Below are 55,344 nucleotides of genomic sequence, written 5' to 3' on the forward strand. Positions count from 1 at the left end.
AGCCAGCGCCGAAGGACCGCTCGATTATGTGAATGCCACGCTCGGTTTCGCCAACGGTGTGGTGGCGAGCCTCACCGCCAGCAAGATGAGTCACCGCAAGATCCGCAGCCTCAGCGCCCACTGCCGGGCCAGCCTGGTGGAAACCGATTTCCTCAATCACACCCTTCACATCCACCGGCGTGCCCACGAGTGGTATTCCGCTGATCATGGTGAGTTGCTGTATCGCAACGATGGCTTCATCGAGGAGGTGAGCACCACCTCGATCGAGCCGCTTTACGCCGAACTGGAGCACTTCCTGCAGTGTGTTCGCGGCCGTGAAACGCCGGCGGTGGATGGTCAGCAGGCCTCACGGGCCCTGCGTCTGGCCGATCTGATTGAACAGGCCGTCGCCCATCCCGGCATGGGCGTTCCCCTCAGCGAGCCGATCTGATCAGCTCGCGCAGCGCAGCGATCTGCCAGCGGCGGCAATCCGCCGGGGACGCCCGATAGAAGTGATCCCAGGCTTCCGCCTTGTGGGCTCCGTAAGCACTGGGTTCGATCTCTGGATGGGAGAGCAACCAGCCGACGCGAACGGCATGGCCGATCACCACATCGAGGGCGACGTCATCGTCGATGTGCACGGAGGGGTTGGTGGCCACGAAGGCCATCAGGGAGAGCAGGCATTCAGTGCACAGCTGCCGGTATTCCGGAGCGGGGATCCGACTGAGCAGGTGCTCCACCAGGGTGGCGAAATTGCGCTCTCCGGCGGTTTTCTCCAGCAGTAGAGCACTGGTGAGCCGGTTGCGACGTTCGAGTTTGTCGCCGATCACCAGGCCGCGGCAGTGCTGCAGCAGCGACCAGATCCCGGCATGGAAATCCTTGGGCACCCGTTGCAGCGAGCCCAGCCGGATGCGGTGCTGCAACCAGTCGCCACCACTGGGGGATTCCTCCAGGGGCGCCGGAACGGCCCACTGCACTGGACCACGCAGATGCAATTGTTCGTTGCGCTGCAGAGAGGCGTGGGCCTGGTCCAGATCGGTCAGCACGGCCCGCAGGCGGCTGCCGATCGTGTGGGGTGGTTCGCTGCAGAGGGCCTCAAAGGCTTCGTCCTGGCTGCGTCCTGTTTCCGCTGCCAGCTCCGAGGTCAGCATGAGCATCAGCTGTCCGAGCTGCAGCGTCAGCGTGCCGCTTAGCTGCTGCGGTTCCCGTCGGGCAATGCCATCGAGGGCCAGCAGTAGCTCCTGCTGCAAGGCCTGCTCCCTGGTGTCGTGGCCGCAGGTGCGGCGGATCCGTGCGGCGATCAAGGCGCTGGAGAGGGGGGTGGCCAGCAGGGAATCACTGCTGTAGCTGCGACCCACCACCACGGTTTTCTGGCGGGCGAGCAGATCGATCAGGGCATCCTCCAGTTGCGGGTGCACCAGGCCCAGCACACCGGCGCAGCGGCGCACCACATTCCAGTCCTGCTGATTCAGGCCGCGGTGATAGATCTCCTCCAGCAGGCTGCGCAGCTCCACCGGGGCGCCACCGGGAGCCTGAAGGATCGCTGCATCACCCAGGTGGCGATGCAGCAGTTCCAGCACCTCCGCCTGCTCGCGCAGGGAGGAGCTGCTCCAGAGGCGCTCGCGCAGTTCCGGCAGGGAGATTTCATCCAGCTCCTGTTCCTGCGCGGCGGTGAGATCCTGCAGATCGGTCGAGGCCTGCAGCAGGGCGGCAGCGCTCGATGCCGCGGCTGCGGGCCTGGCGATGGGGGCCTGGGTCGGTTCGGGCAGCACCAGCCATTGCCCCTGGCTTGCCAGTTCTTTGAGCGGGGCGAGCTGCACGGCCACCCCATCCACCTCTCCGCTGGCCAACCGGGCGGCCAACTGCTGCACACTCTCGAGTCCCCGTTCCAGCAGCGTGGGCTCGATCGGAATCAGCAAGAGGGGGGCGCCGGTACCACGCCAGTGGCGCTGCAGCAGATGCAGTTCATTCACCACCGTGTCCACCAAATGTTCGGGGTCATCCGCCAGGTAGTAGGTGTCTTCCTCCAGCACGGCTGGCAGGAAGGCCAGCTGCTCCTCTCCCTGTCGATAGAACCGTGCCGTGGCGGCGGTTTCAGCGCGGAGCGGCGGATGGCCGCTCAGGCCGAGGGCTGAGTTGGCACCGAGTTGCTGCAACCGTTCGCTCAGGCGCTCCGATGGCAGCACCCGGATCGGGCCGTGGTCTGGGTCGCTCACCGGTAGCCCGAGGCCTTGCAGGCGCTCCGCCACGGCTGATGTGCCGGGAATCAGGGCCACCAGCACCTCCTCGGCGCCGAGGGGCTGGGGCAAGCGTCGGCCACAGGGGTCCAGATCCTCCGGAAGGAGCAGGCCGTTGAGCAGCATCTCGCCCAGCCAGGCCAGGCTCTGGGTCCAGAGCAGGGGGATGTTGTCGTTGGCCTGACGGCGCTGACTGCCGGGCGAGCGGCGTTCCGGCTCCACGGCCGCTTCCGGCACCAGGTAGAGCTCGGGATACAGCCGCTGTCCATCCTGGTCAACGGCAAGAACGTTCAGGCGCTCGCGCCAGTGGCACGCCTCCTCCCAGCGTTCTTCGCAGCAGGCGGTGACCAGTTCATACGCGAGGAACAGAGGCCATTCCGACTCGATTCCCTCGAAGGTGGCCAATTCATCACGCTCGTAATGCAATCGGCTCACGTCCTCCACCACGGTCTGATGGCCGTCGCGCAGGAATCGTTTGTAGCCATAGGCGCCTCCGAGCAGGCGGCGGATCCGCTCGCAGGTGCGCTGCACCAGCTGGGGATCCTCCACCGCCCAGGCCGGGTAGCCCACCACCGAAAGGCAGGCACTGTCAGCTTCCTTGCTGGCGGATTCGCGCGGCAGCAACCCCTGCAGGGCCCGGCGCAGGCGCACCACCGCCCCCTGGGGAATCAGCACCTGCAGGCTGCCATCGCCATGCACGCCGAAAAGGTCGAGACCATCGAGGGCCTCCAGTGCCGCCTTGGCCATGCCGATCGAGCTGGCATTCCGTTCCGGCAGGCCGTGGTTGCCTTTGTCGCCCCGTTCCCAGATGCCGTAGTCGGGCACCCGATAGGCCCGGGCCACGTAGTAGATCAGGTTCTGAATGAAGTCCGCTTCATGGCGGCTGCGCAGCACCGTCAGTCCGCCGCGGGTGAGCTGGGCGAGCTGAAGCAGGAACAGGGAGGTGGCATCAATCTGGAGATGCCCCCAGCCGTCATCGGGCACCACGGTGTCGCCGCTGGCGGTGTCGTATTTGGCGTGGAGAGCATCGAGGGGGTCAAGGCTCTGCTTGAACCGCTCCACCTTCTCGGCCTGGCGCATCATCGCGTTCAGCACCCCGCGCATCAGGGCGAGCACACGCTGCTCCAGCTCCCACGACCGGCTGGTACGGCCGTTGTTCAGGCGTCGGTGGGCCAAGGCCAGGCCCCAGACGCACTGGATGGAATACACGCAGTCGCGCACCCAGGCATCGCCGTAATTGCCATGCACGGTGTGGGCCGTGCTGGCGGGCAGCAGGCCGGTGATCGGATGCTGACGCTGCAGCACCACCCGGTCGATCGCCGCGTCCAGGCTGTCCAGCAAGGCCCAGCGCTCGTCGTCGGAGCAGGTGTGAGGGTTGAGGGAGGTGGGGGGCGACAGAACCATGACCTCCAGGCCAACCGGATCTAAATTCTCCCCTGCAGCTCAACCGCGGATGGACGCCGTCAGTACCGATCCGTGTGATCAGCACCGCTACCGGGTGCTGGGTGTGGGCGTGGATGCCTGTCGGGATGTGCGCGCGGCCGCCATTGGCCTGCATGCCCGCGGCGGCGGCCAGATCGTCACCCTCAATGCGGAGATGACGATGACGGCCCGGGCCAATCCGGCCCTGGGTGCCGCGATTGCGGCAGCGGACCTGGTGATCCCCGATGGTGCCGGAGTGGTCTGGGCCCTGCGGCGTCAGGGGGTTCGGGTGCGTCGCACCCCTGGCATTGAACTGGCGCGCGCGCTCCTCTCCTATGCCGAAGCTCACGGCTGGAATGTGGCCCTGATCGGTGCGGCCCCGGAGGTGATGGAGCAGTTGAAGAGGCGCCTGCTTGAGGAGTTGCCGTCCCTGCGCCTGGTGCTGGCGGAGCATGGCTATCAAGCTGCTGAAGCCTGGCCCCAGCTCGAGCAACGCCTGCTGAGCCTGAAGCCCGATCTGGTGCTGGTGGCTCTCGGAGTTCCCCGGCAGGAAACCTGGACCCAGCGGCTGCATGCCGGGCAACCAGGGATCTGGATGGGCGTGGGCGGCAGCTTTGACGTGTGGGCCGGTGTCAAGCAACGGGCACCGGAATGGATGAGCCGACTCCAGGTGGAATGGGCCTACAGACTGATCCAGGAGCCGAGCCGGTGGCGACGCATGCTGTCGTTGCCGGCGTTTGCCTGGCAGGTGTTGCGCCGCGGTGAACGCCGACGCTGAACCACCGATGCGGCCTCAGCGGAAACCGACGGAGGCTTGCCACACGAAAGCGAGCAGCAGGAAGAAGAGAGGGATGATCGGCAGGATGTCGACCAGCGGACCGAAGGCCTGGTAGGCCTCGGGCAGTTGGGCCAGCAAATCGAGTGTGGTGGCGGCCATCCCGGCGATGTCATGGGCGATGAGCGGACGCTACCACGTGTGATGGGCGGGCGACTCCGGCAGCCAGGGAGCGAAATCCTCTGCAAAACAACCGTCCTGAATCGCCCGTCCCATCGCGGTGGTGAACCGGATCAGATGGGTGAGGTTGTGGAGGCTGAGCAGGGTGAGCCCCAGCAGTTCCTCGCTGCGGATTAGGTGGTGCAGATAGGCGCGGCTGTGGCGCGTGCAGGCGGTGCAGGGGCAGGTCGCATCGAGGGGGGTGTGGTCATGGCGAAAGCGGGCATTGCGCAGATTCCAGCGTTCGCCGCCCACCAGTGCCGTGCCATGGCGCCCGAGACGGGTGGGCAACACGCAGTCGAAGAGATCGATGCCATTGGCCACCGCCACTGCCATCTCCCGCAGGGTGCCGATGCCCATCAGATAGCGGGGGCGGTCTGCCGGCAGCAGGGGCGTCACCTGCCGCACGATCCGATGCATCTCCTCCACCGGTTCCCCCACACTCACGCCGCCGATGGCGATGCCGGGCAGGTCGAAACCGGCCACGGCGCGAGCGCTCTCCTCCCGCAAACGGGGATAGCAGCCTCCCTGCACGATCCCGAACAGGGCCTGGTCGGGCCGGCTGTGGGCGGCGGCGCAGCGTTCCAGCCAGGCGTGGGTGCGGCGGCAGGCCTCCTCCACATCGTTTTCTGTGGCGGGATAGGGAGGGCATTGATCGAAGGCCATCGCCACATCCGCACCCAGGGCCATCTGGATCTGCATCGAGCGCTCTGGTGTCAGCAGGATGCGGCTGCCGTCGCGGGGATTGCGGAAATCGACGCCGTGATCATCGATCCGGTTCAGGTCGCCGAGGCTGAACACCTGGAAGCCGCCGGAGTCGGTGAGCATCGGCCCGTCCCAGGCCATGAAGCGATGCAGGCCACCGGCCTCCGCCACAACGGCTTCTCCGGGCTGCAGGTGCAGGTGGTAGGTGTTGGATAACACCATTTGGGCGCCGGTCTCCGCCAGCTGGCTGGTGGTCACCCCCTTCACGGTTCCCAGGGTGCCAACGGGCATGAACCGCGGCGTGGAAACCGGTCCGTGGGGGGTCTGGAAACAGCCGCAGCGCGCCTGGGTGTGCGGGCAGTGGGCGTCGATCTGAAAGCGGAACACGGGCCGGCGGGCACCATCCCTGACCCTACGGTGAGCCCCTGCCACCACCTTGGCGCCGTCGTCGATGGCCTCCGTTCCGTTCTGGTTGTGCGATCTGGCTGGCGCCTGGGTGTTCTACAGCGTGCTGCCGGCCTGGCCCTGGCTTCAGCCGGGCTTCCGCCGCATCGCCCGTTTCGCGCCCTGGATCGGTTTGGTGATCGGTGTCCTCGCCGGGCTTCTCTGGCTGCTCCTGGAGCAGCTCGGCTGGCCTACAGCGTCCCGGGTGTTGGTGGTGCTGGGGTTTGAGGCCTGGATCACGGGTGGCCTCCATCACGATGGGGTGATGGACACCGCCGACGGTCTGGCCGCCGGGGAGGAGCGGCGCCTGGCGGCGATGGAGGACAGTCGGGTGGGCGCCAGTGGGGTGTTGGCATTGCTGCTGGCGCTCCTGCTCCAGGGTGCGGCCCTCTTGGCCCTGGCGGAACGGGCGTCGGCGTCGCAGGCGGTGCTGCTGCTTCCCGGTTGGCTGGTGGCCGCTGCCTTCTGGGGCCGGTGCGCCCCGCTCTGGGCCCTGTTGCGTTTTCCCTATCTCCGTGACGGCGGAACCGCTGGCTTTCACCGGGCCCAGGCCCGGGGGGGATGGGAGCTGCTTCCGGCTGGATTGGCTGTGCTGCTGGGGCTGGCGCTGGCTCTGGTCCTTCCCCAAGCCCGGCTGCTTCTGTGGAGTGTGCCCATGGGCTTGGGGTCGAGCTGGTGGGTGGCGTGTTGGCTGGGGCGACGCCTCGGCGGTCACACCGGTGACAGCTATGGCGCCTGTGTGGTGTGGACGCAGGCCTTCATGTTGATGCTGATGGCGCTTCTGCCGATGCCGGCGCCGGTTGGGGCAGCCTGAGCACGAAGGCATTGCCCTCCTCCGGCAGAGAAGGATCCAGCTGACGGGGGCTGCAGCAGAGATTGAGGCTGCCGCTGCGCTCCTCAGCCAAACGCCGGGCCAGCGCCAGCCCGAGGCCACTGCCGGGTCGGTCCTGACTGCGGTGTCCCCGCACGCCCTGCTGGAAGATCCGCTCCCGTTCGGCGGCGGCGATGGTGGGCCCCCCATCCCAAACGCAGATCCAGTCATCGCCCAGCAGCAGTCCGAGCGGTGCGTTGGCTGGGCTGTAGCGGAAGGCGTTCTCCAAGAGGTTGGCGATGATTTCCGCCACCACCTGATCCTCCGGTGCGCGTTGGCTGGCACTCCAGCCGGGCCAGTCTTCTGGGCCCAGCCAGCGTCGACCCTGGAGTGCCGCCGTGGCGGCGGCACGCTCGGTCAGGGGAAGCAACAGATCTTTCAGGGTCACCCCAGTCCCGCCGGGGAGCCCTGGTGGGAGCAGCAGGGCCTGATGGCCTCCGTCGGCGATCACTGGCGTGTCCTGGCCGATGCGGTCGAGGCTGCTGATGTAGTGATCCAGCTGCGCCTGCTCCTCGAGAAGGTGTTGCACCAGGGGGCGATGGCGACTGTCGGGGTCGAGGCGCCTGAGCAGGAGCTGGGCGTAGGTACGCAGGGCCGCCAGAGGATTTCTGAGCTGATGCACCAGCAATTGCAGCTGCTCCCGTTGCGCTTCGAGCTGGTCGAGCAGGCGCCGGCGTTCCAGGTCAAAGCTCAGGCCTTGGGCCAGAGCTGCGGCACAGGCCTGAAGGCGCCGGTCCAGGCGCGGGTCCCAGTCTTCGTTGGCATGGCGTTCCGCCCGCAGGGCTCCGAGCAGAAGATCGCCTTGGCGCAGGGGATACCAGCGTCGCTCTGCGGCCGGAGTGCGCAGGGCGGGATCCGACTCCACCGGCGGTAGCTGCCCTTCGCTCCTGGGCCATTGCTGCACCGCGTCGAGGCGGGGATCCGCCCCCTGACTGCCCTGGGCGACATACAGCACCAGCCGCGCCATGGCGGCTTCCCCTTCAAAACTGCTCAGCTGCTGCTGGGCAAGAGCCAGAAACGGTTCGGAGAGAAGCATGGAACCGAAACGTGCTGTCGAACACAGACAAGTGGCGGGCAGCCCCAGCACGGGGCTTGTCAATCTGGGAAAAAGTCTTAAGATCAGATGATCGACCGATAGCACGCCCCCTCCGAGAGGCGGAACTTCGGTATCGAATCTGCTGAGGTTGCGCTTTCTTCGCTGCCAAGGCTACAGCAGAGGTTGGTGCGTCTTCTGTTGTGCTTTGGCTCTGCCAAGGCTTTCGATGCTGCGAGTCCTCGGTCAGCGTGGGTTGTTCACGTTGACCTGTCTCCCGGATTGCTGACGTCTGGACGCTTTGCGTCGCCCCTGCTCCTCTCCTGCTCCCGTCCGGGAGTTTTCTGCCATGTCCAAAAAGCGCAAGCGGATCAGCCGCCGCCGTCTCGCCGGTCAGCGTGTGCTTGCCCACGTGCCCACCTACAACCTTGAAACGGGCGAACACAAGCCGGTCACGGCCGGTCGTCGCTTCATTGCCGAAAACGGCATCACGCCACCGGCCCTGCTGAAGGTTCGCCGCAACGAGCACACCACCGACCACTTCTTCTGGGGTGAAAAGGGTCTGTTCAGTGCCCAGTACGCCGAAGAAAACCACTTCCTCTTCCCCTCCTTGCGTTGCATTGTCGACCGCATCGGCGAAGACACCCTGTTTGAGGGGCTGGAGCTTGTCGCCGATGACTGGGAGGAAATGGAGGAATACGAATACGCCTTCGTCTGATCGGTTCAGGTCCACCAGCGGCTGAGGGCCGCCTGGATCCCGGGAAGCGATTCAGCCGCGATCGTGTGCCCTTCCCCTGACGCCTGCAGTTCCGCTCTCGGAGACAACGCGTCACCGTTGAGCAGGGACTGCAGTTTTTCGCTGGCACTGAACGGCACCACCTCATCCCGTGTCCCGTGCACCAAAAGAACAGGTGGACGCTCGTGTGGTGGTGTCCAGCCGGGGTGGGGATAGCCACTGCAAGCGATCAGCCCTGCCAGTGGCAGGTCGCAACCGCTCGCCAGAGCCATGGCAGCCCCCTGGGAAAACCCGAGCACCACCGTTCTCTCCAGGGGCCGATCCCCATCGCTGAGTGATTGAAGGCGTTGACTTAGCTCCTGGCATGCCGCGGGTACCGCGCTCCAATCCGCTGGGAAGAGCCCATACCACTGGCGTCCAACGCCCTGCGGATGCAGCTCTGGGGCCCGGAGCGCCACCAGCTCCACCGGCTTGGGCAGATCGGCCGTGAGGGCTTCCCCGAGCGGTAGCAGGTCTTCGGCATCGGCACCCCAACCATGCAGGAGCACCAACCGATGTTGGGCTCCGGGACGGGAGCGCAGCAGGTGGTCGTTGGTCATGGCGGCGGGCCTCAGGTGGAGCGTGGAGTCTTGGCTCTTCGCAGGACGTCCTGCTGCGTAGGTTGGCCCATGGAATCCATCTGCTGCCATGGCACCCACCGCCCTGCTGAGCGTGTCCGACAAGCGTGGGCTGGTGCCCCTGGCGGAGGCCCTGCATCGCCGCCATGGCTTCCGGCTGCTCTCCAGTGGAGGCACCGCTGCGGTGCTCGAGCAGGCCGGTCTTCCTGTGACTCGGGTGGCGGATCACACCGGTGCACCGGAGATCCTGGGCGGCCGAGTGAAAACGCTGCACCCCCGCATTCATGGCGGCATCCTGGCGAAGCGGGGCGATCCCAACCACGACGCCGATCTGGCGGCGCAGCAGATCGATCGGATCGATGTGGTGGTGGTGAACCTGTATCCCTTCCGTGAAACGGTGGCCGATCCAGACGTGACTTGGGATGTGGCGATCGAAAACATTGATATCGGTGGGCCCACCATGGTGCGCTCGGCTGCCAAAAACCATGCCGATGTGGCGGTGCTCACCAGCCCTGAGCAATACGACAGGGTGATCGCAGCCCTCGACCGCCCCGGTGGGATCGATGCCGGCTTGCGGCGCCGGCTTGCGCTCGAGGCGTTTGCCCATACCGCCGCCTACGACACCGCCATCAGCACCTGGATGAACACCCGGATGCAGAAGGCCGAGAATGCCACTGGGGCACAGGAAGGCGCTGACGAGGGTGCTGCGCTGCCCTGGCTGGAAGCCGTTCCCCTGCGTCAGCGCCTGCGCTATGGCGAAAACCCCCATCAGCAGGCCAGTTGGTACAGCAGCCCCCGCGGCGGTTGGGGGGGTGCCCTGCAACTGCAGGGCAAGGAGCTCAGCACCAACAACCTTCTCGATCTTGAGGCGGCCCTCGCCACCGTGCGCGAGTTCGGTTACGGCAGCGACGGGCGTTATCCCGCCCAGCAACCAGCCGCCGTGGTGGTGAAGCACACCAATCCCTGCGGTGTGGCCGTCGCCGATGCGGTGGCTGCGGCGCTCACCCGGGCTCTGGATGCGGATCGGGTGAGTGCTTTCGGCGGCATCGTGGCACTCAACGGCGTGGTGGAGGAGGCGGCGGCCCGGGAACTCACCGGCTTGTTCCTGGAGTGTGTGGTGGCCCCGGGCTACACCGCAGAGGCGCGCGACATCCTGGCGGCGAAAGCCAACCTGCGCCTGCTGGAACTGGCACCAGATGCCATCGACGCTGCCGGCCATGCGCACGTGCGCAGCATCCTCGGCGGGCTGTTGGTGCAGGACCTCGATGATCAGCCGATCGATCCCTCCAGCTGGACCGTGGCGACGCAACGTCCGCCCACGGCCCAGGAGCAGGCAGATCTGCGCTTCGCCTGGCAGTTGGTGCGCCATGTGCGCTCGAACGCGATTGTCGTGGCCAGAGCTGGACAGAGTCTGGGGGTGGGGGCCGGCCAGATGAACCGGGTCGGCTCCGCTCGCCTGGCGCTCGAGGCGGCCGGGGATCAGGCCCGGGGAGCGGTGCTCGCCAGCGACGGCTTTTTCCCCTTCGACGACACGGTGCGCCTGGCTGCGAGCCATGGCATTACCGCAGTGATTCACCCCGGCGGCAGCCTGCGCGATGCCGATTCGATCAAGGCCTGCGATGAGCTCGGTCTGGCGATGCTGCTCACCGGCCGCCGTCATTTCTTGCACTGAGGCCTGACCCCCTAGCCTCCCTCTCACGTGTCCTTCTGCTTGGTTGATTGATGACCCTCGCTGCCCTTCCCTTCGCTGCGAATTTCCTGCATCCGTTGATGATGTGGGCGCTGCTTGCCGGCGGTGGCTACGCCCTTTATCTGGGTGTGCAGGCGAAGAAGGTTCGCACCGGTACGCCGGAGGAGCGCAAAGCCCTGATCCCTGGCAAATTTGCGCAGCGTCATTACCTGTGGGGGAGCGTGCTGCTGGTAGTGATGGTGTTCGGCACCCTGGGCGGGATGGCCGTCACCTACCTCAACAACGGCAAGCTGTTCGTCAGCCCTCATCTGATCGTCGGCCTGGCGATGACGGGCCTAATCGCCGCCGCTGCCGCTCTCTCACCGCTGATGCAGCAAGGCAATCTGCTGGCCCGCAAGGCCCATGTGGGCCTCAACATGGGCGTGCTGACGCTGTTCCTGTGGCAGGCCGTGACCGGCATGCAGATCGTGAACAAGATCTGGGCAAACCGCTGAGGGTTCGCGCCAAGACTGAATTCAAGCCACAAGAGGCGGCGCGCTCAGAAAGCGGCCCGTCGCCTCGGTGGGCAGATCAAGCCACGGTTGGCGTGAAAATCTTCCTGCACCTTCCAGGTGAGCTTGCGTGAGATCTGGCGCACGATCTGCCTGAGCAGGTGATCGCCGCTTGATTGCACCAGTTGCTCCGGCAACATGGTGATCACTTTCGGCAGCCGGATCCACACCGAGAGATCCAGGCTCCAGCTCACGTTGGTGGCTTCCGCTACAGCGTCCTGATGCGGATCCTCGTCGAGGCTCAGTTCGGCCTGGAAGTCCACGTCGTAGAGCGTTGTCAGCGCCGGGTCGGCATCCGGCACTGGCACCGTGACGATCGCATAGGTGCCCTGGTGCTGTGGCAGCAGGCGTAACCCGATCATCGGTTCGACCTCAAAGCCAAAGTTCCCGTAGCGCCCGAGCTTCAAGGCATAGGCCTGGGCGTCGATCGGATCCACGTCCATCGGCGCTGCGCAGCGACGAAACCAGCCTTCGTGGCAATCGAGATAGGCCGCGACCTGGTGGCGCGGGGCCAGCATCTCCATGCGGTCAGCGAATTGGCTGCGATAGCAGCGCACCTGGGGATCGTCGCTGTGGCGCAGGGTTTCGGCCGGAGTTCTCGTCAAGAGCAGCACGGATGGGGGTCCCTCGCCGGGGGTGGTCCCCGCTAGATCAACCAATGTAAAGCGGCCTGGCCTTCAGCTTTCGCTCAGGGCGATCAGACGCTGAATCACCTGCTCCACGGCCCGGTCTGGTGTGGAGGCACCGGAGGTGATGCCCACCGTGACCGGTCCGGGCGGCAGAAAATCCGTCTCGTGCACCAGATCGCCTCCCAGGGGTTTGTGCTCGATGCTGTTGTCGGGATCGATCCGTTCCGGCGTGTCGATATGGAAGGAGCGGATGCCGCGGCTGATGGCGATCTCCTGCAGGTGGGTGGTGTTGGAGGAGTTGTAGCCCCCGATCACCACCATCAGGTCGAGGGGCTCATCCACCAGGGAGAACATGGCGTCTTGCCGCTCTTGCGTGGCATCGCAGATGGTGTTGAAGGCGAGGAAGTGCTCATTCAGGCGGGTCGGTCCGTACTTGCTGAGCATGGTGCGCTCGAACAGACGACCAATTTCTTCGGTTTCGCTCTTGAGCATGGTCGTCTGGTTGGCCACGCCCAGTCGTTGGAGGTCGCGATCGGGATCGAAGCCCGGGGAGCAGGCCCGGGCGAAGCGGGCCATGAAGGCCTCCCGATCCCCCTGGCCGAGGATGTAGTCCGACACCAGGCGCGCCTCCTCCAGATCCAGCACCACCAGATAGGTGCCGGCGAAGGAGCTGGTGGCCAGCGTTTCTTCGTGCTTCACCTTGCCGTGAATGATCGAGGTGAATGCATGCTTCTTGTGCTTCTCCACGGTGGTCCACACCTTGGATACCCAGGGGCAGGTGGTGTCCACGATGTGGCAACCACGCTCATTGAGCAGTTGCATTTCCTGCACGGTGGCACCGAAGGCCGGCAGGATCACCACATCGCCGGAGGCCACGTCTGAAAAGTCCTTCACCCCCTGATCCACGGGAATGAACTGCACATCCATCTCGCGCAGGTGGTCGTTCACCGAGGGGTTGTGGATGATTTCGTTAGTGATCCACAGCCGCTCACTCGGATAGTGGCGTCGGGTTTCGTAGGCCATCGCCACCGCCCGTTCCACACCCCAGCAAAAGCCGAAGGCCTCGGCCAGCCGCACTGTGAGCCGGCCTTGCGTGAGCCGGTAGTCGTTGTCTCGGATGGAGCCGATCAGGCCACTCTGATAGGCCTGTTCGAGGCTGCCGGCCACCTCGTCGGCTCGCCCGAAGCCACGGCGGTTGTAGCGATCGGAGTGATGCAGCGAGCGCTTGAAGGCGTGGGTATCCATGGCGCGGCGTCGGCGGTGGGGTGACTCTATGGGCCCAGAACAAAACCCGGCCCCATGGGAGCCGGGTCGAGAGGGTCAGCGGATGCTGAAGCGAGACTTCAGTTGCTGGCTGAGGCGAAATCCGGATAGGCCTCCATGCCGTGCTCACCGATGTCGAGACCTTCGATCTCTTCTTTCTCGGTGACGCGAATGCCACCGAAGATGCCACCGATGATCGACCAGGCGATCCAGCAGGTGATCAGCGTCCAGATGGCATAAGCCGCGCAGCCCAGGGCCTGAATGCCCAGCTGGGAGATGCCGCCGCCGTTGAAGAGGCCGATGCCAGCAGCACCGGCATCCATGCCGTCAACGCCCCAGAGACCGATCACAAGGGTGCCCCAGATGCCGCAAACGCCGTGCACTGAAAAGGCACCCACAGGGTCGTCAATCTGAGCCGCATCGACTGCAGCCACTGCAAACACCACGATGATGCCGCCGATCGCACCGGTCACCCAGGACCCCACCAGGGTCATGTTGCCGCAACCGGCAGTGATGCTCACCAGGCCGGCAAGAATGCCGTTGATGATCATCGTCAGATCTGGCTTGCCGGAGGTCATGGTGGACACCACTGTCGCGCCGATGGCGCCACCGGCAGCAGCCAGGGTGGTGGTCACAGCCACGTAGGCCACGTATTGATCCATGGCCAGCTCGGAGCCAGGGTTGAAGCCATACCAGCCGATCCACAGGATCAGAGCGCCGAGGGTGGCGATGGCCATGTTGTGACCGGGGAGTGCCTGAGGCTTGCCATCGACAAATTTGCCGATGCGAGGTCCGAGCAGCATGGCGCCGACCAAACCGGCCCAAGCACCCACAGAGTGCACGATCGAGGAACCAGCGAAATCGATGAAGCCCAGCTCACTCAGCCAGCCACCATTCCACTGCCAGGACCCGGAGATCGGGTAAATCACAGCGGTGAGCACCAGGGCGAAGATCACGAACTCGCCGAACTTGACGCGCTCAGCCACAAGGCCCGACACGATCGTGGCCGCGGTGCCGGCGAAAGCCGCCTGGAAGAGGAAGTCAACCGAGGGCACCAGACCGCCCTCAGCGATCAGTTCCGGAGTGACGGTGGGGTCAAAGAACAGGCCGCTGAAATAGAGCCAGCCTGCGGCCACCGGATCGCCATACATCAGCGAGTAACCGATGAACCAGTAGGCGGTCACCGCCAGGGCGAACACAAACAGATTCTTAGCGAGAATGTTCACCGCATTTTTCTGGCGGCACATCCCGGCTTCGACCATGGCGAAACCGGCGTTCATGAAGATCACCAGGATCGTGGCCACCAGCAACCAGAGGTTGTTGGCCAGGAAAGCGGCATTCAACTCGGGCATCTCGGCGGCATGGGCCGAGAGGTTGAACAGTCCGAGACCGAAAAGGGCGACAGGCACGCAGGCCAGCCACATCAGGGAACGATTCGACTTGAAGCCGCGAATGCTGCGCAAGAGGAGCATGGGGCCATCCAGAAGACTGGCGTCCTGGAGGCGTGTCTTGCCCCGCCTTGCAGGCGAGTGCAGAGCAGTTGTCATGAAAGGAGAGCAGGGCTGCAGAACGGGCTGGACGCTGAGGTCCGGCTTCCGCTGACAAAGTGCTCGCTTATGAACCATTCCCAGGTGGCGATTGTTACCGAATCGCCGATTGATGGGTCAGCACCGGCCTGAGGCCATCCCAGAGAATGCGATCGGCTTCGAAGCGGAAGGCGCAGGGCAGCACCTCAACGCCGGCGTCCAGGCCTTGGCGGAACAGCTCGCCATAGCGCGGATCGGCGCTGTCGCCAGGAGCGAAGGCGGTCACATCCGGTCGGCTCAGGCAGGGCACCAGCACGGCCCTGGCGTCCGGCAGCAGGGCACGCAGCTCCTCCAGGTGCTTCTGCCCCCGTTCGGTGACCGTGTCTGGGAACAGGGCGAGATGGCCCTCGCTCCAGGTGGTGTTCTTCACTTCCACATAGATCGCTCTGGGGTCGGCGGCCTGCGCATCCGGTGAGAGCAGCAGATCGATGCGGCTGCGGCGGTCTTTGCCGTAGGGCACTTCGCCCCGGATCGTGGCGATCGGTCCCAGCTGGTCGTCCAGGCAGCCGGCTTCGATCGCGGCCCGGATCAGCCGATTCGGTAGAGCGGTGTTGATGCCCACCCAGCAGGGGGTGCCATCGGCCCCGGGCACCTCCGCCTGCTCCCAGGTCCAGGCGAGCTTGCGGGTTGGTGAGGGGGCATGGCGCAGCCGGACCCGGCCTCCGGGGTGCAGCACGCCAGTCATCGGTCCGGTGTTGGCGCAGTGGGCGGTCACTTCACGGCCGTCATCGAGGCGAACATCGGCCAGGAAGCGTTTGTAGCGCTTGAGCAGCACGCCCTCCTGCAGAGACTCGAAGCTGAGAAGCGGTTGACCGGGCATGGCAGCGCAGCACCAGGGACACAGATGGTGGTCATGGTGGCCCCTGGCGTGAGGCTGGCGGGCTGAAGCGGTCGAGAATGCCGCCCAGTTCAGCAGTGCCGGCCGGGCCGTCGATGGCGAGATCCCTCAAACGCATCGCCCTCGTGGTGACCTACGGCACCATGCTCAGCAAGCTGGGCGGTCTCGTGCGGCAGCTGGTGATCGCCGCCGCCTTCGGCGTCGGGGCCGCCTACGACGCCTACAACTACGCCTATGTGTTGCCGGGATTTCTGCTGATCCTGCTCGGTGGCATCAATGGCCCGTTTCACAGCGCCATGGTGAGTGTGCTCAGCCGCCGGCCGCGGCAGGAGGGGGCCCACATCCTCGCCACCCTCAACACGATGGTGAGTGCGCTGTTGCTGGTGGTCACGCTGCTGCTGGTGCTGGCGGCCGACCCCCTGATCACGCTGGTGGGGCCGGGGTTGAGTGCTGAGCTGCACCACAACGCCGTGCTGCAGCTCCAGGTGATGGCTCCGATGGCGTTGCTGGCTGGATTGATCGGTCTCGGTTTCGGTTCTCTCAATGCCGCCGATGAGTTCTGGATCCCGGCGATCTCACCGCTGATGTCGAGCCTGGCCCTGATCCTTGGGGTCGGTGTGTTGTGGTGGCAGCTCGGTGATGCGATCGCCACGCCGGCCTTCGCGATCCAGGGCGGTGTGGTGCTGGCGCTCGCCACTTTGGTGGGGGCCCTGCTGCAGTGGCTCCTGCAGCTGCCGGCCCTCGCCCGTCAGGGTCTGGCACGGTTGCGTTTCGTTTGGGATTGGCGCCACCCGGGAGTTCAGGAGGTGTGGCGTGTGATGGGGCCGGCCACCCTCTCTTCAGGGATGTTGCAGATCAATGTGTTCACCGATCTGTTCTTCGCTTCCGCCCTGGTGGGGGCTGCCGCTGGCCTGGGCTACGCCAATCTGCTTGTGCAGACCCCTCTGGGGCTGATCTCCAATGCCCTGTTGGTACCTCTGCTGCCCACCTTCTCCCGCCTGACGGCACCAGAGGATCGGCCGGCTCTGGTGGAACGGATTCGCCAGGGGTTGATGCTCTCGACTGCATCGATGCTGCCTCTGGGGGCCCTGTTCGTCGCCCTTGGGGGCCCGATTGTGGCGCTTGTCTACGAACGGGGGGCCTTTGATCAGCAGGCTGTGCAGCTGGTGACCGGGTTGCTGATGGCCTATGGCGTCGGCATGCCGGCCTATCTGGGCCGTGATGTGCTGGTGCGGGTGTTCTATGCCCTTGGCGATGGCACAACGCCGTTTCGGCTTTCCATGGCGGGGATCGGTCTGAATGTGCTCTTCGACTGGGTGCTGGTGGGAGGCCCGAGCCCCTGGGGGCCCCAGCTGCCCTTCAGCTTCGGCGCGCCAGGCCTGGTGCTCGCCACCGTGGCGATCAACCTGATCACCTGCACCGCCCTGTTGCTCGTGTTGCAGCGGCGCCTGGGTGGTCTGCCTCTGTTCGCCTGGGGCCGGGACGCCCTGGCCCTGGGCTTCGCAGCGGTGCTCGCCGGTGTGGCGGCCTGGGCGGTGAGCCTCGGCTGGGTCTGGGCTGCTGATGCGCCGGGGCGGATCCTGCAGGTGGGCGTCTCGGCCTCAGTGGGGCTGCTGGTTTTCGTGCTGGTTGGTCTGCGCAGTGGCGTGCCGGAGCTGGCGGATCTGGTGCGGGGGATTCGGCGTCGGATCAGCTCTCGCTGAGTCGCACGTTGCGTTCTTCGCGCACATGGATCGGCAGCTCGAGCTGCTGACGGCCCACCACCTGAGGCCCTTGAACCGAGAGAATCCGTGCCTCGATGCCGAAGTCGCGAAAGGCGGTTTCCAGCTCCTGGATCAGGGCTTTCTCCACCTGCGCCTCCGCATCCACCACCTTGCCGATCAGCCGCCCGCCAAGACGCCCGATCCGCTGCCGCACCACCTCGCGTGCGTTGGTGACCTCGATGATCAGCACAGGAACTCCGGAGGTGCTTGCAACCTTATCGGCAGTGCTCCTCGAGGATCTCCTCGAGATCACGAAGCTGCACAGCTGGAATCAGTCGTGCCAGGGGCAGCCGGGTGCTTCCGCCGGCGAGGGGAACCTGCACCGCCTCCAGGGCCTGGCGAGCGGCAACCGCCGCTCCCTGGTCGAGGCGGGCACTGCATTCAATCGCCAGGGCTTCCGCCAAACCGGCGTCACCCAGATAGAGATGCCAGTTGGCGATTTGCAGATAAAGCCGATCGCTGAGGCTGGTGGTCAGCTCGCGCAGATCGGCGGCATCGAGGCTCATCAGTCGTTCGGGGCGGAGGACGAGACACTGGCAGCCGCGTCGGATGCCGGGCGAAGCCGCAGCACCACGAGAAGGTGCGCGATCAGCAGCACCAGCCAGATCTCGGTGACAAGAGACAGATGCTGCCAAGGGTGACGCAGGCCCTGCACGAACCAGAGACCGCTGTTGACGGCAGCAAAGGCCATCCCATGCAGGGTCAGATTCACCACACGACTGAAGTGTCGGTAGGTCGGATCCGCCGGGTTGGCGGGGCCGTACCAGCGAATGGGCATGGACACCCGAGGGCTGCTCCCTGAATTCTCGCCCCCGGGCTGGCCTGGCCGCATCCCTGTGTCCTGGTTGACGAAGGGCACCTCGATAGGGTCAGATGGTTGGGCGTAAGCGCTTGTAGCTCAGCGGATTAGAGCATCTGACTACGGATCAGAGGGTCGGGAGTTCGAATCTCTCCAGGCGCGTTTCCCAACTGCCCACGGGCAGTTTTTTTTTGGCCATGCATCCACGCAGCGCTCGCTCGCGGTGTGTTGCGCCGGTGGCGCGGTCTGGCGCGGTTCTGTTGCTTACGATCAGTAGGCCGCCGGTTCGTGTCGATGTCTCAGCGCCTTTCCTCTGCCATCAATGCCGCCCTGGTGGATGTCGACCCCGCCATCTCCGGCCTGATCGGCAAGGAACGGGAGCGTCAGGAGACCCATCTGGAGCTGATTGCCTCAGAGAATTTCGCCTCCAGGGCTGTGATGGAAGCCCAGGGATCGGTGCTCACCAACAAATATGCGGAGGGCCTCCCCCACAAGCGCTACTACGGCGGTTGTGAGCACGTGGATGCGATCGAAGAGCTGGCGATCGCTCGCGCCAAAGAGCTTTTTGGTGCCGCCTGGGCCAACGTGCAGCCGCATAGCGGCGCTCAGGCCAACTTCGCCGTGTTCCTGGCCCTGCTCAAGCCCGGTGACACGATCATGGGCCTGGACCTCAGCCATGGCGGCCATTTGACCCATGGATCGCCGGTGAATGTCAGCGGCAAATGGTTCAACGTGGTGCAGTACGGGGTTGATCGCGACACCCAGCGCCTCGACATGGAGGCGATCCGCCAGCTGGCACTGGAGCATCGTCCGAAGTTGATCGTGTGCGGTTACTCCGCCTATCCCCGCACCATCGATTTTCAGGCCTTCCGCGCCATCGCTGATGAGGTGGGTGCCTATTTGATGGCCGACATGGCCCACATCGCTGGACTTGTGGCGGCCGGTGTGCATCCCAGCCCTGTGCCGGTCTGTGATGTGGTGACCACCACCACCCACAAGACCCTTCGCGGACCGCGGGGGGGACTCATTCTCTGCCGTGATGCCGACTTCGCACGCCAGTTCGACAAGGCGGTCTTCCCCGGCACGCAGGGCGGCCCTCTCGAGCATGTGATTGCCGCCAAAGCCGTGGCCTTCGGGGAAGCGTTGCAGCCCAGCTTCAAGACCTACGCCCAGCAGGTGGTGGCCAACGCCCAGGCTCTGGCGTCCCGGCTGCAAGAGCGGGGGATCGCCGTGGTGAGTGGTGGCACTGACAACCACGTGGTGCTGCTCGATCTGCGCAGCATCGGCATGACCGGCAAGGTCGCCGACCTCTTGGTGAGTGATGTGCACATCACCGCCAACAAGAACACGGTTCCCTTTGACCCAGAGTCACCTTTCGTGACCAGTGGCCTGCGTCTTGGCACAGCGGCGCTCACCACCCGTGGTTTTGATCAGGGCGCCTTCCAGATCGTGGCTGATGTGATCGCCGATCGTCTGCTCCATCCCGAAGACGATGCGATGCAGGCCCGTTGCCTCGAACGCGTGCGTGATCTCTGCCAGCGCTTTCCCCTCTACGCCCCTTCCCCCGTGGCACCGGCGCTTGCCTGACTGTCCAATGCGTCTTGGTGCGTCGCATTAGGGCTGCCTAGGATTTTGAGTACTGACCCTTCGGGGTGGTCCCCTCCACGGAGTTCTCTGTGATCCTCGCGAGCAGCCCTCTGGCCGTGGCCGTGGCGAGCTTCGCTCTGGCTGCGGGGATCACCACCGTGATCGTGCCCCGGGTGCGCTCGTTAGGGCTGCGCTACGGGTTCACCGATCAGCCGGATCCACGCAAGCAACACTCCACCCCGATGGTCCGCCTCGGCGGGGTGGGCATGATGCTCGGCTTCAGCTTTGCTCTCGCGGTCACCTGGATACTGGGGGGATTCGGGCTCTTGGCGCCCGATCGGGATCAATTGATCTGGACCACCCTTGCCGGATCGCTCTGCTTTTTCATCATCGGATTGGCCGATGACCTCTTTGCTCTCTCGCCCTGGCCTCGGCTCGCGGGGCAGGTGGCGGTGGCTGTGGTGGTCTGGTCGCAGGGTGTCCGCATCGGGGCGATTGATTTCCCCTGGTTGATGGAGGCCGGCAGCCCGTTGGTGCTGCCTGAGCCGCTCAGTCTGGTGGCCACGGTGATCTGGTTGGTGGGCATCACCAATGCGATCAACTGGCTTGATGGGCTCGATGGCCTGGCCGCGGGAGTCGCGGGAATCGCGGCCGTGGGTCTGGTGTCGGTGAGTTTTTCCCTGCACCAGGTGGCGGCAGGGTTTCTCGCTGCCGCCTTGGCCGGCTGCTGTTTTGGCTTTCTGCGCCACAACTTCAATCCGGCCCGGATCTTCATGGGTGATGGCGGGTCGTATTTCCTGGGATTCACCCTGGCGGCGATCAGCATTGTGGGGCCCGCCAAGGGGCTCACCACCGTCAGCCTGTTGCTACCACTGCTGATTCTGTCCTTGCCCCTCGCCGACATGAGCGCCGTGATCATGGGTCGGCTTCGGGAGGGGCGTTCACCCTTCTATCCAGACCGACGCCATCTGCACCATCGGCTGCTGCGGGCTGGCTTCAGTCATCGCCGCACGGTGCTTTTGATCTACGTGTTCACCCAATGGCTGGCCGCACTGGCCATGGTGGTGGCCAATGTGGAGCTGCGGTTTCTCTGGCTCGCTCTGGCAACGGCCATTCTGGTGGGAACGGTGGTGGTGTTGCGCCGGCGGCAGCAGGTCGAACTGGAGGAGCGACGGCAGTTGACTGCGCATCCATCGGATCCTGCGGCCTCTGAAACGGTGGCGCATCCCGGGGGGTGTATCGCCCCTCAGTCCCACGAGTAGGAGCGGCCATGGGGTCCAGCTCCAGGGGGGTTGAGCTGCTCTGCGTGGGCACGGAGTTGCTGCTCGGCAACATCCTCAATGGCAATGCCCGCTGGATTGCGGAGCAGCTGGCGTCACTCGGCATGCCCCATTTCCGGCAGTCGGTGCTCGGCGACAACCGCGAGCGTCTGATCGCTTTTGCGCGGGAGGCGGCGGAGCGTTCCCGGGTGCTGATCACCACAGGCGGGCTCGGTCCAACTCCGGATGACCTCACCGCCGAGGCTCTGGCCGCTGCTTTTGCGGTGCCACTGGAAGAGCGACCGGAGGTCTGGGCCGACATTGAGGCGAAGCTGGCCGCTCGCGGCAAGGTGCCCTCCCCCAGCCTGCGCAATCAGGCCCTGCTGCCCAAAGGCGCAGCTGTGCTTCCCAATCCCACCGGCACGGCCCCAGGAATGATCTGGACGCCTCGTGAGGACTTCACGATCCTCACCTTTCCCGGAGTGCCCAGCGAAATGCGGGCGATGTGGACCGAATCCGCGGCTCCCTGGTTGCGTGCCGCGGCGCTGACGCAGGGCGTGATCGCCAGTCGTCAGCTGCATTTCTGGGGCATCGGTGAATCCAGGCTGGCCGAGCAGGTCGAGGATCTTCTCTCTGGCACCAATCCCACCGTGGCTCCTTACTCCGGTGGTGGCGAGGTGATGCTGCGGCTGACAGCTCAGGCGTCGTCCGAGCCGGAGGCCCAACGGCTGTTGGACCCTCTCGAGCAGGAGCTGCGGCAGCGCAGCGGTCGTCTGTGCTTTGGGCGGGATGGGGAGACGCTGGCGTCTGTTGTGCTCGCGCTTCTGCAGCAACGGGGGGAGACCCTGGCCGTGGCTGAATCCTGCACCGGAGGAGGGCTCGGCGCTGCCCTGACGGAGGTGCCGGGGGCTTCGGCTGTGCTTCTGGGCGGTGTTGTCGCCTATGCCGATGCTGTGAAGCAGCACCTCCTCGGAGTATCGGCTGAGCTGCTGGCCTGCCATGGCGCCGTGAGTGATCCGGTGGCTGAGGCGATGGCGGAGGGCGTGCGCCGTTGCACCGGCGCCGACTGGGGTGTGGCCATCACCGGGATCGCCGGCCCAGGCGGTGGCTCCGCGACGAAGCCGGTGGGTCTGGTGCATCTGGCTGTGGCGGGTCCGGACGGCTGCCGGAGTGGAGCGGAGCGTTTCGGCTCCAGCCATGGCCGCAGCTGGGTGCGGCGCCTCAGCGTGGGTGAAGCGCTCAATCGCCTGCGCCTGCGCCTGCTCGATGCCCCCCCTGGCTGATGCGGTCACCCGACGCCATTCGCCCTCCCCATGCCAGCTCTTTGGCCGAGCTGCTGCAGAGCCTCGGGAGCGATGGCGATCGTGGTATGGCGGCCCATGCTGTGGCGCTGCGTCAGCAGCAGGAGGGCTGGAATCGGCTGTCTGAGCGGCGGCGGCGGCCGTTAGCGCTGCGCTTTCTGCAGCAATTTCATGATCCGCTTCTTTACACCCTGCTGGCGGTGGGCGCCGTCAAGCTGCTGAGCGGGTCGCCCCGGGAAGCTCTGGCGGTCTGGAGCGTCACCCTGATCAATGGTGTGATCGGCTTTGTGCAGGAGAGCCGCGCCGAAACAGCGATTGCAGCCCTGGCCAGTGCGGTGCGCACGGAGGTGGAGGTGGTGCGGGAAGGCCAGCATCAGCGTCTGGCCTCCGATCAGCTGGTGCGCGGTGACCTCGTCTGCCTGGCCGCCGGCGACAAGGTGCCGGCGGATCTGCGCTTGTTGCGGGGGCGGGATCTGCGGGTGGATGAATCGGTGTTGACTGGTGAATCGCTGCCGGTGAGCCGAGATCCGGCGCCGCTCCCGGCCGACACCCCCTTGCCGGAGCGGGCTTCGATGCTGCATGCCGGCACTTTTGTGGTGGCCGGTCAGGGGGTTGCGGTCGTCACGGCGATCGGCGATGCCACCGAGGTGGGGAAGATCTCCACCTCTCTGCAGGATCAGCCAAGCCTGAGTACGCCGCTCACCCGGCAGATCCAGCGTTTCGGACGCCGTCTGCTCCAACTCATCGTCGGCCTGGCGCTCATGACCTTCGTGATCGGGGTCTGGCGGGGGCGCGAACCGCTGGAGATGTTCGATGGAGCCGTTGCCCTGGCGGTGGGTGCGATTCCGGAGGAACTGCCAGCGATCGTCACGATCATCCTGGCGATCGGTGTGCATCGCATGGCCGCACGCAACGCGATCATCCGGCGCCTGCCGGCGGTGGAGGCCCTCGGAAGCACCACCGTGATCTGTTCCGACAAAACCGGCACCCTCACAGAGAACCGGATGACCGTGCAGGAGATCCATGCCGGGGGCGAGAGTCGTGCGCTCGCGTCCCTCTGGGCCGGCGATGGCGACGATGCGCTCAGTCGGAATCAGGCCCTGCGCGACACCCTGCTGGCCGGTCTGCTTTGCAATGACGCCAGCTTGGTGCGCGAGGACGGCAAGTCGTCGCAGGCGACTCCGCAGGCGATCGGCGATCCCACGGAAACGGCTCTGTTGCTGGCGGCGGATCGTGCCGGATTCGATCAGCACCAGATCCGGCACCATCACCCCCGGCTCGATGGCATCCCCTTTTCATCAGAGCTGCAATTCATGGCCACCCTGCACGGCAGCCGCCGCATTCTTCTGAAGGGTTCGGTGGAGGCACTGCTGCCCCGCTGTAGCCGGCAACGCGCGGCCGACGGCGCCGCCGAGCCCCTCGATCGGCAGGCCGTTGAGAGCGCCGTGGCGGCGATGGCCTCCCGGGGGCTGCGGGTGCTGGCGTTTGCGATCGGCGTGCCCGAGCCCGATCAGGAGCGCCTCGAGCTTGAGCATGTGGAAGGCGGCCTCGACTTTCTCGGGCTTCAGGGCTTGATGGATCCACCCCGGACTGAGGCGATCCGCGCCGTGCGGGTCTGCCGCCGCGCCGGCATTCGCGTGGTGATGATCACCGGTGACCATGCCGGCACGGCCCGAGCGATTGCTGAGAGGTTGGGCCTCCGGGCCGACACCGTCCTGGAGGGCCGGCAGCTGGACGCTCTGGATGCGGCGGGGCTCGCTGAGGCGGTGAGCGGTTGTGATCTGTTTGCGCGGGTGGCTCCAGCCCAGAAGCTCGCGCTGGTGCAGGCCCTGCAGAGCCGGGGCGAGGTGGTGGCGATGACGGGGGATGGCGTGAATGATGCGCCGGCTCTGCGTCAGGCCGATATCGGCATCGCCATGGGACGCGGCGGCACGGAGGTGGCGCGTGAATCGGCAGCCATGCTGCTCACCGATGACAATTTCGCCACGATCGAAGCGGCCGTGGAGGAAGGGCGGGCGGTGTACGTCAATCTGCGACGCACCCTGGCGTTTCTGCTGCCCGTCAACGGTGGGGCGTCGATGACGATCCTGCTCGGTGCCCTGTTGGGGCTGGAGTTGCCGGTCACGGCCCTTCAGGTGCTTTGGCTCAACATGGTGAGTTCGCTCACCATGTCGGTGCCGCTCGCCTTTGAGCCCCCCGCTCCGGGGCTGATGGACCGCCCGCCTCGCCCCGTGCATCAGCCCTTGCTGACCAGGCCGTTGCTGCTGCGGGTGCTTCTGGTGTCGATCTTCAACTGGCTGTTGCTGTTCGGTTTGTTTTCACTGGTGATCGAGCGCAGCGACGATCTGGCGCTGGCCCGCACGATGGCGGTGCAGGGCCTGGTGTTGTCTCAGGTGGTGTATCTGATCGGCATCAGTCGCATCAGCCATGGCCCCTGGCCTGGAGGCCCTACCTGGCGGCGCCTGCGGCAGGCTTCGGTGTTGCTGATCGGCCTGGCCCTGGCGCTGTGCCTGCAGGTGCTCTACAGCCAAAGCCATTGGCTGAATGCCTTCTTCGGCACGGTGCCTCTCAACCTGAACCAGTGGGGGGTGTGCATGGTGCCGATGCTGCTGATGCTTCCCCTCTCCGCCCTCACGCGCTGGCTTGATCCGATCGATCGCACCAACATCACCGCCTAGGGTGAAACGCTTCTCAACTGGCCGGTATGAGCAGCGGCACGCTTTACGACAAGGTCTGGGATCTTCATCGTGTGGCTGAGCTGCCGGGAGGATCGACCCAGCTCTTCATTGGCCTCCACCTCATCCATGAGGTCACCAGCCCGCAGGCTTTCGCCGCCCTTGAAGACAAGGACCTCAGCGTGCGCTGCCCGGAACGCACAGTGGCCACCGTCGATCACATCGTGCCCACCACCAGTCAGGCTCGACCCTTCGCCGATCCCCTCGCCGAGGAGATGCTCAGCACGCTGGAGCGCAACTGCGCCCGCCATGGCATCACCCTGCATGGCCTGGGCAGCGGCCGTCAGGGCATCGTGCATGTGATTGCGCCGGAGCTCGGTCTCACCCAACCGGGGATGACGGTGGCCTGCGGTGATTCCCACACCTCCACCCACGGCGCCTTCGGTGCGATCGCCTTCGGCATCGGCACCAGCCAGGTGCGCGATGTGCTGGCCAGCCAGAGCCTGGCGATGAACAAGCTCAAGGTGCGCAGAATCTGGGTCGACCATCAGCTCGGATCGGGGGTCTTCGCCAAAGACCTGATCCTGCACGTGATCCGCACCCTGGGGGTCAAGGCGGGTGTGGGCCATGCCTATGAATTCGCCGGACCGGCGATTGAAGCGCTCTCGATGGAGGAGCGCATGACCCTCTGCAACATGGCGATCGAAGGTGGTGCTCGCTGCGGTTACGTCAATCCCGACCAGGTGACCATCGATTACCTCGCAGGACGCCCGGGTGCGCCCAGCGGCGAGGCCTGGGATAGGGCTGTGGCCTGGTGGCGTTCGCTGGCGTCTGATCCTGATGCCAACTTCGATGACGAGGTGCGTTTCGATGCTGCAGCGATTGCCCCCACCGTGACCTGGGGGATCACCCCTGGGCAGGGCATCGCCGTGAATGAGGCGGTGCCGACCCCGGAGCAGCTTGAACCCTCCGAGCGCCCGATCGCCGAGGAGGCGTATCGCTACATGGATCTCACCCCCGGGCAGCCGATCGCCGGCGTGCCGGTGGACGTGTGTTTCATCGGCAGCTGCACCAACGGCCGCTTGAGTGATCTGCAGGCGGCGGCGGTGGTGGCGCGGGGGCGCCAGGTCTCCCCCGGGATCCGGGCGTTTGTGGTGCCCGGTTCCGAGCAGGTGGCCCGGGCCGCCGAAGCTGAGGGCCTTGATGCGGTGTTCCGTGCGGCGGGTTTCGAATGGCGTGAGCCGGGCTGTTCGATGTGTCTGGCCATGAATCCGGATCGCCTGGAGGGTCGGCAGATCAGTGCCAGCTCCAGCAACCGCAATTTCAAAGGCCGGCAGGGGTCGGCGAGTGGTCGCACGCTGCTGATGAGCCCGGCCATGGTGGCGGCCGCCGCAGTCACCGGACAGGTGACGGATGTGCGCCATCTCGCGGCCCTGCCGGCCACGGCTTGAGGCACCCCGCCATCACGCTGTTGTTGTTTCCTGCAATTCCCTCCTTACGCCGTTCATGACCTCTCCCGGCAGCTTCCCCCAGGGTGAAATCCGCCAGATCAGCGGGTCTGCCTTCACATTGCGCGGTGATGACATCGATACCGATCGGATCATTCCCGCCCGTTTTCTCAAGTGCGTCAGCTTTGAGGCGCTCGGCGATCAGGTGTTTGCCGACGATCGCAGCGAGCTGGGCGGTACTCACCCCTTCGATCAGCCCGCCCATGCCGGTGCCTCGATTCTTGTGGTGAACGGCAACTTCGGCTGCGGTTCCAGTCGTGAGCACGCCCCCCAGGCGTTGATGCGTTGGGGGATCCGTGCCCTGATCGGCGTCAGCTTCGCTGAGATCTTTCATGGCAATTGCCTGGCGCTCGGGATTCCCTGCGCCACAGCCACGCCGGAGCAGGTGCTGGCGCTTCAGGCTGCTGTGGAGGCCGACCCCGGCCGCCGCTGGACGCTCAATCTGGAGGCCAACGCCTGCAGTGAGCCCCAGGCCGGTAGCTGGTCGATCAGCCTGGATCCCGGTGCCCGGGAGATGCTGCTCACTGGCCGCTGGGATGCGACATCGCAGCTGGTGGCCCGCGATGCAGAGCTCAGGGCGACCATGGCCACGCTTCCTTACCTGAACGGGTTTTAGGGCTGCGGACACTTGCTGGAGTGTCTATGAAGGAGAGAGAGGCTCCTTGGCCATGGATCGCTTCCCCGCTCAACTCACGCCGCTGACTGGTTGCCTTGCCCTGCTCCTGGTCATGGCCTCTCCGCTGCCAGCGGCCGAGATGGTGCCGCTCCGGGTGGAGCCGTTTCAGGACCCTCGCCAGCAGTTGCTGAGCACGGGGGCTTGCGCGGGCTGTGACCTGCGAGGCGTGGATCTGGTCGGTGCCCATCTGATCGGTGCCGATCTGCGGGAGGCCGACCTACGCGGTGCCCGCCTGGATGAAGCCAATCTCGAGGGGGCCGATCTCAGTGGCGCGCGCCTCGATGGGGCTGGCTTGAAGGGCGCAACGCTCACCAATGCCGAGCTGGCGGGAACGGATCTTCGCCGTGCCGATCTGCGAGAGGCGGTGGTGATCAACGCCTATGCGCCGGGAGTGCGCACCGAGGGGATGCAGTTTGCCGGTTCTGATCTCACCGGCAGCCATCTGATCTACGGCGGCGGCCCCGAGGAGTGATCCGCCAGAGGCGTGGTCAGAACGGCCGGTTTTCCAGTTCGTTCGGCAGATTGCGAGGGGTGTAGGGAATAAACGGCACGCCGGTGCCCGTGAAGTTGAAGTCGTTGAGGCGGAAGCGGAAGCCGCCGATGCCTTCGTAAGGGTTGTAGTAGAAGCCGAAGTCGTAACTGCGGCGCTGCCAACGCACCTCAATGTTGGAATTGATCACATCGCCGTAGAACTCGGAGGCCGGATCCACGTTGAGAGCCACGCCGGCGCTGATCAACAGCGGCCCGGCGATCTGCTGGGTGAGGCCGACACCCAGGGTTCCGAGATCCACCGCCTGGTCGAAATCGAAGGGGCTCGCACCCTGTTTGAGCGTTCCGCCACCCGTGACCGAAAGTTGGGTGTAGTCGAGGAACGGCTTGCTGAACGTGCCCAGGGTCAATGTGGGGCCACCCGAGAGGCTGATGGTGTTTTGTTGATTGCCATCGCCGTAGGCAGCGAGCAGCGTATTGACATTGGTGTTGAGGCTCAGGCCGGGAACAATGGCCACCGGCGAGTAGCGATAGGCCCGCTCTGGTGTGAGTGGGGCCGGTTGTCCGCGCCAGAGCGGATAGCTGCTGTTAATCGAACCGAAGATATTGGCCCGCCAAAGGTCGGCGAGATTAGTGCTCGTAAAGCTCTCGGCCTGATAGTTGCCGACGCCAGCACGCCAGAGATAAGAGTTTTCGAGTTTGCCGAGGTTGAAGTTTCCTTTCTGTTCGGCGAAAGCGCCATAGGCGGAATACACATCGGTTTCTCCAAGTGATCCGTTCCAGGTTCGATAGCGGTAGGCTCCAAACAAACGCGTGCTGATGCCCCCCAGCCAGGGAAGTGTGAAGCGATTCCTCACATCTCCCCAGTAACGACTGCCATTGGCAATGTTCTCTGCGCTGAAGGTGCTGATGTCAGCATTGAAGTTAGTCTTCCATCCCCAGACCTGGCCGTTGAGCTTTGCTTCCAGGCCGAAGAGGTCGCCGATTGTTGTGGGCTGCGTCACCGTGCCACTGTCCACGGAAGAGCCGGGGGCCACGTAGCTATTGGTTTCACCGTTGATGGCACGTTGCAGAAGGAACTGTGGTTGAAGGCTCAGGGTGTAATCGGTTGTGAGCTCAATCGGTTTGAGGTTGCGGCCGATGAAAAAGCCGTTGCGGTCTTCATTGTCGATGCCGAACACCCAGCGGTTCTCCACTTCCTCTTCCTTCTGAATACGTTGAGTGCGACTCACGGGAATCGGCAGTCGCTCTTCCACAATCAGGCGGTTGCGCTCACTCTTGATCAGGATGTCGCCATTGGCTTGTTCCGTTGCTACTACACCATCGGCATCGATCCGGGTCTGGGCCGGTGTAAAGGGGTCATTGGTGAAGCCCATGCGATCCGCCCTCCAACCGTCGGGGGTGATGCGCACGCGCGCTGCCTGGATGCGCCAGCGGCTGATGGCGCCAGTGATCAACTGCGTGCGCCCCAGTTGATCCAGTTGTGATGGCTGAACAGCTCCATAGGTGTTCTGCTCTTCGACATCGTTGTTGCGCAGGGAGCTCGGGACACCGATGCGACGGTCGATGGTGAGGGATTGCTGGAACTGGATGCTTGTGATGCGTTGATCAATTGCTGCGATTGCCTTGTCTCGAAGTGCTTCCTGTTCACGCAGCGACAAGCGTGACTCATTGGTATGCGCCAAGGGTGTAGATGCTTGCGAACCTGCTGCCTCGACTCCAGTCGACGTTGGGGTCGGCGCGCCGAGGGTGATGTCATTGAGCTGTTCGTTGAGAGTCTGAGGCTCGACGCGACTGGCTCGATCCGGATCCGGGCAACCGAGTGGTGGTGGGACGTCGGTCTGCTCTGGGGCTGCTGGATCCTGGCCCCAGCGGTAACGCAGGCCAATCAGGTAGGCGTTGCTGCCTTCACGTACGCCGCTGTAGGTGCCGAATGCGCCGGAGCGGTGGTGGATTCTCCCAACCAAAGACACCTCATCCGAGACGGCAGCTTCCAGTTCAAAGGCGAGATAGTTCAGCAGTTGGGCGTAGTTCTCCCTGTAGGTTCGCTCGTAGTTACTGACGGCCGAGTTGTAGCTGATTCCCTCCACAAACCCGAAGCTCAGCCAGGGTTGGATCCACAGCCGGGCTCCTAGTCCAAGAATCCCCTCGGCGAATGTCTGAGAGGCCGTGTCGGCATTCGGAACCGCTTGGTTGTAAGGACCGCCCGCTTGCTCATAGGCGTGATGGCCAAAGAGGTCTGCTTCCAGTTCGAGGGAGAAGGGGCCGGCGCGCCAGATCCGTTTCTGCATGCTGACGCCGAGCAGGTATTCCGGTCGCATGCGGCCGTTGAATAAAAACGTATCGCCGAAGTTGGAATCGATCATTTGGCCGCCCCACGCGGTCACGGCCCAGGGGTGGGGTTGCCAGGCGGGAATTGGCGGCAGCACCGGGGGACAGGCCATCCCCAGCTCAGGCTTCTGGGGAGCGGCGGTCTCTGGCACTAGCCACTCCGGTGCCGGCGGCAGTTCCAGATCCCAGAACGTGCTGCCATCATCCTGGGGATTGAGCCGTTCTGGGCTGTTCGCTTGCAGCTCCAGCTCCAAGGCCGTCGGGAAACCGAGGCTGCTGGATTCGACGACCGGCAGCAGAGGTGGGGGGCTTGAGGTGATGGGCCCGGATGAGGCACTGCCGCTGGTGGGGTTGAAATCCAGCGCCGCACTGTCGAGATCAAGAACGCCGTAAACGTCGCTGAGTTCACCTTCGTTCTGGATCAGGCTGAAATGAAGGGTGCTGGCCTGGAAATATTGCGAACCTCGGCGGAAACGCACACTCCCCCGGGCGTAGAGGGTGCTGAAAGCGCTGTCGAACTCGATGCGGTCGGCCTGCAGGACGCCACCATTGAGCACAGCGCGCACATTGCCCTCGGCGATGAAAAGGTTGCGCCGTACATCAAAGCTCTGACGATCTGCTTGCAGCTTGATGTTCAGTGGCGGCCTTTTCTGCGCGGCAGCCACCTGATTGCTCGGAGATGGCTGAGTCGGGGCATCTGTCGTGACCTCGGCAAGGACCTCTTTCAGGCTTGGTTGAGGCTTGTCTGAACCTGGATCCCTATCAAAGCCGTTAGCGGAATCGTCGCTCCACTCGCTGCCGTCATCGAGTATCTGGGCTTGCAGGGGTCGAGGCCCACCGATTAACACAACACTCAAAGCGGTGAGTGCAATCCCTCGACTCAGCCACCATCGCGTCGAATCTGTAGTGGCGGTGCTGGCCGACAAGCGAAAGAACTGCTGTGGCCGGTGATCCTGCCACGTTCATCCAGCCCTGACGCGCAGGGAGGGTCAGTCTTCCAGGTCCTTACGGCTGGGGGTGCGGCTGGGATCGCTTGCCAGGAAGCCGAACACGAAGATCCCGAGGAAAAAGAAGACAACCGAGTAAACGGAGATCTTGAGGGCGAGCATGGAGACCGACCGGCGTCTGGGACAGCGCCATCATCCTATGGGGCAAGGATTGGGAAACACGATGCAGACCCCGCTCCAGGCGCGGCGATTGGCGTGGATTGAAACGTTTCGACGTCGGTCTCGTCTCGAGCTGCTCGATCGTTGGATCCGGTCTGATCGGCCTGATTCAGGGCCGGCCCTGGCTGCTCCCTGGTGCAGGGAGCATCGGCCGGACTGGCATGCGCGGGGCTTGCTGGCCTGGCCTCGGGGTGGCCGTTGGTGTCGGCTGCAGCAGGAGGTCACCTGTCCTGAGGCCTGGCGTGGCGAGCCAGCTCAGGCCCGTCTGGTGTTGAGCTGGTGGGCGGACGCTGTGCGCCTCTGGGTGGATGGTCAGCTTGTGCACGAAGGCGATCTGTTCGACACACGCTGTCGCTGGCCCCTGCCGCAGCGTTGGCACGACGGCGCTCCACTCCGCTTTGACCTGGAGCTGCGCAGCCCCTGTCATGACGACGGCGCCCTGATCAGCAGCGCGATCGTGCGGGAACCGCGTGAGGCCGGCCGGGATCCTGCCCAGCTGTTGCTTCCTGAGGCTCTGGCCCTCTCGCAGGCAGTGTTGCCCGATGCCGTGTTGGCGCTGGATCCCTTGACGGCCGAGGCCGGCACGGCGGTGGCGACCACCCTGCAGACTCTGGCACCGGCCACTGGTGCGGTGCACTGGGTGGGGCATGCCCATCTCGATCTCGCCTGGCTCTGGCCAGTGGCCGACACCTGGGAAGCGGCGGAGCGGACCTTCCGCTCCGCACTGGATCTGATGGACCGTTTTCCGGAGCTCCATTTCGCCCACTCCACGCCGGCTCTGTACGCGTGGATGGAACGGTTCCGCCCGGCCCTCTTCGCCCGGATCCGGGCCGCGAGTCAGGCGGGTCGCTGGGAGCCGATCAATGGCCCCTGGGTGGAAAGCGACTGCGTTTTGGTGAGCACGGCGTCCTTGCGACAGCAATTCGCCCTCGGCCAGGCCTACAGCCGAAGCACGTTCCCGGAGTGGCGCCACGATCTGGCCTGGCTGCCCGACAGTTTCGGTTTCGGCGCTGGTCTGCCGGCGGTGGCGGCGGCGGAGGGGGTGCGCTGGTTCTGCACCCATAAATTGGCCTGGAATAGCTCCCAGCCCTTCCCCCACCGTCTGTTTCGTTGGCGTAGTCGCGGTGGCGGCGAGCTTCTGGCGTTGATGCTGCCGCCGATCGGCACCGATGCCGATCCCCAGGCGATCCAGGCCGAGCAGCGCGCCTTTGCCCAGGCCACTGCCATCGAACGGTCGCTCTGGATTCCGGGTGTGGGCGATCACGGCGGTGGCCCCACCGTCGAAATGCTCGAGCATCTCCAGCTTTGGCGGGATCACCCTCAGGTGTCGGCGCGGCAGCCGGGCACCGTGCGTGGGTATCTCCAGACCCTGGAGGCGCATGCCGACCATTGGCCGGTGTGGCGCGATGAGCTGTATTTGGAGTTGCATCGCGGCTGTGCCACCAGTCGCCCGGATCAGAAGCGGCACAACCGCAGCCTGGAGCGGCTGCTGCGGGAGGCGGATCTGACGGCGGCTCTGCTGGCATCGGCTCGGCAGGGCACCGTTCAAGGCGCTGTTCAAGGCGCCGAGATCGAAGCGACCGACTGGCGGCCATTGCTGTTTCAGCAATTTCACGACATCCTCCCTGGCACCTCGATCCCGGAGGTCTTTGAGCAGGCTGAGCCGATCTGGCGCCGCTCCCGTCGCCAGGCGGCGCGACTTCGGACTGGGCAGCTGCAGCAGCTGCTGGGCAGCCCTGAAGCGGATCACAGTTGGGCCTGGGTGGGACTCCACCCCCTGGCCCGATGGAGTCCGCTCGTGCGCCTCCCCCGCGGTCGCTGGTCCAGCGTTGGACAGGCCTTGCCCGTTCAGGAGGCCCCCGGCGGGGGCACCTGGGTGCAGTTGCCTCCCCAGCAGGGTGTGGTGGCCGTGCCCCTCACACGTGGCTCCCAGGGCATAGCCGCGCCGGTGCGTTGCCCCGTGCGGGCGGAGCGGCAGCCCGGTGGGGGATGGCATCTCAGCAATGGCTGGGTATCGGCATCCATCGATGCGTCAGGTCTGCAGCAGGTGTGGGATCGGGAGGGCGTCGCCCAGTTGGCGGCCCCCCTGGTACTGCAACGTTTTATTGACCATGGCGAGTTCTGGGATGCCTGGGATCTGGCTGCGGACTATCGCGACAAGCCCCTCCCCATCGGTGAGCTGGAGGCGCCGCCTGAACTGGTCGAAACCGGCCCGCTGCTGGCGCGGCTGGTCTGGCGGTGCCGGGCTGGCGCCAGTCTGATTCGGGTGGATCTGCAGCTGCGTGCCGACCATCCCTGGCTGGAGCTTATTTGCAGCATTGACTGGCGTCAGACCCATGAACTGCTGCGGCTGGAGGTGCCGTTGAAGGCGACAGCTGTGCGCTGGGCTGCCGACACCAGCGGTGGTGTGCTCGAGCGTCCGGCCCAGGCCCTCACCGCCAGAGAACAGGCGCGCTGGGAGGTGCCGCTGATCTCCTGGTTCGCGAGTCAGGCGGCGGCACCCGCAGGCGGTCTTGCGGTGCTGCTCGATGGTCCGCAGGGTGTGGATGTGCAACCGCATCGGCTCGGCGTGTCGCTCTTGCGCGGACCCACCTGGCCTGATCCCTCCGCTGATCGGGGGCGCCATCGTCTGCGGGTGGCGCTGATGCCGTTGCCATCCGGCTGGGCGGAGGACGCCGTGCCCCAGGCCGCTGTCGCCTTCAGGGAGTCCGGCTGGTGGGGGCCGGTGGGGTCGATGCCGGCCGTGCGCTCACTGCTGCCAGCCCTTCCTGATGCACTGGTGCCGATCCGGGTCAGTCGCGCTCAGGCCTCTGGCGTTGTGCTGCTGCAGGTGTTGAATCCGGGCGCGAAGCGTGTGCGCTGGAACCTGGTGGACGAGGCGGCCTGGCAGATGCGTCGACTGGGAGTGGAGGGCCTCACCCGGGAGCTGGTGCTTCGGCCCGGTGAACTGGCCGACCTGGAACTGTCGCCTGCGCCTCAGTCGTCGTGATCGTCGAACGGGTCATCCAGTCGTTTGGAGGGCGGGCCGAAGGCGGTGTAGATGCCGAAACCGGTCAGCCCGAGCAGAACGGCGAGCACCGCGATCGCCACCGTGAGCGCTGGGGAGGAGGTTTCCATCACATCTCTCGACAGGTTCGACCCGTTCCGGGCCATGGCCCCTACAGTATCCAGACCGAACCTCACCCGAGACCCAAGCCCGTCATGGCGCAACGCACTCGACTGGGAGATCTCCTCCGTCCCCTCAACTCCGAGTACGGCAAGGTGGTGCCCGGCTGGGGAACCACCCCTGTGATGGGCGTGTTCATGGCCCTGTTCCTGGTGTTCCTGCTGGTGATCCTGCAGCTTTACAACAAGTCGCTGATCCTTGAGGGCATCAACGTCAACTGGAACGGTTTCGGTTGAGGTAGGGCGATGAATGTCTTCGGCATCGGCCTTCCTGAAATGGCCGTGATTGGTGCGGTGGCCCTGCTGGTGTTTGGGCCCAAGCGCCTGCCGGAGCTGGGGCGGACTCTTGGTAAAACCCTGAAGGGGTTCCAGTCTGCCTCCAAGGAATTTGAGCGTGAGATCAACAAGGCGATGGCGGAACCCGAGCCGATCGATCAAGCTCCTCTACCGCCTGCCGCAGAAGCTTTGCCTCACGATGCAGTCGCTGGTGAGAGCGTGAAGCCAGGCGATCCCGCCTCCTGATGCAGGCAGGACAGCTGCGGCTCCTCGTTGGGCTCGGCAATCCAGGTGATCGCTACCACGGCACCCGCCACAACGTGGGATTCATGGCGTTGGAAGCGCTGGCCCGCCGCAACTCCAGCGCCTTTCGATCAATGGCCAAGCTGCAAGGGCAGGTGGCGGAGATCGGCTTTGGGCCAGGCCGGTTGCGGCTGCTCATGCCGCAGACCTTCATGAATGAGAGCGGTCGCTCGATTCGTGCCGCCCTGGATTGGTTCCAGTTCGATGTCGATCAGTTGCTGGTGGTGGTGGATGATATGGACCTGCCCCTGGGACGTCTGCGTCTTCGCGCCAAGGGCGGCGCCGGTGGCCACAACGGCTTGCGCAGCACCATTCAGCATCTGGGCACCGAGGCCTTTGCCCGGCTCCGAATTGGCATCGGTGCCCCGGGGCGCACGGCGGCGGAGCGTCGTGCCCGCACCGTGTCCCATGTGCTTGGTCGCTTCAGCCAAGCGGAGCAGCCCCTCCTGGATCAGGTGATCGACGCGGTGGTGCAGGGTGTGGATCAGATCCAGCGCCAGGGATTGGAGCGCGCCGGCAACCATCTCAATGGTTTGCAGCTGGCAGATGGGGAGAGCGGCGCATGAGTGCGTTACCGGTCACCACGGCCCATCTCCGGGTCCTGCGTCAGAGCTTTCAGCAGCAGCGCCTGGAGGGCGAGGTGCAGGCCGGGGGCTTCGCCTGGGAATTCTGCTGGTTGTTTGATCGCGGTGAACTGCATGTGGAGCCTTCGCTGGGGCGGGCCTTGATTGAGGATGCCCTGCTCCGCTTTCTCGTGAAGGCCGATTACCACCTGGAACCGGGAGGCGACTACACCTTCACGGTGCGTGCCCGTTTCTGAGCGGATTGGGCCAGTCGAGCCTGACGCCGAGGTGATCTTCGAGCATCACCAGTGCCGCGAAGGCATCGAGATCGATCGGCGGCAGGCGCAGGCCTTCGGGAAGCAGTCGGCGCCAGCCCCGCGGCGGTCGCAGCGTCCAGTAGCGCGCGCGTGCTCGCAGGGTGGTGCCCCGTTCCTCCACCAGCTCCACGGGCAGCAAGGGGCGCAGGCGTTGTTCCCAGTCGGCACTGCCGGTGCCGTTGCCCAGCAGCACGGTGCTGATCGGTTCTTCGTCGTTCCAGCGCTGGATCTGTTGGAAAACATCGTCCACCGGCAGCACCAGGCCATCGATCACACGCTGGCGACTGAGTTCGCAGAGCACCAGGCCACATTTGCTGCGTCCCGGGTCGATCGCGAGCAGACGTGTCATCAGGGCGTGGGGGCGCCAGCTGGCGTGTTGGAGGGAATGTCGCCCACGGCCCGCAGCTCCACAGCCACGGGATCGGCGGTGTCACTGCTGCGCAGGGTCACCACCTCCAGCTCGATACGGGAGGGAGCTCGCTCCAGCAGCTGCTGCCCGAGGCTGTTGAGGCGGTTGGCGTCGAACTGGAGTCCCTGGCTGAGGGACCCCCGCCGTTGGGCTTCAGCAAGGGCGGAGGCCAGGAGCAAGTTCAAGCGGTTGCGCACTGCTTCGTTGTTGGTCTCGTTGCGTTCGAGCGTGGTGCGCGCCAGCACATCGCCCGTGTTCACCACCTGGGTGTTCGGACGCACTTCAGGAATGGCATAGACCACTTTTTCGCCGAGCAGCACATTGGCAGCGGAGCGGATATTCACCACCCAGGTGCCCGGTTGGCGAATCACCTGTTCGAGCCGTTCGATGTCGTTGCGCGGCACCAGCAGAATCTGCCGATCGGCCTTCTCACCCGGCAACACGCGCTGGTAGGCCTGCAGGTTGGCCTCACGCAGCATCTGGTCGATCACCTGCTTGGCTTGCCCGGGATTGTCGAGCCGCAGGGTGGCCGTGGCCAGAGGTTCGCCGCTGCTGAGCACCACGCTGCCCCGCCGCAGGGCCAACACGTTCTTCTCCAGTTGGCGCAGTTCCGCCTCGCCGCTGCGGATGCGATCGCGCACCTGGGCCAGCTCGGCTTCCGTGCGTCGGATCTCGGCATCGCGCGCTTTCACGTCGCGGCTGAGTCGAGCCCGTTCCGCCTCCAGTTGCTGGCGTTGTTGCTGCAGAGGCACCAGCGCCTGGCGGAGGGTTTCGGCCTTGGCTTTGGCATCGGCCAGATCCTTGCTCGCACGGGAGCGTTCGGCCTGGGCCTGAAGCAGTTCACGGCTCGCTTTCTTCTGGGCCTGCCGACTCGCCTTCAGGGCATTGCGGCTGTCGTTGAGCTTGGTCTGCAGGGCATTCAGTTCAAACAGCCCCACCCGCAGCTGCCGACTCACCAGCAGCAGCAGACCGAGCGACAATGCTGAAATCAGGCTGCCCGTGAGCACGGTGATCAGCACGGCGGTGCGGCGCGGCCGCAACCCCATCAGGCTCAGCCGGGCTTTGCCCACCTTGGAGCCGAGCCGATCGCCCAGGGTGGCGAGCACGCCACCGAGCACGAGCAGCATCAGGATCAACAGCCAGCCGGTCACGAATCCAAGGGCGGTGAAGGGCGACGACGGGCCGTCCGGAAGCCATTGTCCCCCGCGGAAGGCTCAGCTGAAACGTTTGGCGAGGGCGATTGGGTCGAGCACGGTGATCTTCTTGCGATCGATTTCCACCAGCCCCGCATTGCGCAGATCCCCGAGCAGTCGGGTGATGGTGACGCGGGTGGATCCGATTGCTTCGGCGATCGATTGATGGGAGAGCCGCAAGTCGATGGTGATGCCCTGGGTGCCGGGGATGCCGAAATCGCGGCAGAGCACGAGCAGAAAACTCACCAGTCGCGACGACATGTCGCGGTGGGTGAGCGTTTCGATCATCGTTTCGGTCTGCAGGATGCGGCTTGAGAGCCCTTGCAACAGCAACAGCCCCACGCCGGTATCGGCTTCGATTGCCTGGCGCACGGAAGCGGCGGGGGCTGTGACCATCTCGACGCGGGTGAAGGCGACAGCGTGATAGAAGCGATCGGAGCGATGGCCGGTGAGCAGCGACAGCACTCCGAAGAGGCTGTTTTCCCGCAGCAGCGCCACGGTGATCTCCTCCCCCGATTCATAGACCCGGGACAGCCTGACGGCGCCACGCCGGATCAGATACACCCGCTCGGCAGGATCACCGGGGAAGAAGATGGTTTTGCCCCGTTCCACCAGCTCAGTGCTGGCACCCTCCAGATCGCGGATCACCTCCAAGAGGGTGGGGGTATGGGCCGTGGCCGTGTTCGCCAGGGTGGTGCCGCCGCCGCTGGAGGCTGGAGCGGGCTGGGGTGAGTAACGGCTGAAGCCGCGGGTGGCTCCGACCATGGCGGCAATGCGGATGGCTGGACGCTACGGATGGCCCTGGCTCCACCTTGTAGCAACCCACACGAAATCCGGCGTTGCTCAGGGGCGCGACTCCGGTGCCAGGGCCCGCTGCTGCGCCGCCATCAAGTCCGTGAGGCCTGGTTCGGCCAGGTCGAGCAGGCGCGTCAGTTCGCTGCGGCTGAAGGGGGCACCTTCAGCGGTGCCCTGCAGTTCCAGCAGGCGACCGCTGCCATCCATCACCACATTCAGATCCACATCGGCCTGGCTGTCTTCGCTGTAGTTGAGATCCAGCAGCGCCTCTCCACTGATCAGCCCCACCGAGACGGCGGCCACCTGATCGCGCACAGGGTTGCACTTGATGTCGCCTCGTTCCACCAGGCGCTCGCAAGCCCGTTGCAGCGCCACCCAGGCGCCGGTGATCGCGGCTGTGCGGGTGCCGGCATCGGCCTGGATCACATCGCAGTCCACCAGTAGGGTGTTCTCTCCCAGTGTCTCCATGTCGAGGCAGGATCTGAGGCTGCGACCGATCAGCCGTTGGATCTCCTGGGTGCGGCCGGAGAGTTTCAGCAATTCCCGCTTCTGCCGCTCGGGCGTTGACCCGGGCAACAGGCGGTACTCGGCACTGAGCCAGCCTTTGCCGCTGCCCATGCGCCAGCGGGGGACGCCGGCTTCATGGGAAATGCTGCAGAGCACAGCCGTGCGCCCGCTGCGCATCAGCACGGAGCTGAGAGCAAAGCCCATCGGATCCCACTCGATCGCGACAGGCCTCAGGTCGTTGGGCGAGCGGCCATCGCTCCGTATGGAGACCTGGTTAGACATCGAGGCTCGGCGGCATGCAGCTGAGCCTGACAGCTCGACCGTTGCCACAGGCGCACACCATGACCAGGGGCGCACACCATGGATGGTGTCAGTCGGCTTGTGTGCCCCGCTTCCGGCGCTAGATTCGAACCCTGCAGGCCGGGTGCGGCCGTGTGAACGCCATGACCGCCAGCCTCAGTTCCAGCCATCGCCCCCTGGACCCGCGCAGCGCCGAGCGCCGTGCTTTGGAGCGTGCTGGCCTGCGGCCGTTGCCCCCTGTGCCGCCGCGGCCACCCCTGCATCTGGTGGCACCGGAGGGCCAGCTCCAGGTGCATACGGCCCCCTATCGCGGCAGCTTTTCCACAGTGTTCAGCCAGGCGCTGCGCACCGCCGGTCTTGGCAGCCGGGTGATGGTGGTGCAGTTCCTCAAGGGAGGCGTCGACCAGGGGCCGGAGCGTCGCCTCAGTCTCTGCGGACGGCTGGATTGGTTGCGTCCAGCCGTGGCTGGTTGCCTGGGTGAGCCGGCTGAGAGCCAGCCGCCTGCGGTGAAGGAGGCGGTGGAAGCGCTCTGGCAGGTGTGTCGTGACAGCCTGCTGGCAGGCGAGTTGGATCAGCTCGTGCTCGATGAGCTGGGTCTGGCGATTGCACTGGGCTACCTGAAGGAGGAGGAGGTTCAGGCTGCGCTGCAGCGCCGTCCGGGTTCGGTGGATGTGATTGTCACCGGGCCGGCAATCCCCGAGTTTCTGATGGGGTTGGCTGATCAGGTCACGGAACTGCGCCGAGGCTTCTGATGCTCAAGAACGATCGCTGGATCACCGAACAGGCGCAGGCCGGCATGCTGGAACCCTTCCAGGCGGGGCTGGTTCGTCATCTGGAGCCGGATCAGAAGCAGCGCCCGGTGCTCAGCTTCGGATGCTCGTCGTATGGCTACGACCTGCGTCTATCGCCGCAGGAATTCCTGATTTTCAAGCACGTGCCGGGCACGGTGATGAACCCGAAACGGTTCAATCCCGCCAACCTGGAGCCCACCGAACTTCACCACGATGAGGATGGCGACTATTTCATTCTTCCCGCCCATTCTTATGGCTTAGGCGTGGCGCTGGAAAAGATGAAGGTGCCAGCCAACATCACGGTGATCTGCCTGGGCAAGAGCACCTATGCCCGCCTGGGCATCATCGTGAACACCACGCCAGCGGAAGCGAGTTGGGAAGGGCACCTCACCCTGGAGTTCAGCAACAGCTCCGGTGCCGATTGCCGCATCTATGCCAACGAAGGCATCTGCCAACTGCTCTTCTTTGAGGGTGATCCCTGCGACACCACCTACAGCGACCGCCAAGGCAAATACCAGCATCAACCCGAGCGGGTCACCCTGGCCAAGGTTTAATTGTCCTTGGCCTTTCAGCTGATCCAGCGGGGCTGTCTTAGGGAAGCTCTGGGCAACGCCGGTTTGAGCGGCGCGGGGCCGCCAAAAGTTGTCTGACGTGGCCTTTGTGTTGCATTGAGACTTGAATCAGCCCCTGGATAGCTGATTACGGGCTCTTTGCCTTCTCTTTTGGCACCCTGTTCATCCCAACAGCCACACCAGTTCTGTGTTCATGCTGCAGCCAGTAGATGGCCACGAGCGAGAAACAGATTGGTCAGTGCGGCCATCACATTAATCTTGCATCGATTCTTGGCCAGGCCACGCAGTCGGGTCTTTTGAAAGCCGAACTGTTGTTTGATCACCCTGAATGGGTGCTCAACCTTGGCGCGGACGTGTGCCTTTGCAGCCTCGATCAGATCCTCAAGCCTTCCTTCTGGAGTGTCAGGTAGCGCTCGGCGTTTGCCTGGTCGTATCGCCACCCGAAACACTGCTGAATGGCCCGCCATTTCAGGTCGTTTAGTGATGCCCTGGTAGCCGGCGTCGCCGTAGACGACCTCCTCATCGCCATGCAACAGCTCAGCCGCTGGGGTGAGGTCGTGCACGTTGGCGGCTGTGGCGACGACTGAATGGATCAGGCCGGAGTCCTTGTCGACGCCGATATGGACTTTCATCCCGTAGGCGCAGCCTTCCGCGCAGCGGTGATACCACTGGTTTCCCTTCTTGGTCTGGTGCATCTCGGGATCGCGCTTCCCTTCTTTGTTCTTGGTGGAACTGGGTGCCGCAATCAAGGTGGCATCGACGATCGTGCCTTGGCGCATCGTCATGCCCCTTGTGCTGAGATGGGCTTTGACCGTCTCAAAGATCTGCTGGCCCAGATCGTGCTTCTCCAGCAGGTGGCGGAAGGTCAGGATCGTCGTCTCATCAGGGATCCGGTCGCTGATCAACTCGATGCCGGCAAAGCGGCGCATGGTGGGCACCTCGATCAGGGCCTCTTCCATGGCCGGATCGCTGAGTGAATACCACTGCTGCAACAGGTGGATCCGCAGCATGGTGGCCAACGGATAGGGAGGCCTACCGCCTTTCTTGCTCGTCTTTGGGTAGTGGGGCTCGATCAAGTCGATCAGCGCCTGCCATGGCACCACCACCTCCATCTCAGAGAGAAACTTCTCCCGTTTGGTCTGCTTCTTGGCCGTGGTGAGCTCGTAATCCAAGAAGCCGAGCTGTTTGCCGCCCATCAACCCAGTCCTGGCCTGCGATCACAGGGACATTGTCCCGCGAATGGCCCTGGTTTTCCAGAGTCTCCTTAGGTCAAGAGTGAAGGGGCGAGAAGCGCTGCCAATTCGGGATGGAGAGTTGGATCAAGCACGACGTCGTTGTAGTCATAGTCACCGCCAATCATGTCTTCGAAGCGAATCACGCCATTGTCGTCGATTTGCACCATTGAATCTCTTGTGTGCCGAGAATCATTGGCATGAACTGCGTCGAAAGCAAAAATGTGATCCACTCTCCCGTCGGCAAACGTGGTTTCAATGAAGGGCGCCAGTTTGTAGCCCTCGTCCACGATGAGCTGTGTGGTTCCATCCGCTGTTTCTTGCAAGGCAAAAGCGCCAGCATAGTTGTCTTCACTCAGAGCGGCTTGCTCGTATCCGGCATCTGAGGGGGCTAGCCATTTGCCAGTGATGGAATCCAGCACAGAACCATCGTCACGGGTTTTATAAAACTCGACATCGTTTGAATTGGCGGCATCGGCTGCCGATAGGTTCATCATTTTGTCCCCTTCCGTATCTTGTGCTGTCCAGTAGGTGTAGCGCATTTTGTCTGCGAGATCGTTCTGGATTTCTGAAGGTGCTTGGGCGAACTCTTCAAAACTGATACTGGACCAATCTTTGGCTTTACGATCCCAATAGTTGAACGTGGATTTCGAAAGGTCAACATTTGAGCCGCTAATATCTAACTTGAGGTCGGTGAACCAGCCAAATTTGCGCGTATCTACACTGATCTGAATCGAGCTCGCTAGAGACCGATATTGATTTAAGAGGTCTTTTTCAAGGCCTTTGCTGTTCCAGAGAAACACATTGGAGTCTTTCTCGATCTTCAAATGTTTGGGATTGTATCTGTCCTCGCTGACTGTCTCCGTGTAGGCTTTTTTGATTTCATTTGCTTTTTCAGTGTTGGCTAAAACGCCGAAAAAGGTGAGATCGTGTAAAAAGTCAATCCTGTCCTGTTTTCCAGTGAAAAAGTTATAGGTACTGAAGCCATACTTGGCAGAGTTAAAGGGCCTTGGAAGTCCTGGTAAGTAGGCGAGGGTTTGCGGATCTTTTACAGATGTCTTCATTTTTAACTCAATGCCATCAGCGCCCATTGAGGTGCTGTTGAGCTCAGTTAATTCGAAATTCACGTTTTGCCAAGCGTCTGCTTGTTTGACATCAAGATCGTCGATGGGAATAGTTTGAATGACGAAACGATCGAGCGGGTCCCAATCTTCAATTTTTATAGCTTGATTCCATTTTCCAGGAGGAACCACTTTTTGCTTCAACTCCTCTCGGTAAAAATTATTTGTTTGGGCGGGTTTATTTTTTTGAAATGCTTTCGCCACGCTCACCCCGAGCTCGATGACCGACAATCCCGCCTCGATATATGGAATCTTCTTTAAAATTGGAAATTTTTTCTTATCATCAAAAAAGGCCTTGGTAGTGGTAGTGAGTGATTTTACGGCTTTGGTACCTGCATCGGCCTGACTGGCCCAGTTAGAACTTCCATCCGTTGAGTAGTCAATATTGATACCTTTCTGAATGACTTCTTCTTTGTAGCCATAAGAGGCTGTGAGGTTGTAGGTGTCGACACTGAAGCCATCACCCCACTCACTCTCAATCTTATCGTTCGGTTTGTTGACGTCTGGAGAATCCGTGTCTCCTAAAAGAGTATAAAATATATTGCCGCCTGAGTTGCCGCCTCTAAGGTTGATTTTGCTAAGATCACCGAGCATGAAGGTATCTTGTCCTTGGCCACCGCTGAGAAGGATAGGTTTCCAAGAAATGTCTGTCTTTTTATTGTTTAAGAATTTCAGCGCAAGGTCCCCAGTGGGGCTAGGTTCAAAATTTTTTACTTGGCGGTTTTTCGAGTTGATTTCATTGGCATGCATGCCAGCGTAAAGTAGGGGGTCAAATCCATAGAGAAAATCATTTCCAGGTCCACCATAAATTTTTTGGCCGCCAATAGTGATTCGGCTCTGATCTTGCTCTGCGTCGGTGATATCAGTTTTATTGGCGTGAATATATCTCCCATGTGTATCAGTAAATTCATTCACGTAACCATTGAGAAGTCGATCAATGTATCCGCCCTTTTTGCCACTTCCTTTGTACTTTGAGGTCTCTACGTTCTGTGGTGTAATCGTATTGGAGTCGTATTCGATAGAGCCTTTTTGCAATGGTTCTCCAGCGGGTTTAGGGTCAGATCTGACGTTGCTCACGAAATGGGGAGCATTCTTCATTGAGTCGATAATGTTTTTTCCAAATTCGATGGACGGGAGAAACGCCGCTAGGGAGGGAATGGCAGTATCGCTTCCTTCCCCTAAGTGAATGTCTTTATGGGAATTGTCGAAGAGGACGAAGTCGTCTTTTAGTGATGTTTTAAGAGTGATCGAATTGTTCTCATTGGCATATGGAAGTGGATAGAATGCTTCAGTTGTTAGCTTCTTGTCTCTGCCTGGAATTCCTCCGCTCAGATACGCATCGCTAAAGGACAACATGAATCCAGCTTGATGCGATGGAGTCGCAATGTTCGACATTGCCTTCGCGACGCTGAAGGGGCTGGAGATATAGATGATCGGTTTGCTTAAAAAGCTTGAGCCATAGCTCGACAGGGACCAGTTGACGTCGCGTTGTCTTAATGACAATGGTTGAAACGCTGTATAAAAGTCGCCGTGAGTATATAAACTGGTTTTCCCCTCGAGGCCGTACAGCTTGTTGTAAAGATCTATGCCTAGTTCTTTGTTGGCGTTTGCGAAGCCAAAGGTTTTCAGGTGTTTGTCGTAATCAGCATTAAAAACAACTTTTTGGAAATCCCTAAACTTAGAAGGGTCTTGAAATAAAGCTTTGGCGTCCTTCTTTAGTTGTTCGAATTCCTTGTTAATGGCTGGAAAAATAGATGAGTCGAAGCCGCTAAAGGGGGCTGTCCGGTTAGGCCGCTGAAAGCCACTGCTTTCCAGCTTTTCGAGGTCGACTTCTGTTGGGCTTAGGAAAGCCGCTGGGTAAAGGAGGGAGGGGGAGAAGAAGGACATCGCTGCGCATGAGCTATAGCCATCATATTGGCTGGCTCTTCTCGGGTATTTGTTGTTTTTTGTTTGAGAATAGGGGTGAGGGTTGTCTGGGGGTATAGGAAGGGATTAAGGCGCCAGCTTGGCTTTGTGCAAGCGGCTCTTTTCATACCAACTGGCGAATTCCGGTGCCCATTGCTGCAGGTGAGGCCAGAGCAGATCGCACAGTTCGCGGATTTCCTGTTGGGCGTCGAGCTTGGCGCGCAGATCCATGAAGTGCAGGAAGGCCCGCAGGCTGAAACTCACCACAAAGTGCTGGCGATAATCAAAGGGCAGGATGCCCCGGGCGTGTTCCTCGGCGAAGCCTGCCTGGAGAAGATCCCGATAGCGAGCGGCGGCCTGCCTGCAGAGCTCCAGATCCTGTTGGCGTAGGTCTGCGCTGTAGTGATACTTCTTGCCCTGACGATCGCTGTAATCCCCCACCGGTCTGAGGTAAAAAACCTCTTCGAGCGGCAGTTCGCCGTTGGCGGCCTTGCAGATGCGATCGCCGGTGTAACGCATCGACTGCACATCGAAGCTCACGCCCACCCGGTGGGTGCGGGCCTGCTGCATCACCGAATGGGGAAACCAGCCCACGTTGAGCACGATCTGGGCATGTTCGAGCGGGCCGTAATGGCCTCGCTCACCCGCCAGGAGCCGTTTCACGCAGATCTCTCCGGCCCGGGTTTCATCCGGCCAGTTGTCGCGATCAGCGGCCACGAAGCCCTCGCTGTAGTCCTGATGCATGCCGGCATACACGCACTGCTGCGGGTTGGGGGTGGCAGCGATCAGATCGACGCGAAAGCGGGAATCCATGGGTGTTCTTGGCGTGATGGCGTTAGCCGTGGCTGCGCGGACCGACGCCGGAGGGCGCCGGGGTGGCCACAGTCTCAGGCGTCAGAGGGGTGGTGTCGCCGATACCGGCCAGCTGTGGCAGCGGGCTGTTGTCGATCAGGGCCTCACTTAAGGCTTCCAGTTCCTTCTGGGAGCGGCGGCCGAGCGAACGGCCGCGCGGCTGGCCCTCCGCATCAAAGAGGTTGAGCTGGGGAATCCCGTTCACGTCGTAGCGATCGATCAGGTCCTGCCAGCGGGGGTTGTCGACGTTCACCAGCACCACATTGAGCTGGTCGCGATACCGCTGCTCATTGGCGAGCATCGCCGGTGCCATCTCCCGGCACACCTCGCACCAGTCGGCATAGAACTCAATCAGGGTGGGGCGATGATTCGCCAAGGCCTCTTCCGGCAGCGGTGATCGGCGTGCCAGCTGGTCCATCGGGCTTTCCGACGTCAGCCCTCCGCGCAGGAGAAACAGCAGGGCCGCCAGCACCAGAGCACTGGCCAGCAGCAGCACTTTCTGCACGGTGCTGAGGCTGGTGGGGGCAGCGCTGCCGCTCATGCCGGACCATCGCGATCGCGGGGACACTCTGGCAGGCCCGTGCCGCCAGCGCCCGGTCGGCACCCCCGCTACTTTGGGCACGGCTTTCAGGGCTCTGCCGGCATCGCGCATTGATGGCTCTGCTGCGTTTCCTCGTCTTGCCCTTCCGCGCCCCGCTTGTGCTGGTGCTGTTTGTGGTGGCGGTTCTGCTCGGTCATCACTGGACGATCTTTCAGCAGGAACTGATGCAATCCCGCGGCATCGACCCCCAGATCTTCTGGACCGTGGAGGTGGTGCAGGCTCTGCTGGTGGTGGTGATCTGCACCATGCCCGACCTGCTGCTGCGCCAGATCTCGATGCTGATGGCCTCCAGTCGGGTGATCAGCCTCGTGGTGACCTTGCTGCTGGTGATCACCGGTGGCTTGTATGTGCTGCAGCTCAGCCTTCTCTCGGATGTGCTGATCCTGTCCTCGGCCGTGCTGCTGGCCCGGCTTGATCTCACCCGCATCAAGGTGGTGCCGCCTCCCTTGGTGGCGGCCAGCTGGCTGGCGTTGATCGTGCTCGGTGGGATCTGGCTGGGGCATGCCCTCCCCAATCCGTTTGACGCCGCTGCCCTGGGGCGTTGGCTCACCTGAGCGGCGGACACACCAGCCCCTGAGGGTTGAGATAGGCCCAGAGATTGCCCAACACCTTTTTGGTGTAGAGCCGGGTTTCCGGATAGGGAATGCGCTCCACCCAGAGTTCGGGGTCGGTCTGCAGTTCGGGCGATCGCCACGATCCGGCGGCACCGGGGCCGGCGTTGTAGCTGGCGATCGCCAGCCAGGGGTTGCCGTTCCACTGCCGCAGCAGCCACGCCAGGTAGCGGCTGCCAAGGCGTGCATTGAGCTCCGGTTGCTCGAGGTCGTCGCGCGTGAGGGCTCGGCCTGCCACCTCATTCGCCGTTGCTGGCATCAGTTGCAACAGCCCCACGGCGCCCACCGGTGAGGTCACGGCCGGTGAGAAGCGCGATTCCTGTTTGGCGATCGCCAGGGCGAGTTCGCTGCGAATGCCGGCAGCCTCGCTGGCCTCCGCAAAACTGGCTTCATACCGCCTTGGGTGCTGGCTGCGATGCAGGCGCTCGCGCGTCGGGCAGTCGTCATCCACTAGCCGCAGGCTGGAACGCCAGAGACGGTCCAGGCCGTTCCAGCTGTCACCACGGGCCAGCCGCAGCTGGCCCTCCACCAGGCCTTCGGTAGGAGAAGGCGCTGAGGCAAGGCCACTGGCCTCGACCTCGGGGTGCCGGCTCCGCCAGGTCTCCCAGGCGGCTTTGGTCAATCCCAACCGCCAGAGGGTGTCAACCTCCGCATCGCCACTGTTCAGGGGTTCCCAGCTGGACGATTCGGGCTGGGGAGCGGTGCTGGCCTCGGTTGAGGGTTGCAGCAGCGATGGCAGCGGGGTGCCCTGGAGGCGGTTGGCGGCTCGCCAGGTGTAGTAGCTGGGAGGGTGCTCCTTGATCAGGCGTTGCCAGATGGCCTCGGCCTCCGCGCGCTGGCCTTGTTTGGCTTTCGCCAGTCCCAACCAGAACTGCTGGCGTGCCGCCAGGGGCTCAGGCAGTTTGGAGGCTGGAATGGCGCCGAGCCAGCGCGCCGCCGCTTGCCATTGCCCCTTGAGCAGGGCCTCCCGGGCCAGGTCCCATTGCAGTTGCCAGCTGGCCGGGGCTGCGGGCCAGCGTTGCAGCACGGCCTCGGCATCCTGGCGTTGTCCCAGGCGCACCTCAGCGGCTGCCACATCAGCGGAGCGGTCGCGGACGGGTTGGGGGATGGCGGCCAGCAGGGCCGGATCAGGCTTGAGGGGGGCGCTGAGCTGTGCGGCCGCCTCGAGAGCCAGGGTCTCCCCTTGGCCTCCGGCAGAGGCTTCCGGCCGTTGGGTGAGCTGCAACAGCAGCGCCTGCCCCTGGGCGCGTTGGCCAGCGTTGCCATGGAGCAGGGCTGTGCCGATCGCCAGCATCGTGGCGGGTTCTGGCGTGGCCCCCTGCAAACATTGGAGGGCGGCGGCGCCATCGCCGCGTGCCGCCAGGGCTCTGGCGAGGATGTTGCGGTCGGCGGCTGAGGGTTCGGGCCTGGATGCGCGATCACAGGCTGCCCGGATCAGAGGGCCTGCCCCCGGGTGATTCGGGCCCCAGCGGGCGAGGTGGAGACCATCGCCATCGCGCACGGCACTGTCGAGGGCGGCGGGGTGGGCCGGCTGCTGCTGCCGCAGTTGTTGCTGCAAGTCTGGGTTGCGGGCACTGAGGTGGTAGTGGGCATCGGCGCTGGCGGCGCTGCTCGGAAAGCGGCGCAGCAGATCGCGCCAGTGGGCAGCAGCCTTCTGCTCTTGTCCGAGTGCAGCGGCGTTGTCCGCCTGACGTTGCACGCTCACGGCGGCCAGGGCGCTGCGGCCCCAGCCCTGCCCCGCCAGCAGCCGCTGCCGGGTCGCGGCGTCGTCTGTCCTGTGGCTCAGGGAGAGGGCGGCCTCGCGGCGCTGCTCAGGATCGGTGGACCAGCGGTAGTGCCGCCAGAGAGTTACCGGGCTTGTGGAGGGGTTGATCTGGGTGTGGCGCTGCCGCAGCAGGGGCTGGCCCACGACGATCAGCGCCAGGCTGGCGATGGCGGTGCCGCCGATCAGGATCAGACCACGCATCGGGGAGCACGCATCGGGCAGGCCGGAGCTTCTGACAGCTGGCATTCTGGGCGCAGTCGGCAGCAGATGGTGATGGCGAGCGAGCCGCGCTGGCAGCGTCCGGGGCAGTCGCAACGGCGTCGCTGCGGCATGGCCTGGTTGCTGTTGCTTCTCTTGTGGGGAGGTCGCTGGCTGTGGCCGCTGCTGTGGCTCCCGGGCTGGTTGGTGCTGTTGGTGGCCCTCTGGGCTTTGCTGGAGTTGGTGCTGCTGCTGCTGGCACCGCGGCGCTGGCGCTGAGACAGGGGCGCATCGCCCGCGGCCCGTAACCTTGGTTGCCTTCCAACGCCCCCATGGTCGAGACCGCCATTCCGCCCCTGGGACTGCCCCATTCGCCGGCTCAGGCCAGCTTCGGCACCGATGGGCTGCGAGGCCGTGTGGGCACCACGATCACGCCGGCACTCGCGCTGCAGGTGGGCTACTGGTGCGGCCGGGTGCTGCCCAAGGCGGGCCCGGTGCTGATCGGCATGGATTCGCGGAGCAGCGGCGCCATGATCGTGGCGGCGTTGACCGCAGGGCTCACCGCTGCAGGTCGGGAAGTGTGGACGCTCGGTCTCTGCGCCACTCCGGCGGTGCCAGGGCTGATCCGTCGCACTGGCGCCGCCGGTGGCTTGATGGTGTCGGCGAGCCACAACCCGCCTCACGACAACGGCATCAAGGTGTTCGGTGCCGATGGCAGCAAGTTGCGCAGTGAGCTGCAGCAGGCGATCGAAGCCGGGCTCCATGGGGACACAGGCGAGGGTGCCATCGGTGAGGGATCCCAGAGCTGTGGCCCCGCCCATCACCGCCCCGACCTGCTGATCCATTACCGCGATGCTCTGCTGGCGAGCGTGCCCGATCAGCGGCTGGATGGAGTGCCGATCGTGCTCGACCTCTGCTGGGGGTCGGCGACCGCCTGCGGCGCCAATGTGTTTGCCAGCCTCGGCGCTGATCTCACCGTCTTGCATGGCGAGCCCGATGGTGCCCGCATCAATGTGAACTGCGGCTCCACCCACCTGGAGCCCCTGCGACACGCCGTGCTGGAACGGGGAGCCGCGATGGGGTTCGCCTTTGACGGCGACGCCGATCGGATGTTGGCCGTGGATGGTCGCGGCCGGATCGTGGATGGCGACCACGTGCTCTATCTCTGGGGATCGGCGCTGCAGGAGGCTCAGGCCCTGCCCGAGCAGCGACTGGTGGCCACGGTGATGTCGAACCTGGGATTTGAGCGGGCCTGGCAGGCGCGCGGTGGCGTGCTGGAGCGCACGGCGGTGGGTGATCAATACGTTCACGCCGCCATGGTCAGCACCGGGGCCGGCCTCGGGGGTGAGCAGTCGGGACACATCCTCTCAGCGGCCCATGGACTGTCGGGCGATGGCGTGCTCACAGCCCTACAGCTCGCCACCCTGTGCCAGGAACGCCAGCTCAGCCTCGCCGATTGGCTCGATCAGAGTTTTCAGGCCTATCCGCAGAAGCTGGTGAATGTGCGCGTGCCCGATCGGGCGCGGCGTCAAGGATGGGCGGAGTGTGCACCGCTGGCTGATCTGGTGCAGGAGGCGGAAGCGGCCATGGCCGAAAACGGGCGGGTCCTGGTGCGTGCCAGCGGCACCGAACCGCTGCTGCGGGTGATGGTGGAGGCCGCGGAGCTGGCGATGGTGGAGCACTGGACCAGCCGCCTGGCCCAGGCCGCCGATCAGCACCTCAACGCGGCCTGAGCAGGCGCTCCGCCAGGGTGAGGGCGCCGGCGCAGGCATCGGCTTGACCCGCTTGCCAGTGCCAGTGGGGCAAACGGGCCTCGAGGGCCCGTTCCACCGCCGCGCGAAACAGGGGCAGATGCTCCAGCGCCCCCCCGCGGGGACTGATCGCCACGGTGGCGAGAGAGAGGCGGTTGGCGACGGCGGTCACCGCCTCCGCCAGGGCGTCGGCCGAGCGCTGCAGGATCGCCGCCGCGTCGTGATCGCCTGCAGCGGCGGCGTCCTGCACCAGCGGCGCCAGCTGGGCCAGGGCCGGCACACTCCGCTCCGGACGCACCACCAGGGCTTTGATCTCCGCTGCGCTGCTGCACTGGAGGGCTTGCCAGAGCTGTTGCCGCAGCGGCTTGTCCGGCAGGCGGCCATCGGCCATCCGCAGCGTCAGCTGCAGGCCCTGATGCCCCAGATCGAAGGCCCCACCGCCGCCATCCAGCATCCAGCCCCAGCCACCGCTGCGCGCCTCCTCGCCCTGGCTGTTCCGGCCCAGGCAGATCATGCCGGTGCCGCTGATGAGCACGATCCCCGCCGCATCAGGAAAGGCGCCGTGGAGTGCCGTGCGTTCATCCCCGGTCGCCAGGCAGCGGTGCGGAGGCAGCGTCAGTTCCGCCGCCATCAGGGTCTGGGCGCGGGCCTGCAGGGCCGTGCCCTGCTCCAGGCCACTGGCGCCGATTGCGGCTGCTGCCAGCGCGGGCGTGGCGGTGAGCGACCCGGGCGCTTCCGCCTCAGCCGCCGCCCAGGCGGCGTGAAGGCTGCTGCGCAGTGCCGCTCGAAAGCGGTCCTCGCCACCCTCAGCGTCCAGATGCGACACGGGGGAGCCACTCCCGTCGGCAAAGTCCTGCCAGAGGTTCCTGCGGTTGTCCCAGCGGCGGAGCCGGCAGCGGCAGGAGGTCTGGCCGGCATCGAAGCCCGCCAGGATCACAGCAGTCATGCGCGGTCTGGTGCTGCTGCAGGCTCCACCGCTGGATCAGTGGCTGGGCTGAGGGGTTGGGCCAGGCTCGCCAGGCAGAACCAACCGATGATCTGCACCTCCGGCCGGAAGAAGATCGTGTCGGTGGCACCCTGCACCAGCAAACCGACGATCGCGGCCAGGCAGGCCAGTCGGGGCAGGCTGAAGGCGCCGCGCTCCCTCAGACCGGCCAGACCTTGCCGCAGGCTGCACCAGGCGAGTCCGAGACAGGCGATCAAGCCGGGAACGCCTGTCTCCACCAGGATCTCCAACGGCACGGAGTAGGCACTCAGGGCATTGAATTTGGGCTGCTGATAGAGCGGATAGATGCTGTTGAAGGCGGCATTGCCAGGACCGATGCCGATCCAGGGCCGGTCATGAATCATCTCGAGTGCCGCCAGCCACACGTTGATGCGGAAGTTGTTGGAGCTGTCGCCTCGCCCCGCCAGCAGGCTGGCCACCCGCGTGCGGATCGGTTCGATCTGGGTGGCCGCCAACACGATCAGCACTCCCGCCAGCACGAGCAGGGCAAGGGGCAGAAGCCTTCGCCAGAGGGGAGGCCAGTGGCGGATGGCGCGCAGCAGCAGCAGCAGCACGAACAGCCCAAGTGCGGCGAGCAGGCCCAGCCAGCCGCCGCGGCTGTAGCTGAACAGGGTGGCGGCAGCACCCGTGCCCAGGGCCATGCCCGCGAACAGGCGCTGGCCCCATCCCTGCCAGCGCAGCAGGGCCACGAGGGCCAGGGGCAGGATCGGCACCAGATAGCCCGCCAGCAGGTTGGGATTGCCGAGGGGGCCGTAGATCCGGATCGTGCCTTCCGCCACCGAGTTCGGATCGGCCCAGCGGGCCAGTTCTTCCGTGGGGCCGTAGAGCTGACGCAGCGCGAACACGCTGGTGGCCAGTTCGCCCGCCAGCAGGGCGGCGACGAGGCGATCCCACCAGCGGGGGTGTGCCGCCAGCAACCGTTGCATCAGGGCGTAGACGCCGAGGTAACTGAGCAGCTTGGCCAGGCCTTTGGCGGCGGCCATGGGCACCGGCGACAGCCCGGTGGCCAGGACGGCGACGGCGAGAAAGAGCAGCAGCCAGAGGTTGATGGCACCGAGGCGACCCGGCGGCTGGGTGGCGCTCCAGAGCAGCCAGAGCGCTCCTGCGGCCAGGATCACCAGGCCGAGCCCGGTGCGACTGATCCACGGCAGTCCGGCGAGCAGTGCGATCAGAATCCAGCCGGCCCAGAGGCTGAGCCGTTGTTGCAGCCCTGGCGGGCTGGGCAGCAGGCCCTGCCAGCGCAGGAGCCAGGGGGTGGGGGCCGAAGCCTCAACCATCGGGAGTGCCCGGAGCGTCATCTGCGGGATTATCGACCCGTTCCCACTCCGTTTCGAGCTCGGCACGCCCCGGCAGCGGCTGTGCGTTGCGGCGGAACAACACCCGATACACCGGCAGGTTTTGGGCGAGCACATAGCGCTCCCGCTCCGTGCCCACGGGCAACGGGTTGGCGCCGCGCCATGGCGTGGCATCGCCTGGGGGCCTGCAGAAGGCGCCGCTCAGTTCGGTGAGCTGCACCATCGGCTCGATCACCTCGAGCACATCGCTTTGCAGAAACAGCTCCCGTCCAGGCGCCAATGCTGCTCCGATCGCCAGCAGCAGGGACGGTTGCAGCACGCGACGTTTGCGGTGGCGTTTTTTGAACCAGGGATCGGGGAACTGAATCGACACCCGTTGCAGCTGGTCGTGGCTCAGTGCGGCCAGCCAGCCCTCGAGGCTCACATTGGCGTTGCAGAACAGAAAGCAGAGGTTGTGAAGTTCCAGCCGATCCCGGTCGCGCTGGGCTGCATCCACCAGAGGACGACGGATCTCCACGCCGAGGTGGTTCCAGTGCGGTTGCACGGCCGCCAGGTCGAGCAGAAAGCGGCCACGGGCCGAACCGATGTCGAGATGGATCGGCAGGGAGGGGTCGCTGAACAGCGCCTCCGGAGCGGGCAGCTCCCGGGGCAGCTGGAAGAACCGGCTGAGGGGATTGACGTGCTGGCGCATCAGCTCGACAGGGGCGCCTGGCGCAGCAACCCCCAGCAGGCGGTGTAGCCATGGAGATGGGTGCTGCCGCCCAGGGGGCCGATTTCGCCATTGCAGAAGGCGCCGCTGATGGGCAGATCGGCCATCACGCTCCGGGCGATCGACACATCACCGTCGGCAGTGCCGAAGAGGCCGCTGCCGCGACCGAGGCAAGCGAACAGCAGCCCCAGCAGGGGTGGGCGTTCCGCCCGTTCACGGGCGGCGCAGAGCAGCTGACTCGCCTCCTGGCGCGAGGCATTCGCCTCGCGCAACTGAAACTGCACGTTCTGTCCGGGACGCACCCGTTCCGCCACCGCCACGGCGCCGTTGCGGGGATCGACCCCGATCAGATTGCGCACCAGGAAGGCACTGCCGGGCTCGCTCGGTTGATTGCCGCCGATCAGCAGATCCCGTCGTTCCACGCCGAGGAAGAGGGAATCCTTCGCCATCTCCCTTTCGTCCTCCGTGAGTTCCGCCAGCACCCGCTGCAGGCAGGCGACCGGGCTGTCGCGACGGCTGCCTTCGCTCAGCTGCAGCAGCACGTTGCGATGGGATTGTTCGATCGCGAACACGGGGCCGATCGGGCGACATCCCTGGGCCACCACCGGGTCCAGGGTCCAGTCGCCGCCGATTCCGAGGCCCACGGCACCGCTCACCACCTGATCTCCGCACAACAGCGAGCCATGGGGAGCGTTATGGGGTGCGGCGATGCCACCGATGCAGGCGGCTGCGGGGTAGGCGTAGTCGCGGCCACTGATCAGGTCAGTGATGCCGCTGCTGCCCGGATCCACCAGCAGAAGCATGGCGCGGGTGGTGTTGGGGTCGAGCTCGAACCAGCGGTGCCACTCTTCGCTGGACCCATCGAGATCGGGCAGGCTGTCGGTAGCGACGGCGAAAGGCTGCAGCACCGCGCCGGGAAGGTTGAGCAGGGTGACGCTGAGGGCGGCGTTGCGTTCCACTTCAGTGGCCTTGCCGGAGCGATCGGTGCCGATGACGCCACCACCCACGGCCCCGAGCCAGTGGGTGCTCTGCAGTCGTTTGTGGAGCAGGGGCAGCAGCCGCGGCAGGTCGCTGGCGAAATGGCTGGACACGAACACCAGAGCCAGATCAGCCGAAGCAGAGCCGAGCTCATCCGCCACTTGCCTCACTGCCTCGTCCAGAGAGGCTTCGCATGACAACGCCGTCCGGCAGGACGCCTGCGCAGCAGGCGATCGAAACCAGTTGAGCGGTGAAAACGGCGTCATGAAACGGACCCTACCAACGTCGCTGTCACCAGCGCCGGCGTCGATAATGGCGCCTTCCCGAACCGTGCCGGTGCCCGATCTCCCTTACCGCAGCCTGGTCTGGCTCACCTATCGGCTGGGGGCCTGCTTCGCGTTTGGCCTGCCGCTGGTGCTGTTGATCTGGGCGGCGTTGCGTCGGGAGCCGGCAATGGTGCGACTGCTGACGATCTACTGGAAGGTTGCCAGTTTGTTGGCGATCAGCCTGCTTCTGCTCACCGATCAGCGTCCGCTCGGTTACGTCACGTTGCTGATAGCACCCGTGCTGATGCTGGTGTCGATCTGGTTCTGGGTTGATCTGAACGAAGAGCTGGCCGACTCACCGACCTGGCGACCGCTCCCGCTCACCGTGCGGGTCTGGCGTTGGGCGTTCACGGGTTTCGCTGTACTGGCCACGCTGATGGCCGCCACCGGTCTGCCCTGTGCCCGTCAGCTGGAGGGGGCCGATTGCCGGGTCTGGTTGGAGGCCCCCCAGGGGTTGCATCGGGTGGTGGAGCGCCTCTTCGATTTCGTCTTCGGCGGCCAGTGGACCGCCGCGGTTGCTGCGTTTGTGGGGTATGTGGTGTTGGTGGCCTACGTGGTGGGGCTGATCCAGTGGTTGCTGGTGCGATTGCCGCGGCAGGGACGGGTGGCCGGTGAGTTCTGATCTGCTGCAAGCGCTGGAGGCGATCAGTCGTG

General features: G+C 64.4%; 54 protein-coding genes and 1 tRNA gene (2 of these 55 only partly in view). 27 read left to right on the plus strand and 28 right to left on the minus strand.

Annotation, left to right across the window (positions count from 1 at the left end; all coding sequences use genetic code 11):
* A protein-coding gene (locus SynWH8101_RS01525; RefSeq protein ID WP_130128292.1) for a Gfo/Idh/MocA family protein crosses the window boundary here: on the plus strand, nt 1-430 show its end. 575 nt of this gene lie to the left of the window's left edge; the window shows 430 of its 1,005 coding nt (coding positions 576-1,005); its start codon lies off the left edge, out of view; the stop codon is at nt 428-430.
* Here SynWH8101_RS01525 and SynWH8101_RS01530 read toward each other — a convergent pair.
* The gene (locus SynWH8101_RS01530) at nt 414-3,620 is read right to left on the minus strand and encodes a glycoside hydrolase family 15 protein (RefSeq protein WP_130128293.1); all 3,207 of its coding nucleotides are present in this window, start codon (nt 3,618-3,620) and stop codon (nt 414-416) included. The two genes, SynWH8101_RS01525 and SynWH8101_RS01530, sit on opposite strands and share 17 nt — an antisense overlap.
* Nucleotides 3,621-3,669: 49 nt before the next feature.
* On the opposite strand from SynWH8101_RS01530, the gene SynWH8101_RS01535 reads away from it, so the two are divergent.
* A complete protein-coding gene (locus SynWH8101_RS01535; protein WP_130128294.1) occupies nt 3,670-4,416 on the plus strand; it encodes a WecB/TagA/CpsF family glycosyltransferase in 747 nt (248 codons plus the stop codon).
* 15 nt (nt 4,417-4,431) lie between these two features.
* Here SynWH8101_RS01535 and SynWH8101_RS01540 read toward each other — a convergent pair whose 3' ends face one another.
* Nucleotides 4,432-4,575, minus strand: coding sequence for a photosystem II reaction center protein K (locus SynWH8101_RS01540; RefSeq protein WP_007100770.1), 144 nt, complete (start codon nt 4,573-4,575; stop codon nt 4,432-4,434).
* A gap of 30 nt (nt 4,576-4,605) precedes the next feature.
* On the minus strand, nt 4,606-5,724 hold the full coding sequence (tgt, locus tag SynWH8101_RS01545) for a tRNA guanosine(34) transglycosylase Tgt (protein ID WP_130128295.1): 1,119 nt from the start codon (nt 5,722-5,724) through the stop codon (nt 4,606-4,608).
* Nucleotides 5,725-5,788: 64 nt separating this feature from the next.
* Between tgt and cobS the strand changes: the two genes are divergently transcribed.
* Complete coding sequence (cobS, locus tag SynWH8101_RS01550; protein WP_130128296.1) at nt 5,789-6,595, plus strand: adenosylcobinamide-GDP ribazoletransferase; 807 nt, start codon at nt 5,789-5,791, stop codon at nt 6,593-6,595.
* Here cobS and SynWH8101_RS01555 read toward each other — a convergent pair.
* Complete coding sequence (locus SynWH8101_RS01555; protein ID WP_130128297.1) at nt 6,540-7,688, minus strand: sensor histidine kinase KdpD; 1,149 nt, start codon at nt 7,686-7,688, stop codon at nt 6,540-6,542. The two genes, cobS and SynWH8101_RS01555, sit on opposite strands and share 56 nt — an antisense overlap.
* Nucleotides 7,689-8,034: 346 nt before the next feature.
* On the opposite strand from SynWH8101_RS01555, the gene SynWH8101_RS01560 reads away from it, so the two are divergent.
* A complete protein-coding gene (locus SynWH8101_RS01560; protein WP_007100766.1) occupies nt 8,035-8,403 on the plus strand; it encodes a DUF3155 domain-containing protein in 369 nt (122 codons plus the stop codon).
* A 5-nt stretch (nt 8,404-8,408) separates the two neighbouring features.
* Here the strand turns inward: SynWH8101_RS01560 and SynWH8101_RS01565 are convergent, their stop codons facing one another.
* Entirely contained in the window at nt 8,409-9,020 is a 612-nt protein-coding gene (locus tag SynWH8101_RS01565; protein WP_130128298.1) for an alpha/beta hydrolase, read from the minus strand.
* Nucleotides 9,021-9,108: 88 nt separating this feature from the next.
* Here SynWH8101_RS01565 and purH point away from each other — a divergent pair, with 88 nt between their 5' ends.
* Together purH and SynWH8101_RS01575 are read left to right on the plus strand one after the other, a co-directional pair.
* Nucleotides 9,109-10,710, plus strand: coding sequence for a bifunctional phosphoribosylaminoimidazolecarboxamide formyltransferase/IMP cyclohydrolase (purH, locus tag SynWH8101_RS01570; protein WP_130128299.1), 1,602 nt, complete (start codon nt 9,109-9,111; stop codon nt 10,708-10,710).
* 50 nt (nt 10,711-10,760) lie between these two features.
* Complete coding sequence (locus SynWH8101_RS01575; protein ID WP_007100763.1) at nt 10,761-11,222, plus strand: DUF4079 domain-containing protein; 462 nt, start codon at nt 10,761-10,763, stop codon at nt 11,220-11,222.
* A gap of 44 nt (nt 11,223-11,266) precedes the next feature.
* Here the strand turns inward: SynWH8101_RS01575 and SynWH8101_RS01580 are convergent, their stop codons facing one another.
* The 4 genes from SynWH8101_RS01580 to sfsA form a co-directional block, all read right to left on the minus strand.
* On the minus strand, nt 11,267-11,893 hold the full coding sequence (locus SynWH8101_RS01580) for a DUF1997 domain-containing protein (protein ID WP_130128300.1): 627 nt from the start codon (nt 11,891-11,893) through the stop codon (nt 11,267-11,269).
* Between the two features lie 63 nt (nt 11,894-11,956).
* A complete protein-coding gene (locus tag SynWH8101_RS01585; protein ID WP_130128301.1) occupies nt 11,957-13,153 on the minus strand; it encodes a 4-hydroxy-3-methylbut-2-enyl diphosphate reductase in 1,197 nt (398 codons plus the stop codon).
* Between the two features lie 98 nt (nt 13,154-13,251).
* Entirely contained in the window at nt 13,252-14,718 is a 1,467-nt protein-coding gene (locus SynWH8101_RS01590) for an ammonium transporter (protein WP_130128302.1), read from the minus strand.
* Between the two features lie 94 nt (nt 14,719-14,812).
* Entirely contained in the window at nt 14,813-15,577 is a 765-nt protein-coding gene (gene sfsA, locus SynWH8101_RS01595) for a DNA/RNA nuclease SfsA (RefSeq protein WP_130128303.1), read from the minus strand.
* A 113-nt stretch (nt 15,578-15,690) separates the two neighbouring features.
* Here sfsA and murJ point away from each other — a divergent pair, with 113 nt between their 5' ends.
* Nucleotides 15,691-17,298: a murein biosynthesis integral membrane protein MurJ gene (gene murJ, locus SynWH8101_RS01600; RefSeq protein WP_130128304.1), complete on the plus strand. Its 1,608-nt coding sequence runs from the start codon at nt 15,691-15,693 to the stop codon at nt 17,296-17,298.
* Here the strand turns inward: murJ and SynWH8101_RS01605 are convergent.
* Genes SynWH8101_RS01605 through SynWH8101_RS01615 form a run of 3 tightly spaced genes read right to left on the minus strand, consistent with a single transcriptional unit; the run spans nt 17,285 to nt 18,136 of the window.
* Nucleotides 17,285-17,548 (minus strand): cytochrome-c oxidase, encoded by a 264-nt coding sequence (locus tag SynWH8101_RS01605; protein WP_130128305.1) that lies wholly within the window; start codon nt 17,546-17,548, stop codon nt 17,285-17,287. The two genes, murJ and SynWH8101_RS01605, sit on opposite strands and share 14 nt — an antisense overlap.
* Before the next feature lie 25 nt (nt 17,549-17,573).
* On the minus strand, nt 17,574-17,864 hold the full coding sequence (locus SynWH8101_RS01610; RefSeq protein ID WP_130128306.1) for a DUF3181 family protein: 291 nt from the start codon (nt 17,862-17,864) through the stop codon (nt 17,574-17,576).
* Nucleotides 17,864-18,136 carry a hypothetical protein gene (locus SynWH8101_RS01615; RefSeq protein ID WP_130128307.1) on the minus strand — a complete coding sequence of 91 codons (273 nt, stop codon included), beginning with the start codon at nt 18,134-18,136 and terminating at the stop codon, nt 17,864-17,866. The genes SynWH8101_RS01610 and SynWH8101_RS01615 overlap by 1 nt, the downstream gene beginning before the upstream one ends.
* 109 nt (nt 18,137-18,245) lie before the next feature.
* Between SynWH8101_RS01615 and SynWH8101_RS01620 the strand changes: the two genes are divergently transcribed.
* The 8 genes from SynWH8101_RS01620 (at nt 18,246) to SynWH8101_RS01655 (ending at nt 27,635) form a co-directional block, all read left to right on the plus strand.
* Nucleotides 18,246-18,319 (plus strand) — tRNA-Arg (locus tag SynWH8101_RS01620).
* A gap of 132 nt (nt 18,320-18,451) precedes the next feature.
* A complete protein-coding gene (gene glyA / locus SynWH8101_RS01625; RefSeq protein WP_130128308.1) occupies nt 18,452-19,744 on the plus strand; it encodes a serine hydroxymethyltransferase in 1,293 nt (430 codons plus the stop codon).
* Between the two features lie 89 nt (nt 19,745-19,833).
* Nucleotides 19,834-21,006: an MraY family glycosyltransferase gene (locus tag SynWH8101_RS01630; RefSeq protein ID WP_254428098.1), complete on the plus strand. Its 1,173-nt coding sequence runs from the start codon at nt 19,834-19,836 to the stop codon at nt 21,004-21,006.
* 8 nt (nt 21,007-21,014) lie between these two features.
* Entirely contained in the window at nt 21,015-22,286 is a 1,272-nt protein-coding gene (locus tag SynWH8101_RS01635) for a competence/damage-inducible protein A (RefSeq protein ID WP_130128310.1), read from the plus strand.
* Complete coding sequence (locus SynWH8101_RS01640; RefSeq protein WP_130128311.1) at nt 22,286-24,982, plus strand: HAD-IC family P-type ATPase; 2,697 nt, start codon at nt 22,286-22,288, stop codon at nt 24,980-24,982. The genes SynWH8101_RS01635 and SynWH8101_RS01640 overlap by 1 nt, the downstream gene beginning before the upstream one ends.
* A 26-nt stretch (nt 24,983-25,008) precedes the next feature.
* The gene (gene leuC, locus SynWH8101_RS01645; RefSeq protein ID WP_130128312.1) at nt 25,009-26,430 is read left to right on the plus strand and encodes a 3-isopropylmalate dehydratase large subunit; all 1,422 of its coding nucleotides are present in this window, start codon (nt 25,009-25,011) and stop codon (nt 26,428-26,430) included.
* A 55-nt stretch (nt 26,431-26,485) separates the two neighbouring features.
* Complete coding sequence (locus SynWH8101_RS01650) at nt 26,486-27,103, plus strand: 3-isopropylmalate dehydratase small subunit 2 (protein WP_130128313.1); 618 nt, start codon at nt 26,486-26,488, stop codon at nt 27,101-27,103.
* Between the two features lie 112 nt (nt 27,104-27,215).
* Nucleotides 27,216-27,635 carry a pentapeptide repeat-containing protein gene (locus SynWH8101_RS01655; RefSeq protein WP_254428007.1) on the plus strand — a complete coding sequence of 140 codons (420 nt, stop codon included), beginning with the start codon at nt 27,216-27,218 and terminating at the stop codon, nt 27,633-27,635.
* Between the two features lie 16 nt (nt 27,636-27,651).
* On the opposite strand, the gene SynWH8101_RS01660 is transcribed toward SynWH8101_RS01655, so the two are convergent.
* A complete protein-coding gene (locus tag SynWH8101_RS01660) occupies nt 27,652-30,648 on the minus strand; it encodes a DUF3769 domain-containing protein (RefSeq protein WP_254428008.1) in 2,997 nt (998 codons plus the stop codon).
* A 324-nt stretch (nt 30,649-30,972) separates the two neighbouring features.
* Entirely contained in the window at nt 30,973-31,092 is a 120-nt protein-coding gene (locus SynWH8101_RS01665; RefSeq protein WP_006042333.1) for a photosystem II reaction center protein I, read from the minus strand.
* A 61-nt stretch (nt 31,093-31,153) separates the two neighbouring features.
* Between SynWH8101_RS01665 and SynWH8101_RS01670 the strand changes: the two genes are divergently transcribed.
* On the plus strand, nt 31,154-34,138 hold the full coding sequence (locus SynWH8101_RS01670) for a glycoside hydrolase family 38 C-terminal domain-containing protein (protein ID WP_254428009.1): 2,985 nt from the start codon (nt 31,154-31,156) through the stop codon (nt 34,136-34,138).
* Here the strand turns inward: SynWH8101_RS01670 and psbN are convergent.
* Nucleotides 34,126-34,266, minus strand: a complete 141-nt coding sequence (psbN, locus tag SynWH8101_RS01675; protein WP_007100745.1) for a photosystem II reaction center protein PsbN — start codon at nt 34,264-34,266, stop codon at nt 34,126-34,128. The genes SynWH8101_RS01670 and psbN overlap by 13 nt on opposite strands.
* Before the next feature lie 84 nt (nt 34,267-34,350).
* On the opposite strand from psbN, the gene psbH reads away from it, so the two are divergent.
* Genes psbH through SynWH8101_RS01695 form a run of 4 tightly spaced genes read left to right on the plus strand, consistent with a single transcriptional unit; the run spans nt 34,351 to nt 35,713 of the window.
* A complete protein-coding gene (gene psbH, locus SynWH8101_RS01680) occupies nt 34,351-34,551 on the plus strand; it encodes a photosystem II reaction center phosphoprotein PsbH (protein WP_007100744.1) in 201 nt (66 codons plus the stop codon).
* A gap of 9 nt (nt 34,552-34,560) precedes the next feature.
* A complete protein-coding gene (locus tag SynWH8101_RS01685) occupies nt 34,561-34,836 on the plus strand; it encodes a TatA/E family twin arginine-targeting protein translocase (protein WP_130128316.1) in 276 nt (91 codons plus the stop codon).
* Nucleotides 34,836-35,459, plus strand: coding sequence for an aminoacyl-tRNA hydrolase (pth, locus tag SynWH8101_RS01690; RefSeq protein ID WP_130128317.1), 624 nt, complete (start codon nt 34,836-34,838; stop codon nt 35,457-35,459). Before SynWH8101_RS01685 ends, pth begins: the two co-directional genes overlap by 1 nt.
* A complete protein-coding gene (locus tag SynWH8101_RS01695; protein WP_007100741.1) occupies nt 35,456-35,713 on the plus strand; it encodes a DUF3146 family protein in 258 nt (85 codons plus the stop codon). The genes pth and SynWH8101_RS01695 overlap by 4 nt, the downstream gene beginning before the upstream one ends.
* Here the strand turns inward: SynWH8101_RS01695 and SynWH8101_RS01700 are convergent.
* From SynWH8101_RS01700 to rph, 4 genes are all read right to left on the minus strand, one after another.
* Complete coding sequence (locus tag SynWH8101_RS01700; protein ID WP_130128318.1) at nt 35,691-36,122, minus strand: resolvase; 432 nt, start codon at nt 36,120-36,122, stop codon at nt 35,691-35,693. The two genes, SynWH8101_RS01695 and SynWH8101_RS01700, sit on opposite strands and share 23 nt — an antisense overlap.
* Nucleotides 36,122-37,333: a DUF3084 domain-containing protein gene (locus SynWH8101_RS01705; RefSeq protein ID WP_130128319.1), complete on the minus strand. Its 1,212-nt coding sequence runs from the start codon at nt 37,331-37,333 to the stop codon at nt 36,122-36,124. Before SynWH8101_RS01705 ends, SynWH8101_RS01700 begins: the two co-directional genes overlap by 1 nt.
* A 63-nt stretch (nt 37,334-37,396) precedes the next feature.
* A complete protein-coding gene (gene ntcA, locus SynWH8101_RS01710) occupies nt 37,397-38,140 on the minus strand; it encodes a global nitrogen regulator NtcA (protein WP_007100738.1) in 744 nt (247 codons plus the stop codon).
* 78 nt (nt 38,141-38,218) lie between these two features.
* A complete protein-coding gene (gene rph / locus SynWH8101_RS01715) occupies nt 38,219-38,959 on the minus strand; it encodes a ribonuclease PH (RefSeq protein ID WP_130128320.1) in 741 nt (246 codons plus the stop codon).
* 161 nt (nt 38,960-39,120) lie between these two features.
* On the opposite strand from rph, the gene SynWH8101_RS01720 reads away from it, so the two are divergent.
* Nucleotides 39,121-39,729 carry a cob(I)yrinic acid a,c-diamide adenosyltransferase gene (locus SynWH8101_RS01720; protein ID WP_130128321.1) on the plus strand — a complete coding sequence of 203 codons (609 nt, stop codon included), beginning with the start codon at nt 39,121-39,123 and terminating at the stop codon, nt 39,727-39,729.
* Nucleotides 39,729-40,322, plus strand: coding sequence for a dCTP deaminase (gene dcd / locus SynWH8101_RS01725; protein WP_130128322.1), 594 nt, complete (start codon nt 39,729-39,731; stop codon nt 40,320-40,322). The genes SynWH8101_RS01720 and dcd overlap by 1 nt, the downstream gene beginning before the upstream one ends.
* A 209-nt stretch (nt 40,323-40,531) precedes the next feature.
* On the opposite strand, the gene SynWH8101_RS01730 is transcribed toward dcd, so the two are convergent.
* The 4 genes from SynWH8101_RS01730 to SynWH8101_RS01745 all read right to left on the minus strand — a co-directional run bounded on the left by SynWH8101_RS01730 (nt 40,532) and on the right by SynWH8101_RS01745 (nt 45,991).
* Entirely contained in the window at nt 40,532-41,536 is a 1,005-nt protein-coding gene (locus tag SynWH8101_RS01730) for an IS5 family transposase (protein ID WP_130128323.1), read from the minus strand.
* A 68-nt stretch (nt 41,537-41,604) separates the two neighbouring features.
* The gene (locus SynWH8101_RS01735) at nt 41,605-44,580 is read right to left on the minus strand and encodes a hypothetical protein (protein WP_130128324.1); all 2,976 of its coding nucleotides are present in this window, start codon (nt 44,578-44,580) and stop codon (nt 41,605-41,607) included.
* Nucleotides 44,581-44,685: 105 nt separating this feature from the next.
* Complete coding sequence (gene thyX, locus SynWH8101_RS01740; RefSeq protein ID WP_130128325.1) at nt 44,686-45,411, minus strand: FAD-dependent thymidylate synthase; 726 nt, start codon at nt 45,409-45,411, stop codon at nt 44,686-44,688.
* Nucleotides 45,412-45,433: 22 nt separating this feature from the next.
* Nucleotides 45,434-45,991 (minus strand): thioredoxin domain-containing protein, encoded by a 558-nt coding sequence (locus tag SynWH8101_RS01745; RefSeq protein WP_130128326.1) that lies wholly within the window; start codon nt 45,989-45,991, stop codon nt 45,434-45,436.
* Between the two features lie 113 nt (nt 45,992-46,104).
* On the opposite strand from SynWH8101_RS01745, the gene SynWH8101_RS01750 reads away from it, so the two are divergent.
* Nucleotides 46,105-46,605: a hypothetical protein gene (locus SynWH8101_RS01750; protein WP_130128327.1), complete on the plus strand. Its 501-nt coding sequence runs from the start codon at nt 46,105-46,107 to the stop codon at nt 46,603-46,605.
* Here the strand turns inward: SynWH8101_RS01750 and SynWH8101_RS01755 are convergent.
* Entirely contained in the window at nt 46,598-48,628 is a 2,031-nt protein-coding gene (locus SynWH8101_RS01755) for a lytic transglycosylase domain-containing protein (protein ID WP_130128328.1), read from the minus strand. The two genes, SynWH8101_RS01750 and SynWH8101_RS01755, sit on opposite strands and share 8 nt — an antisense overlap.
* 72 nt (nt 48,629-48,700) lie before the next feature.
* Between SynWH8101_RS01755 and SynWH8101_RS01760 the strand changes: the two genes are divergently transcribed.
* Both SynWH8101_RS01760 and glmM read left to right on the plus strand, forming a co-directional pair.
* Nucleotides 48,701-48,904 (plus strand): hypothetical protein, encoded by a 204-nt coding sequence (locus SynWH8101_RS01760; protein WP_130128329.1) that lies wholly within the window; start codon nt 48,701-48,703, stop codon nt 48,902-48,904.
* Nucleotides 48,905-48,957: 53 nt separating this feature from the next.
* A complete protein-coding gene (gene glmM / locus SynWH8101_RS01765; RefSeq protein ID WP_130128330.1) occupies nt 48,958-50,358 on the plus strand; it encodes a phosphoglucosamine mutase in 1,401 nt (466 codons plus the stop codon).
* Here glmM and SynWH8101_RS01770 read toward each other — a convergent pair.
* From SynWH8101_RS01770 to SynWH8101_RS01785, 4 genes are read right to left on the minus strand one after another with little or no spacing between them, the layout of a single operon-like run.
* Nucleotides 50,345-51,322 carry a BadF/BadG/BcrA/BcrD ATPase family protein gene (locus SynWH8101_RS01770; protein ID WP_130128331.1) on the minus strand — a complete coding sequence of 326 codons (978 nt, stop codon included), beginning with the start codon at nt 51,320-51,322 and terminating at the stop codon, nt 50,345-50,347. The genes glmM and SynWH8101_RS01770 overlap by 14 nt on opposite strands.
* Nucleotides 51,319-52,659, minus strand: coding sequence for an IctB family putative bicarbonate transporter (locus SynWH8101_RS01775; RefSeq protein WP_130128332.1), 1,341 nt, complete (start codon nt 52,657-52,659; stop codon nt 51,319-51,321). Before SynWH8101_RS01775 ends, SynWH8101_RS01770 begins: the two co-directional genes overlap by 4 nt.
* Nucleotides 52,652-53,368: a tRNA (guanosine(46)-N7)-methyltransferase TrmB gene (gene trmB / locus SynWH8101_RS01780; RefSeq protein ID WP_130128333.1), complete on the minus strand. Its 717-nt coding sequence runs from the start codon at nt 53,366-53,368 to the stop codon at nt 52,652-52,654. The genes SynWH8101_RS01775 and trmB overlap by 8 nt, the downstream gene beginning before the upstream one ends.
* Entirely contained in the window at nt 53,368-54,630 is a 1,263-nt protein-coding gene (locus SynWH8101_RS01785; protein WP_130128334.1) for an FIST N-terminal domain-containing protein, read from the minus strand. Before SynWH8101_RS01785 ends, trmB begins: the two co-directional genes overlap by 1 nt.
* Nucleotides 54,631-54,700: 70 nt before the next feature.
* Between SynWH8101_RS01785 and SynWH8101_RS01790 the strand changes: the two genes are divergently transcribed.
* A complete protein-coding gene (locus SynWH8101_RS01790) occupies nt 54,701-55,312 on the plus strand; it encodes a DUF3177 family protein (RefSeq protein ID WP_130130293.1) in 612 nt (203 codons plus the stop codon).
* On the plus strand, nt 55,302-55,344 hold the 5' portion of the coding sequence (locus SynWH8101_RS01795) for a hypothetical protein (protein ID WP_130128335.1). Its footprint extends 266 nt past the window's final position; the window shows 43 of its 309 coding nt (coding positions 1-43); the start codon lies at nt 55,302-55,304; its stop codon lies beyond the right edge, outside the window. The genes SynWH8101_RS01790 and SynWH8101_RS01795 overlap by 11 nt, the downstream gene beginning before the upstream one ends.

This window comes from Synechococcus sp. WH 8101 (assembly GCF_004209775.1).
In the GTDB taxonomy this organism is placed as follows: domain Bacteria; phylum Cyanobacteriota; class Cyanobacteriia; order PCC-6307; family Cyanobiaceae; genus Synechococcus_C.

Coding starts and splice junctions, on each gene's coding strand:
- SynWH8101_RS01530 (WP_130128293.1), bottom strand. CDS start 3,620: ATGGTTCTGTCGCCCCCCACCTCCCTCAACCCTCACACCTGCTCCGAC.
- SynWH8101_RS01535 (WP_130128294.1), top strand. CDS start 3,670: ATGGACGCCGTCAGTACCGATCCGTGTGATCAGCACCGCTACCGGGTG.
- SynWH8101_RS01540 (WP_007100770.1), bottom strand. CDS start 4,575: ATGGCCGCCACCACACTCGATTTGCTGGCCCAACTGCCCGAGGCCTAC.
- cobS (WP_130128296.1), top strand. CDS start 5,789: ATGGCCTCCGTTCCGTTCTGGTTGTGCGATCTGGCTGGCGCCTGGGTG.
- SynWH8101_RS01555 (WP_130128297.1), bottom strand. CDS start 7,688: ATGCTTCTCTCCGAACCGTTTCTGGCTCTTGCCCAGCAGCAGCTGAGC.
- SynWH8101_RS01560 (WP_007100766.1), top strand. CDS start 8,035: ATGTCCAAAAAGCGCAAGCGGATCAGCCGCCGCCGTCTCGCCGGTCAG.
- SynWH8101_RS01565 (WP_130128298.1), bottom strand. CDS start 9,020: ATGACCAACGACCACCTGCTGCGCTCCCGTCCCGGAGCCCAACATCGG.
- purH (WP_130128299.1), top strand. CDS start 9,109: ATGGCACCCACCGCCCTGCTGAGCGTGTCCGACAAGCGTGGGCTGGTG.
- SynWH8101_RS01575 (WP_007100763.1), top strand. CDS start 10,761: ATGACCCTCGCTGCCCTTCCCTTCGCTGCGAATTTCCTGCATCCGTTG.
- SynWH8101_RS01585 (WP_130128301.1), bottom strand. CDS start 13,153: ATGGATACCCACGCCTTCAAGCGCTCGCTGCATCACTCCGATCGCTAC.
- SynWH8101_RS01590 (WP_130128302.1), bottom strand. CDS start 14,718: ATGACAACTGCTCTGCACTCGCCTGCAAGGCGGGGCAAGACACGCCTC.
- sfsA (WP_130128303.1), bottom strand. CDS start 15,577: ATGCCCGGTCAACCGCTTCTCAGCTTCGAGTCTCTGCAGGAGGGCGTG.
- murJ (WP_130128304.1), top strand. CDS start 15,691: ATGGCGAGATCCCTCAAACGCATCGCCCTCGTGGTGACCTACGGCACC.
- SynWH8101_RS01610 (WP_130128306.1), bottom strand. CDS start 17,864: ATGAGCCTCGATGCCGCCGATCTGCGCGAGCTGACCACCAGCCTCAGC.
- SynWH8101_RS01615 (WP_130128307.1), bottom strand. CDS start 18,136: ATGCCCATTCGCTGGTACGGCCCCGCCAACCCGGCGGATCCGACCTAC.
- glyA (WP_130128308.1), top strand. CDS start 18,452: ATGTCTCAGCGCCTTTCCTCTGCCATCAATGCCGCCCTGGTGGATGTC.
- SynWH8101_RS01635 (WP_130128310.1), top strand. CDS start 21,015: ATGGGGTCCAGCTCCAGGGGGGTTGAGCTGCTCTGCGTGGGCACGGAG.
- SynWH8101_RS01640 (WP_130128311.1), top strand. CDS start 22,286: ATGCGGTCACCCGACGCCATTCGCCCTCCCCATGCCAGCTCTTTGGCC.
- leuC (WP_130128312.1), top strand. CDS start 25,009: ATGAGCAGCGGCACGCTTTACGACAAGGTCTGGGATCTTCATCGTGTG.
- SynWH8101_RS01650 (WP_130128313.1), top strand. CDS start 26,486: ATGACCTCTCCCGGCAGCTTCCCCCAGGGTGAAATCCGCCAGATCAGC.
- SynWH8101_RS01655 (WP_254428007.1), top strand. CDS start 27,216: ATGGCCTCTCCGCTGCCAGCGGCCGAGATGGTGCCGCTCCGGGTGGAG.
- SynWH8101_RS01665 (WP_006042333.1), bottom strand. CDS start 31,092: ATGCTCGCCCTCAAGATCTCCGTTTACTCGGTTGTCTTCTTTTTCCTC.
- SynWH8101_RS01670 (WP_254428009.1), top strand. CDS start 31,154: ATGCAGACCCCGCTCCAGGCGCGGCGATTGGCGTGGATTGAAACGTTT.
- psbN (WP_007100745.1), bottom strand. CDS start 34,266: ATGGAAACCTCCTCCCCAGCGCTCACGGTGGCGATCGCGGTGCTCGCC.
- psbH (WP_007100744.1), top strand. CDS start 34,351: ATGGCGCAACGCACTCGACTGGGAGATCTCCTCCGTCCCCTCAACTCC.
- SynWH8101_RS01685 (WP_130128316.1), top strand. CDS start 34,561: ATGAATGTCTTCGGCATCGGCCTTCCTGAAATGGCCGTGATTGGTGCG.
- pth (WP_130128317.1), top strand. CDS start 34,836: ATGCAGGCAGGACAGCTGCGGCTCCTCGTTGGGCTCGGCAATCCAGGT.
- SynWH8101_RS01695 (WP_007100741.1), top strand. CDS start 35,456: ATGAGTGCGTTACCGGTCACCACGGCCCATCTCCGGGTCCTGCGTCAG.
- SynWH8101_RS01700 (WP_130128318.1), bottom strand. CDS start 36,122: ATGACACGTCTGCTCGCGATCGACCCGGGACGCAGCAAATGTGGCCTG.
- ntcA (WP_007100738.1), bottom strand. CDS start 38,140: ATGGTCGGAGCCACCCGCGGCTTCAGCCGTTACTCACCCCAGCCCGCT.
- rph (WP_130128320.1), bottom strand. CDS start 38,959: ATGTCTAACCAGGTCTCCATACGGAGCGATGGCCGCTCGCCCAACGAC.
- SynWH8101_RS01720 (WP_130128321.1), top strand. CDS start 39,121: ATGACCGCCAGCCTCAGTTCCAGCCATCGCCCCCTGGACCCGCGCAGC.
- dcd (WP_130128322.1), top strand. CDS start 39,729: ATGCTCAAGAACGATCGCTGGATCACCGAACAGGCGCAGGCCGGCATG.
- SynWH8101_RS01730 (WP_130128323.1), bottom strand. CDS start 41,536: ATGGGCGGCAAACAGCTCGGCTTCTTGGATTACGAGCTCACCACGGCC.
- SynWH8101_RS01735 (WP_130128324.1), bottom strand. CDS start 44,580: ATGTCCTTCTTCTCCCCCTCCCTCCTTTACCCAGCGGCTTTCCTAAGC.
- thyX (WP_130128325.1), bottom strand. CDS start 45,411: ATGGATTCCCGCTTTCGCGTCGATCTGATCGCTGCCACCCCCAACCCG.
- SynWH8101_RS01745 (WP_130128326.1), bottom strand. CDS start 45,991: ATGAGCGGCAGCGCTGCCCCCACCAGCCTCAGCACCGTGCAGAAAGTG.
- SynWH8101_RS01750 (WP_130128327.1), top strand. CDS start 46,105: ATGGCTCTGCTGCGTTTCCTCGTCTTGCCCTTCCGCGCCCCGCTTGTG.
- SynWH8101_RS01755 (WP_130128328.1), bottom strand. CDS start 48,628: ATGCGTGGTCTGATCCTGATCGGCGGCACCGCCATCGCCAGCCTGGCG.
- SynWH8101_RS01760 (WP_130128329.1), top strand. CDS start 48,701: ATGGCGAGCGAGCCGCGCTGGCAGCGTCCGGGGCAGTCGCAACGGCGT.
- glmM (WP_130128330.1), top strand. CDS start 48,958: ATGGTCGAGACCGCCATTCCGCCCCTGGGACTGCCCCATTCGCCGGCT.
- SynWH8101_RS01770 (WP_130128331.1), bottom strand. CDS start 51,322: ATGACTGCTGTGATCCTGGCGGGCTTCGATGCCGGCCAGACCTCCTGC.
- SynWH8101_RS01775 (WP_130128332.1), bottom strand. CDS start 52,659: ATGGTTGAGGCTTCGGCCCCCACCCCCTGGCTCCTGCGCTGGCAGGGC.
- trmB (WP_130128333.1), bottom strand. CDS start 53,368: ATGCGCCAGCACGTCAATCCCCTCAGCCGGTTCTTCCAGCTGCCCCGG.
- SynWH8101_RS01785 (WP_130128334.1), bottom strand. CDS start 54,630: ATGACGCCGTTTTCACCGCTCAACTGGTTTCGATCGCCTGCTGCGCAG.